At 62.1% G+C, this 55,790-nt stretch carries 54 protein-coding genes, 2 other RNA genes and 1 riboswitch (1 of these 57 running past the window's edge); of the genes, 23 read left to right on the top strand and 33 right to left on the bottom strand.

Annotated features, from left to right (window positions below; translation table 11 throughout):
- On the bottom strand, positions 1-817 hold the 5' portion of the coding sequence (locus tag GKN89_RS07675; protein ID WP_154746713.1) for a D-2-hydroxyacid dehydrogenase family protein. The gene continues 143 nt to the left of window position 1, outside the view; the window shows 817 of its 960 coding nt (coding positions 1-817); the start codon lies at positions 815-817; the stop codon falls past the left edge of the window.
- Positions 818-930: 113 nt separating this feature from the next.
- On the bottom strand, positions 931-2,310 hold the full coding sequence (gene rhlE, locus GKN89_RS07670; RefSeq protein ID WP_154746712.1) for an ATP-dependent RNA helicase RhlE: 1,380 nt from the start codon (positions 2,308-2,310) through the stop codon (positions 931-933).
- Positions 2,311-2,607: 297 nt separating this feature from the next.
- Here rhlE and cecR point away from each other — a divergent pair, with 297 nt between their 5' ends.
- The 5 genes from cecR to GKN89_RS07645 are packed head-to-tail and all read left to right on the top strand — an operon-like array spanning position 2,608 to position 8,326.
- Positions 2,608-3,306: a transcriptional regulator CecR gene (gene cecR, locus GKN89_RS07665; protein ID WP_154746711.1), complete on the top strand. Its 699-nt coding sequence runs from the start codon at positions 2,608-2,610 to the stop codon at positions 3,304-3,306.
- A gap of 18 nt (positions 3,307-3,324) precedes the next feature.
- Positions 3,325-4,311 carry a secretion protein HlyD gene (hlyD, locus tag GKN89_RS07660; protein WP_154746710.1) on the top strand — a complete coding sequence of 329 codons (987 nt, stop codon included), beginning with the start codon at positions 3,325-3,327 and terminating at the stop codon, positions 4,309-4,311.
- 8 nt (positions 4,312-4,319) lie between these two features.
- Positions 4,320-6,056 (top strand): ATP-binding cassette domain-containing protein, encoded by a 1,737-nt coding sequence (locus tag GKN89_RS07655; protein WP_154746709.1) that lies wholly within the window; start codon positions 4,320-4,322, stop codon positions 6,054-6,056.
- On the top strand, positions 6,053-7,207 hold the full coding sequence (locus tag GKN89_RS07650) for an ABC transporter permease (RefSeq protein WP_211129931.1): 1,155 nt from the start codon (positions 6,053-6,055) through the stop codon (positions 7,205-7,207). The genes GKN89_RS07655 and GKN89_RS07650 overlap by 4 nt, the downstream gene beginning before the upstream one ends.
- A 12-nt stretch (positions 7,208-7,219) precedes the next feature.
- Positions 7,220-8,326: an ABC transporter permease gene (locus tag GKN89_RS07645; protein ID WP_154746708.1), complete on the top strand. Its 1,107-nt coding sequence runs from the start codon at positions 7,220-7,222 to the stop codon at positions 8,324-8,326.
- A 70-nt stretch (positions 8,327-8,396) separates the two neighbouring features.
- On the opposite strand, the gene GKN89_RS07640 is transcribed toward GKN89_RS07645, so the two are convergent.
- The 6 genes from GKN89_RS07640 to moaA form a co-directional block, all read right to left on the bottom strand.
- Entirely contained in the window at positions 8,397-9,107 is a 711-nt protein-coding gene (locus GKN89_RS07640) for a Bax inhibitor-1/YccA family protein (protein WP_025160022.1), read from the bottom strand.
- 130 nt (positions 9,108-9,237) lie between these two features.
- Positions 9,238-9,705 (bottom strand): molybdopterin synthase catalytic subunit MoaE, encoded by a 468-nt coding sequence (moaE, locus tag GKN89_RS07635; RefSeq protein WP_019453984.1) that lies wholly within the window; start codon positions 9,703-9,705, stop codon positions 9,238-9,240.
- 2 nt (positions 9,706-9,707) lie between these two features.
- A complete protein-coding gene (moaD, locus tag GKN89_RS07630) occupies positions 9,708-9,953 on the bottom strand; it encodes a molybdopterin synthase sulfur carrier subunit (RefSeq protein WP_019453985.1) in 246 nt (81 codons plus the stop codon).
- The gene (moaC, locus tag GKN89_RS07625; protein ID WP_019453986.1) at positions 9,950-10,429 is read right to left on the bottom strand and encodes a cyclic pyranopterin monophosphate synthase MoaC; all 480 of its coding nucleotides are present in this window, start codon (positions 10,427-10,429) and stop codon (positions 9,950-9,952) included. The genes moaD and moaC overlap by 4 nt, the downstream gene beginning before the upstream one ends.
- A 3-nt stretch (positions 10,430-10,432) precedes the next feature.
- Positions 10,433-10,948, bottom strand: coding sequence for a molybdenum cofactor biosynthesis protein B (moaB, locus tag GKN89_RS07620; RefSeq protein WP_019453987.1), 516 nt, complete (start codon positions 10,946-10,948; stop codon positions 10,433-10,435).
- Between the two features lie 24 nt (positions 10,949-10,972).
- A complete protein-coding gene (gene moaA / locus GKN89_RS07615) occupies positions 10,973-11,959 on the bottom strand; it encodes a GTP 3',8-cyclase MoaA (RefSeq protein ID WP_154746707.1) in 987 nt (328 codons plus the stop codon).
- Positions 11,946-12,090, bottom strand: a riboswitch (molybdenum cofactor riboswitch). It overlaps the preceding gene by 14 nt.
- 259 nt (positions 12,091-12,349) lie before the next feature.
- Here moaA and yvcK point away from each other — a divergent pair.
- Positions 12,350-13,267 (top strand): uridine diphosphate-N-acetylglucosamine-binding protein YvcK, encoded by a 918-nt coding sequence (gene yvcK / locus GKN89_RS07610; protein WP_019453989.1) that lies wholly within the window; start codon positions 12,350-12,352, stop codon positions 13,265-13,267.
- Positions 13,268-13,273: 6 nt separating this feature from the next.
- Here yvcK and GKN89_RS07605 read toward each other — a convergent pair whose 3' ends face one another.
- Positions 13,274-13,540: a VF530 family DNA-binding protein gene (locus tag GKN89_RS07605; protein ID WP_019453990.1), complete on the bottom strand. Its 267-nt coding sequence runs from the start codon at positions 13,538-13,540 to the stop codon at positions 13,274-13,276.
- A 99-nt stretch (positions 13,541-13,639) separates the two neighbouring features.
- Positions 13,640-15,652: an excinuclease ABC subunit UvrB gene (uvrB, locus tag GKN89_RS07600; RefSeq protein ID WP_019453991.1), complete on the bottom strand. Its 2,013-nt coding sequence runs from the start codon at positions 15,650-15,652 to the stop codon at positions 13,640-13,642.
- A 1,103-nt stretch (positions 15,653-16,755) separates the two neighbouring features.
- Between uvrB and GKN89_RS07595 the strand changes: the two genes are divergently transcribed.
- Positions 16,756-17,478: an ATP-binding cassette domain-containing protein gene (locus tag GKN89_RS07595; RefSeq protein WP_019453992.1), complete on the top strand. Its 723-nt coding sequence runs from the start codon at positions 16,756-16,758 to the stop codon at positions 17,476-17,478.
- A gap of 26 nt (positions 17,479-17,504) precedes the next feature.
- Here the strand turns inward: GKN89_RS07595 and bioD are convergent, their stop codons facing one another.
- The 4 genes from bioD to bioB are packed head-to-tail and all read right to left on the bottom strand — an operon-like array spanning position 17,505 to position 21,111.
- The gene (bioD, locus tag GKN89_RS07590; RefSeq protein ID WP_370520177.1) at positions 17,505-18,179 is read right to left on the bottom strand and encodes a dethiobiotin synthase; all 675 of its coding nucleotides are present in this window, start codon (positions 18,177-18,179) and stop codon (positions 17,505-17,507) included.
- A complete protein-coding gene (gene bioC / locus GKN89_RS07585; protein WP_154746706.1) occupies positions 18,172-18,939 on the bottom strand; it encodes a malonyl-ACP O-methyltransferase BioC in 768 nt (255 codons plus the stop codon). The genes bioD and bioC overlap by 8 nt, the downstream gene beginning before the upstream one ends.
- The gene (gene bioF / locus GKN89_RS07580) at positions 18,923-20,074 is read right to left on the bottom strand and encodes an 8-amino-7-oxononanoate synthase (RefSeq protein WP_154746705.1); all 1,152 of its coding nucleotides are present in this window, start codon (positions 20,072-20,074) and stop codon (positions 18,923-18,925) included. The genes bioC and bioF overlap by 17 nt, the downstream gene beginning before the upstream one ends.
- Positions 20,074-21,111, bottom strand: coding sequence for a biotin synthase BioB (bioB, locus tag GKN89_RS07575; RefSeq protein WP_154746704.1), 1,038 nt, complete (start codon positions 21,109-21,111; stop codon positions 20,074-20,076). Before bioB ends, bioF begins: the two co-directional genes overlap by 1 nt.
- A gap of 88 nt (positions 21,112-21,199) precedes the next feature.
- Between bioB and bioA the strand changes: the two genes are divergently transcribed.
- A complete protein-coding gene (gene bioA, locus GKN89_RS07570) occupies positions 21,200-22,474 on the top strand; it encodes an adenosylmethionine--8-amino-7-oxononanoate transaminase (protein ID WP_154746703.1) in 1,275 nt (424 codons plus the stop codon).
- A gap of 3 nt (positions 22,475-22,477) precedes the next feature.
- Here the strand turns inward: bioA and GKN89_RS07565 are convergent, their stop codons facing one another.
- The gene (locus GKN89_RS07565; RefSeq protein ID WP_019453998.1) at positions 22,478-22,879 is read right to left on the bottom strand and encodes a YkvA family protein; all 402 of its coding nucleotides are present in this window, start codon (positions 22,877-22,879) and stop codon (positions 22,478-22,480) included.
- A 2-nt stretch (positions 22,880-22,881) separates the two neighbouring features.
- Complete coding sequence (locus GKN89_RS07560; RefSeq protein WP_019453999.1) at positions 22,882-23,157, bottom strand: metal/formaldehyde-sensitive transcriptional repressor; 276 nt, start codon at positions 23,155-23,157, stop codon at positions 22,882-22,884.
- Between the two features lie 78 nt (positions 23,158-23,235).
- Between GKN89_RS07560 and dmeF the strand changes: the two genes are divergently transcribed.
- Both dmeF and GKN89_RS07550 read left to right on the top strand, forming a co-directional pair.
- Positions 23,236-24,207: a CDF family Co(II)/Ni(II) efflux transporter DmeF gene (gene dmeF / locus GKN89_RS07555; RefSeq protein ID WP_154746702.1), complete on the top strand. Its 972-nt coding sequence runs from the start codon at positions 23,236-23,238 to the stop codon at positions 24,205-24,207.
- 32 nt (positions 24,208-24,239) lie between these two features.
- Positions 24,240-24,722, top strand: a complete 483-nt coding sequence (locus GKN89_RS07550) for a kinase inhibitor (RefSeq protein ID WP_063918928.1) — start codon at positions 24,240-24,242, stop codon at positions 24,720-24,722.
- A 64-nt stretch (positions 24,723-24,786) separates the two neighbouring features.
- Here GKN89_RS07550 and pgl read toward each other — a convergent pair whose 3' ends face one another.
- Positions 24,787-25,782, bottom strand: a complete 996-nt coding sequence (gene pgl, locus GKN89_RS07545) for a 6-phosphogluconolactonase (protein ID WP_154746701.1) — start codon at positions 25,780-25,782, stop codon at positions 24,787-24,789.
- 179 nt (positions 25,783-25,961) lie between these two features.
- On the opposite strand from pgl, the gene GKN89_RS07540 reads away from it, so the two are divergent.
- Positions 25,962-26,780: a pyridoxal phosphatase gene (locus tag GKN89_RS07540; RefSeq protein WP_154746700.1), complete on the top strand. Its 819-nt coding sequence runs from the start codon at positions 25,962-25,964 to the stop codon at positions 26,778-26,780.
- A 31-nt stretch (positions 26,781-26,811) separates the two neighbouring features.
- On the opposite strand, the gene modC is transcribed toward GKN89_RS07540, so the two are convergent.
- The 9 genes from modC to GKN89_RS07495 form a co-directional block, all read right to left on the bottom strand.
- A complete protein-coding gene (gene modC, locus GKN89_RS07535; protein WP_063918925.1) occupies positions 26,812-27,879 on the bottom strand; it encodes a molybdenum ABC transporter ATP-binding protein ModC in 1,068 nt (355 codons plus the stop codon).
- A complete protein-coding gene (gene modB / locus GKN89_RS07530; RefSeq protein WP_019454005.1) occupies positions 27,880-28,569 on the bottom strand; it encodes a molybdate ABC transporter permease subunit in 690 nt (229 codons plus the stop codon).
- Entirely contained in the window at positions 28,566-29,339 is a 774-nt protein-coding gene (gene modA / locus GKN89_RS07525) for a molybdate ABC transporter substrate-binding protein (protein ID WP_154746699.1), read from the bottom strand. The genes modB and modA overlap by 4 nt, the downstream gene beginning before the upstream one ends.
- Positions 29,340-29,497: 158 nt before the next feature.
- Entirely contained in the window at positions 29,498-29,647 is a 150-nt protein-coding gene (locus GKN89_RS07520) for an AcrZ family multidrug efflux pump-associated protein (protein WP_004939813.1), read from the bottom strand.
- A 144-nt stretch (positions 29,648-29,791) separates the two neighbouring features.
- Positions 29,792-30,580 (bottom strand): ABC transporter ATP-binding protein, encoded by a 789-nt coding sequence (locus tag GKN89_RS07515; RefSeq protein WP_154746698.1) that lies wholly within the window; start codon positions 30,578-30,580, stop codon positions 29,792-29,794.
- Complete coding sequence (locus tag GKN89_RS07510; RefSeq protein ID WP_154746697.1) at positions 30,577-31,590, bottom strand: iron ABC transporter permease; 1,014 nt, start codon at positions 31,588-31,590, stop codon at positions 30,577-30,579. Before GKN89_RS07510 ends, GKN89_RS07515 begins: the two co-directional genes overlap by 4 nt.
- 1 nt (position 31,591) lies before the next feature.
- Positions 31,592-32,347, bottom strand: coding sequence for a trans-aconitate 2-methyltransferase (locus GKN89_RS07505; protein ID WP_154746696.1), 756 nt, complete (start codon positions 32,345-32,347; stop codon positions 31,592-31,594).
- Between the two features lies 1 nt (position 32,348).
- Positions 32,349-33,344, bottom strand: coding sequence for an ABC transporter substrate-binding protein (locus GKN89_RS07500; protein WP_370520175.1), 996 nt, complete (start codon positions 33,342-33,344; stop codon positions 32,349-32,351).
- A 4-nt stretch (positions 33,345-33,348) separates the two neighbouring features.
- Positions 33,349-35,511 carry a TonB-dependent siderophore receptor gene (locus GKN89_RS07495; protein WP_154746694.1) on the bottom strand — a complete coding sequence of 721 codons (2,163 nt, stop codon included), beginning with the start codon at positions 35,509-35,511 and terminating at the stop codon, positions 33,349-33,351.
- Between the two features lie 188 nt (positions 35,512-35,699).
- Here GKN89_RS07495 and modE point away from each other — a divergent pair, with 188 nt between their 5' ends.
- The 9 genes from modE (at position 35,700) to gpmA (ending at position 44,762) form a co-directional block, all read left to right on the top strand.
- Positions 35,700-36,491 (top strand): molybdenum-dependent transcriptional regulator, encoded by a 792-nt coding sequence (gene modE, locus GKN89_RS07490; protein ID WP_154746693.1) that lies wholly within the window; start codon positions 35,700-35,702, stop codon positions 36,489-36,491.
- 90 nt (positions 36,492-36,581) lie between these two features.
- The gene (modF, locus tag GKN89_RS07485) at positions 36,582-38,069 is read left to right on the top strand and encodes a molybdate ABC transporter ATP-binding protein ModF (RefSeq protein WP_154746692.1); all 1,488 of its coding nucleotides are present in this window, start codon (positions 36,582-36,584) and stop codon (positions 38,067-38,069) included.
- A 95-nt stretch (positions 38,070-38,164) separates the two neighbouring features.
- Positions 38,165-38,737: a cysteine hydrolase family protein gene (locus tag GKN89_RS07480; RefSeq protein WP_019454014.1), complete on the top strand. Its 573-nt coding sequence runs from the start codon at positions 38,165-38,167 to the stop codon at positions 38,735-38,737.
- A 167-nt stretch (positions 38,738-38,904) separates the two neighbouring features.
- Positions 38,905-39,726: a CPBP family intramembrane glutamic endopeptidase gene (locus GKN89_RS07475; RefSeq protein WP_063918920.1), complete on the top strand. Its 822-nt coding sequence runs from the start codon at positions 38,905-38,907 to the stop codon at positions 39,724-39,726.
- 285 nt (positions 39,727-40,011) lie between these two features.
- Positions 40,012-41,064: a galactose-1-phosphate uridylyltransferase gene (gene galT, locus GKN89_RS07470; protein ID WP_063918919.1), complete on the top strand. Its 1,053-nt coding sequence runs from the start codon at positions 40,012-40,014 to the stop codon at positions 41,062-41,064.
- Positions 41,061-42,212 (top strand): galactokinase, encoded by a 1,152-nt coding sequence (gene galK / locus GKN89_RS07465; RefSeq protein ID WP_154746691.1) that lies wholly within the window; start codon positions 41,061-41,063, stop codon positions 42,210-42,212. The genes galT and galK overlap by 4 nt, the downstream gene beginning before the upstream one ends.
- Positions 42,206-43,249 (top strand): galactose-1-epimerase, encoded by a 1,044-nt coding sequence (gene galM / locus GKN89_RS07460; RefSeq protein WP_154746690.1) that lies wholly within the window; start codon positions 42,206-42,208, stop codon positions 43,247-43,249. The genes galK and galM overlap by 7 nt, the downstream gene beginning before the upstream one ends.
- Before the next feature lie 197 nt (positions 43,250-43,446).
- Positions 43,447-43,794, top strand: coding sequence for a PsiF family protein (locus GKN89_RS07455; RefSeq protein ID WP_025160028.1), 348 nt, complete (start codon positions 43,447-43,449; stop codon positions 43,792-43,794).
- A gap of 215 nt (positions 43,795-44,009) precedes the next feature.
- The gene (gpmA, locus tag GKN89_RS07450) at positions 44,010-44,762 is read left to right on the top strand and encodes a 2,3-diphosphoglycerate-dependent phosphoglycerate mutase (RefSeq protein WP_019454020.1); all 753 of its coding nucleotides are present in this window, start codon (positions 44,010-44,012) and stop codon (positions 44,760-44,762) included.
- 52 nt (positions 44,763-44,814) lie between these two features.
- Here gpmA and GKN89_RS07445 read toward each other — a convergent pair whose 3' ends face one another.
- The 3 genes from GKN89_RS07445 to aroG form a co-directional block, all read right to left on the bottom strand.
- Complete coding sequence (locus tag GKN89_RS07445) at positions 44,815-45,855, bottom strand: M48 family metallopeptidase (RefSeq protein WP_154746689.1); 1,041 nt, start codon at positions 45,853-45,855, stop codon at positions 44,815-44,817.
- Between the two features lie 7 nt (positions 45,856-45,862).
- A complete protein-coding gene (locus GKN89_RS07440) occupies positions 45,863-47,053 on the bottom strand; it encodes a YjgN family protein (RefSeq protein ID WP_154746688.1) in 1,191 nt (396 codons plus the stop codon).
- Positions 47,054-47,318: 265 nt separating this feature from the next.
- A complete protein-coding gene (gene aroG / locus GKN89_RS07435; RefSeq protein WP_019454023.1) occupies positions 47,319-48,371 on the bottom strand; it encodes a 3-deoxy-7-phosphoheptulonate synthase AroG in 1,053 nt (350 codons plus the stop codon).
- A gap of 212 nt (positions 48,372-48,583) precedes the next feature.
- Here aroG and GKN89_RS07430 point away from each other — a divergent pair, with 212 nt between their 5' ends.
- From GKN89_RS07430 to zitB, 3 genes are read left to right on the top strand one after another with little or no spacing between them, the layout of a single operon-like run.
- Positions 48,584-49,189, top strand: coding sequence for a response regulator transcription factor (locus GKN89_RS07430; RefSeq protein WP_154746687.1), 606 nt, complete (start codon positions 48,584-48,586; stop codon positions 49,187-49,189).
- Positions 49,186-52,386, top strand: coding sequence for a transporter substrate-binding domain-containing protein (locus GKN89_RS07425; protein WP_154746686.1), 3,201 nt, complete (start codon positions 49,186-49,188; stop codon positions 52,384-52,386). The genes GKN89_RS07430 and GKN89_RS07425 overlap by 4 nt, the downstream gene beginning before the upstream one ends.
- Positions 52,386-53,348 carry a CDF family zinc transporter ZitB gene (zitB, locus tag GKN89_RS07420; RefSeq protein ID WP_025160031.1) on the top strand — a complete coding sequence of 321 codons (963 nt, stop codon included), beginning with the start codon at positions 52,386-52,388 and terminating at the stop codon, positions 53,346-53,348. Before GKN89_RS07425 ends, zitB begins: the two co-directional genes overlap by 1 nt.
- Before the next feature lie 35 nt (positions 53,349-53,383).
- Here the strand turns inward: zitB and pnuC are convergent, their stop codons facing one another.
- The 4 genes from pnuC to GKN89_RS07400 form a co-directional block, all read right to left on the bottom strand.
- Positions 53,384-54,109: a nicotinamide riboside transporter PnuC gene (pnuC, locus tag GKN89_RS07415; protein WP_019454027.1), complete on the bottom strand. Its 726-nt coding sequence runs from the start codon at positions 54,107-54,109 to the stop codon at positions 53,384-53,386.
- Between the two features lie 20 nt (positions 54,110-54,129).
- Positions 54,130-55,191 (bottom strand): quinolinate synthase NadA, encoded by a 1,062-nt coding sequence (gene nadA, locus GKN89_RS07410; protein ID WP_154746685.1) that lies wholly within the window; start codon positions 55,189-55,191, stop codon positions 54,130-54,132.
- Between the two features lie 323 nt (positions 55,192-55,514).
- A non-coding RNA gene (locus GKN89_RS07405) (RtT sRNA) lies at positions 55,515-55,637 on the bottom strand.
- Positions 55,638-55,650: 13 nt separating this feature from the next.
- Positions 55,651-55,773, bottom strand: a non-coding RNA gene (locus GKN89_RS07400) — RtT sRNA.
- Positions 55,774-55,790: the final 17 nt, after the last annotated feature.

Below are 55,790 nucleotides of genomic sequence, written 5' to 3'. Positions count from 1 at the left end.
CGTCGGCCGGCAACGGCTCCGTCTCGAACACGTCCAGCCCGGCGCCGGCGATCTTCCGCTGTTGCAGGGCGTCCGCCAGTGCCGCCTGATCGACGATACCCGCACGCGAGGTGTTGATCAGGTAGGCGGTGGGTTTCATCGCCGCCAATTCATCACGCCCCACCAACCCGCGGCTGCGATCGCTCAGCACCAGGTGAATGGAGACAAAGTCGCTCTGTTCGAACAGCGCCCGTTTGGACGGCGCCAGCAGGACACCCTCTTGCGCCGCCCGCTCCGCCGTCAGGTTCTGGCTCCAGGCCAGCACCCGCATGCCAAACGCCTGCGCTACCTTGGCCATCTGGCCGCCGATCTTGCCCAGCCCCAGCAGCCCCAGCGTTTTTCCTTGCAGCGTGACGCCTAAGCCCAGCTGCCACGGGCCGTTGTTCCGCAGCCCGACGCTTTCCGGCACGATATGCTTCGCCAGCCCGAGCAGCAGCGCCCAGGTCAGCTCCATCGGCGCGGCCGACCCGCTGGCGGTGCCGCACACCACCACGCCCCGCTCGGCGGCGGCGGCCAGATCGATAGAGGCGTTGCGCATGCCGGAAGTGATCAGCAGCTTCAGCTTCGGCAACCGCGCCAACAGCGAGGCGGTCATCGGCGTGCGCTCGCGCATGATGACCAGAATGTCGCACTCCTGCAGATGCACCGCCAGCTCCGCTTCATCGGTAAAGTGCGAGCTGATGGCCGACACCTCCACCCGATCGGCCAGCGCCGACCAGTCCGCCATTTTGAGCGCCACCTGTTGGTAATCATCGAGAATTGCGCACTTCAATTTCATCTCCGTCTCCTGGAATTAGGTTTAGCCACCGTCCAGCCTAGTACGAAAATGCCGTTCCGCCAGGCAAAAAAAAAGCCGCCCGTATCGGCGGCTTACTCTTTGAGCAATCAGGCTTATTCGGCCGGTTTGCGGCTGCGCGGGCGGCGCGAAGATGGCGCGCCGGAACGACGCTGGCCATCACCCTGCGGGCGGGCGTTACCGTTGCCGTTGCCACGGTTTTCACGCTGGCCGCCGTTACCGTTGCCACTGCGCTGACCGCCGCCGTTACCGGAACGCTGGCCGCCGCCGTTGCCGCGCGGTGCACCGCGCCCGCCACCCTGACGGCCGTTGATGATCGGCTCGGCCTTGATGGTCGGATCCGGATCGTAACCCGGCAGCGCGATACGTGGAATTTCACGCTTCAGCAGACGTTCGATGTCGCGCAGCAGTTTGTGTTCATCCACGCACACCAGCGAGATAGCTTCACCGGTACGCTCCGCGCGGCCGGTGCGGCCAATGCGGTGTACGTAGTCTTCCGGCACGTTAGGCAGCTCGTAGTTCACCACATGCGGCAGCTGGTCGATATCCAGACCGCGCGCCGCGATGTCGGTCGCTACCAGCACGCGAATGCGGCCGTCTTTGAAGTCGGCGAGCGCGCGGGTACGGGCACCCTGGCTCTTGTTGCCGTGGATCGCCGCGGCGGTGATGCCGTCTTTGTTCAGCTGTTCCGCCAGGTGGTTGGCGCCGTGCTTGGTGCGGGTGAACACCAGCACCTGTTTCCAATCGCCTTCGCCGATCATCTGCGACAGCAGTTCCCGCTTACGCTTCTTGTCGACGAAATGCACGCTCTGCTCGATCTGCTCGGACGCGGTGTTGCGGCGCGCCACTTCCACCGAAGCCGGGTTGTGCAGCAGCTTGTTGGCCAGCGCCTTGATGTCGTCGGAGAAGGTCGCGGAGAACAGCAGGTTCTGGCGCTTGGCCGGCAGCTTGGCCAGCACGCGGCGAATGTCGTGGATAAAGCCCATGTCCAACATGCGATCCGCTTCGTCCAGCACCAGAATTTCAATTTTGGACAGGTCAACCGCGTTCTGATGCTCCAGATCCAGCAGACGGCCCGGCGTCGCCACCAGGATGTCGACGCCGCCGCGCAGCTTCATCATCTGCGGGTTGATGCTCACGCCGCCAAACACCACCAGCGAACGCAGGCGCAGGTGTTTGCTGTAGGCATCGACGTTTTCGCCGATCTGCGCCGCCAGCTCACGGGTTGGCGTCAGGATCAGCGCGCGCACCGGGCGGCGGCCTTTGACCGGATGGTCATGCTTGCTCAGCAGCTGCAACAACGGCAGGGTAAAACCGGCGGTTTTACCGGTGCCGGTCTGGGCGCTGGCCATCAGGTCACGACCTTCCAGCACGACAGGGATAGCCTGACGCTGAATTGGCGTCGGTTCGCGATAGCCCTGTTCTTCAACAGCGCGCACAATTTCAGCACTTAAGCCGAGGGTTTCAAATGACATAAAGAGAAAAACTCCAGATCCCCCCTAACCTAACGGTGTTCGGTGCAGTTTCCTGGGAGGATGATCAGACGGGGCATTAAGCATGACCACGAGGGATTGGCACAAACTGCAGTGCACCAAGCGGCGATTGTAACAGAAGTCGCGCAATAAAAAGCACTTTTACGCGTAGAAAGCACAATCTGCCGTAAATTCAGCATTGTCTGAGACCGATCACATAACTCATTGTGGTTAGCGGTTGCGTTTTAGACAATCTGGCATAAAGTTAATCATATGATTGATTAACTTTGAGCGTGACCCATGCCAGCTTCCGTACCTCATCAGGCCGCCGGCCGGGCGCGCGGCGAGCAAACGCGCCGGCAGCTGCTCGCCGCGGCGACCGAACTGTTCGGCGAATACGGCCTGCAGGGCGCCACCACGCGCGATATCGCTCAGCGCGCCGGCCAGAACATCGCCGCCATCACCTATTACTTCAGTTCCAAAGAGGGGCTGTATCTGGCCGTTGCGCAGTCGCTCGCCGATTTCATCCAGCAGGCGTTCGCCCCGCTGGCCGAAGAGGCCGATCGCTTTGGGCAAGAAGCGCCCGAACACCACACACCCGATGCCGCGCTGCGCTTGCTGCAACGCGGACTGCTGGCTTTCAGCGCGCTGATGACTCAACCGCACACGCTGAACCTGAGCAAAATCATGTCGCGCGAACAGCTCGCCCCAACCGACGCCTACCCGCTGATCCACAGCCAGGTGATCGCGCCGATGCACGAGCGGCTGTGCCGCCTTCTGTCTGCCGCGACCGGCATTGACGTGCACGCCACTCGCCTGGTGCTGCATACCCACGCGCTGATCGGCGAGGTGCTGTCGTTCCGCGTGGCGCGAGAGACCATCCGCCGTCAGGCCGGCTGGCAGGAGATTGGTGAAAGTGAAGCCGCGCAGATCGCAGCGGTGCTGAGCGAACATATCGAGATTTTGGTTATTGGGCTGCGCCAACGCCATGGCGCGTAAATTCAGGCAGGGAGTGTTATGAACAAAAAACGTAGTGCCTTGATCGTGTTGCTAATTTTTCTGATCGCGGCCGCCGCTTACGCAGTCTGGCATTACCAACAGCAGCAGGATAAGCCGCTGACGCTGTACGGCAACGTCGATATCCGCACGGTCAACCTCGGCTTTCGCGTCGACGGCCGCCTGGCGTCGCTGACGGTGGATGAAGGCGATGCCGTTCAGCCGGGCCAGCTGCTCGGCAAACTGGACGATGCCCCCTACCGCAACGCGCTGCAGCAGGCCGAGGCCAACGTTGGCAGCGCGCGCGCCAAACTGTCGCTGCTGCAGGCCGGCTATCGCACTGAAGAGATCGCCCAGGTACAGTCAGAAATGGCGCAACGTCAGTCCGCCTTCGCCTACGCCGACAGCTTCCTGAAGCGCCAGCAAGGGCTGTGGGCGAAAAACGCCACGTCCGCCGACGCGCTGGAGGATGCGCGCACCGCCCGCAATCAGGCGCAGGCCAACCTGCAGGCGGCGAAGGACAAGCTGTCGCAATACCGCAGCGGCAATCGCCCGCAAGAGATTGAACAGGCCAAGGCCGACGTGGCGCAGAGCGAAGCGGCGCTGGCGCAGGCGCAATTGAACCTGCAAGACGCCACGCTGGTCTCCCCGTCCGCCGGCACGGTGCTGACCCGCGCGGTGGAGCCGGGCACCATGCTCGGCGCCGGCGGTACGGTGTTCACCCTGTCGCTGACCCGGCCGGTGTGGGTGCGCGCCTACGTCAACGAGACCAGCCTGAACCAGGCGGTGCCCGGCACCGAGCTGGAAATTTACACCGACGGCCGGCCCGACAAGCCTTACCACGGCAAGATCGGTTTCGTCTCGCCGACCGCGGAATTCACGCCGAAAAGCGTTGAAACGCCGGATCTGCGCACCGATCTGGTGTATCGCCTGCGGGTGATCGTCACTGATGCCGACGATGCGCTGCGCCAGGGCATGCCAGTCACCCTGCGCTTCGCCAAACCCTGAGGCCGGCCATGGAACAGGCGCACACCATCGAACTGGAAGGGTTGGAAAAACGCTTCCCGTCGCTTGAAAAACCGGCGGTCGCCAGCCTGACCACCACCCTGCGCAGCGGCGCGGTCATCGGGCTGGTCGGGCCGGACGGCGCCGGCAAAACCACCCTGCTGCGCATGCTGGCCGGGCTGCTGCAGCCCAGCAGCGGCAAATTGCGGGTCGCCGGGCTGGATCCGATCGCCGAGGATCGCCAACTGCACGCGATCCTCGGCTACATGCCGCAGAAGTTCGGGCTGTATGAGGATCTGACGGTAATGGAGAACCTGACGCTGTACGCCGATCTGCGCGGCGTTACCGGCGATCTTCGCCGCCAGACCTTCGAACGGCTGTTGAAATTCACCGATCTGACGCGCTTCACCGAGCGCCTGGCGGGCAAGCTGTCCGGCGGCATGAAACAGAAGCTCGGCCTGGCCTGCACGCTGGTAGGCGAACCTCAGGTGCTGTTGCTGGACGAGCCGGGCGTCGGCGTCGATCCGATCTCGCGCCGCGAGCTGTGGCGCATGGTGCACGAACTGGCCAACGACGGCATGTTGATCCTGTGGAGCACCTCCTATCTCGATGAGGCCGAGCAGTGCCGCGAGGTGCTGCTGCTCAACGAGGGCGAACTGCTGTTCAGCGGTGCGCCGCAGGATCTGACCCAACGTATGGCCGGGCGCACGGTGTTGATCGCCGCGCCGCCCGGCAGTCATCGCGCCTTGCTGCAACGGGCGATCTGCCTGCCGTCGGTCACCGACGGGGTGATCCAGGGAAAATCTCTGCGCCTGATCCTGAAGGAGGGCGAGGATCACCGCCAACTGCTGCAGGCGCTGGATCTGCCGGACGCCGAACTCGACGAGGCGGATCCACGCTTCGAAGATGCGTTTATCGATCTGCTCGGCGGCGGCCCCAACCACCGCTCGGCGCTGGCGGAGATCATGCCGACCGTCAACGGTGAAAGCGGCGAAACCGTGATCGAAGCGGTGCAGCTGACCAAAAAATTCGGCGACTTCGCCGCCACCGATCACGTCGACTTTCAGGTGCGGCGCGGTGAAATTTTCGGCCTGCTCGGCCCGAACGGCGCCGGTAAGTCCACCACCTTTAAAATGATGTGCGGTCTGCTGGTGCCGTCCGAAGGTAAAGCGCTGGTGCTGGGGATGGATCTGAAGACCAGCTCCGGCAAGGCGCGCCAACGGCTCGGCTACATGGCGCAAAAATTCTCGCTGTACGGCAACCTGACGGTGGCGCAGAACCTGAAATTCTTCTCCGGCGTCTACGGCCTGAGCGGCAAGGCGCAACGCGATAAAATCGATGAAATGTCCCGCGCCTTTAACTTCGCGCCGATCCTCGCTCAAACGCCGGACGCGCTGCCGCTCGGCTTCAAGCAACGCCTGGCGCTGGCCTGCGCGCTGATGCACGAACCGGACATTCTGTTCCTCGACGAACCGACTTCCGGCGTCGATCCGCTGACGCGGCGCGAGTTCTGGTTGCACATCAACGGCATGGTCGACAAAGGCGTCACGGTGATGGTGACCACCCACTTTATGGACGAGGCGGAGTACTGCGACCGCATCGGCCTGGTGTACCGCGGCAAGATCATCGCCGCCGGCACCCCGGACGACCTCAAACAGCAGGTGGCGCGCGACGATAATCCCAATCCTTCAATGGAACAGGCATTTATCGAGCTGGTACAGGGCTACGACAAGGAGGAAACGCGGTGAGCGACAACCGATCCCCAATCGACGGCGGCGGCTTCTCCTGGCGCCGGCTGCGCGCGCTGTGCCTGAAGGAGACGCGGCAAATACTGCGTGATCCCAGCAGCGGCCTGATCGCCTTCGTCATCCCGCTGATGTTGCTGTTTATCTTCGGCTACGGCATCAATCTCGATTCCAGCAAACTGCATCTGGGTATCTTGATGGAGCAACAGAGTGAAGACGCGCGCGATCTGGCCCATGCCTTCGCCGGCTCGCCCTATATCGAACCAACCATCAGCGATAACCGCCAGCAGCTGATTCAGCAAATGCAGGCCGGCACGATCCGCGGTCTGGTGGTGATCCCGGTGGATTTCGACCAGCGCATGGCGCGCCCGCATGACAGCGCACCGATCCAGGTGATCACCGACGGCAGTGAACCGAACACCGCCAACTTTGTGCAGGGCTACGCCCAAGGCGTTTGGCAAATTTGGCAGCAGCAGCGCGCCGCCGATAGCGGGAGCAGCGACAAGCCGCTGATCGACGTGCAAATGCGTTACTGGTTCAACCCGGCGGCCATCAGCCGGCACTACATCATTCCCGGTGCCATCACCATCATCATGACGGTGATCGGCGCCATCCTCACTTCGCTGGTGATCGCCCGCGAGTGGGAGCGCGGCACCATGGAAGCCTTGCTGTCCACCCAGGTGACCCGCAGCGAACTGCTGCTCTCGAAGCTTATTCCCTACTATTTCCTCGGTATGTTCGCCATGGCGCTGTGCATGGCGGTGGCGGTCTGGGTGCTCGGCGTCCCCTACCGCGGCTCGCTGCCCATTCTGCTGCTGATAAGCAGCCTGTTCCTCGCCAGCACCCTCGGCATGGGCCTGCTGATCTCCACCCTCACCCGCAATCAGTTCAACGCGGCGATGGTGGCGCTGAACGCCGCCTTCCTGCCTTCGATCATGCTGTCGGGCTTTATCTTCCAGATCGACAGCATGCCGGCCATCGTGCGCGCGGTGACCTACATCATTCCGGCGCGCTACTTCGTCAGCACGCTGCAAACGCTGTTTTTGGCGGGTAACGTCGGCACCGTGCTGGCGATCAATCTGCTGTTCCTGATCGCTTCCGCCGTGGTGTTCATCGGCCTGACGGCCTGGAAAACCCAGCGCCGGCTGGATTGAGGAGAAAGAGCGATGTTTCATCGTCTGTTGACGCTCATCATCAAGGAAATGCAGGCGCTGCTGCGCGATCCGCAAACCCGCGCCATTTTAATCATGCCGGTGATCCTGCAGGTGCTGCTGTTCCCGTTCGCCGCGACGCTGGAAGTCACCAACGCCACCATCGCGGTCTACAGCGAGGACAGCGGCCAGTCCTCGGTGGAGTTGACCCAACGCTTCGCCAAGGCCAAGGCCTTTCAACACGTGCTGTTGCTGCGCAGCCCGCAGGAGATAAAAGCTACCATTGATAACCAACGGGCGCTGCTGCTGATCCGCTTCCCGGCGCAGTTCTCGCGCGATATCGCCGCCGGCAACACCGCGCCGCTGCAACTGCTGCTCGACGGGCGCAACTCCAACAGCGCGCAAATCGCCGCCAACTACGTACAGCAGATCGTGCAGGAATATCAGAACGAGCTGCTCGGCAGCCGTGCCAAACCCAACAACAGCGAGCTGGTGGTGCGCAACTGGTATAACCCGAATCTGGACTACAAATGGTTCGTGGTGCCGTCGCTGATCGCCATGATCACTACCATCGGCGTGCTGATCGTCACCTCGCTATCGGTGGCGCGCGAACGTGAACAGGGCACGCTGGAACAGCTGCTGGTCTCACCGCTTACCACCTGGCAAATCTTTATCGGCAAGGCGGTGCCGGCGCAGATCGTCGCGATGTTCCAGGCTTCAATCGTGCTGCTGATCGGCATTTTCCTGTACCGGATCCCATTCGCCGGATCGCTGCTGTTGTTCTACGCCACCATGTTGATCTACGGGCTGTCGCTGGTGGGGTTCGGCCTGCTGATTTCGTCACTGTGCGCCACTCAGCAGCAGGCATTCATCGGGGTGTTCGTGTTCATGATGCCGGCGATCCTGCTCTCGGGTTACGTCTCGCCGGTGGAGAACATGCCGGTATGGCTGCAGGATCTGACCTGGGTGAACCCGATACGCCACTTCACCGACATCACCAAGCAGATCTACCTGAAGGACGCCAGCTTCGACATCATCTGGCACAGCCTGTGGCCGCTGCTGGTAATCACCGCCACCACCGGCAGCGCCGCCTATGCGCTGTTCCGCCGCAAAATCGCATAAAAAAAGCTCTGCATGTCACATGCAGAGCTTTTTGATCGCCAGATACCTTATAGTTTGAAAAACAAAGGATTTAGCGACGGTTGCCGAAGATACGCAGCAACATCAGGAACAGGTTGATGAAGTCGAGATACAGCGTCAACGCGCCAACGATGGCGTACTTGCGGAAGCCGTCTTTATCATCGGCATTCAGCTGCTCGCCCATCGCCTTGAGTTTTTGCGTGTCGTAGGCGGTCAGGCCGACAAACACCACCACCCCGATGTAGGTAATCGCCCACATCAGCGCGGTGCTCTTCAGCCAGATGTTCACCAGCGAGGCCAGCACGATGCCGATCAGCGCCATGAACAGCATGCTGCCGAAGCCGCTCAGATCGCGTTTGGTGGTGTAGCCGTACAGGCTCATGGCGCCGAACATGCCGGCGGTAACCACGAAGGTGCTGGCGATCGAGCTGTAGGTGTAAACGATGAAAATGCTCGACAGCGTCAGCCCGGTCAGCGCCGAGTACAGCATGAACAGAGAAGTAGCCACCGTGCCGCTCAGGCGGTTGACCATGCCGGAAATCACAAACACCAGTGCCAGCTGAGCGATGATCAGACCGAAGAAAATAAGCTGGCTAGAGAATATAAATGCTTGTAGCTGTTGATTTTGTGCGACATACCAAGCAACGAACGCCGTCAGCAGCAGACCACAAGCCATCCAGCCGTAAACCTGCGCCATGTAGGCCTGAATGCCGCTGTTAGCACGTTCGACGATTGAACCATTAGAGCGTGGATATCGGTCCATGACGGTTACCTTTTGCGTTGTAAACAAGATTCCGAAGCCCCGCGAGCGGGGCTTCGCCTGCTATAAGCGTACCACAGAATATGCCGTGCGAAAGCGGCAAAGGTATTGATTTGTTTCCGCTGTTGACGCGCTATTTAGCCGCTTTTTGCCAGCGCTGCGCCGCCTGACGATCGCTGTCGCGGGCGTCCACCCAACGATCGCCCTGGCCGGTGGCTTCGCGCTTCCAGAACGGCGCGCGGGTCTTCAGGTAGTCCATGATGAACTCGCTGGCGGCGAACGCCATGCTGCGGTGCGCACCGGTCACGCCGACAAACACGATCTCGTCGCCGGGATACAGCGCGCCGACGCGGTGGATCACCGTCACGCGCTGCAGCGGCCAACGGCTGCGCGCCTCGGCCACGATCTCCGCCAGCGCCTTCTCAGTCATGCCGGGGTAGTGTTCCAGCGTCAGCGCGCTGACGTCGTCGCCCAGATTATGGTTGCGCACCTTGCCGGTGAAGGTCACCACCGCGCCGTCGGCGTCGCACTGCGCCAGCCACTGATACTCGTCGCCGACGTTGAACGGCGCTTCGCCCACGCGAATGCGGGTGTTTTCCATGTTTACCCCCCCGTGACCGGCGGGAAGAAAGCCACTTCATCGCCGGCGCGCAGCGGATGGTCCGCCGCCACCAGCGACTGATTGACCGCCGCCAGCAGCTTGCCGGACTCCAGCGCCAACGCCCAGCGATCGCCGCGCGCACACAGCGCCTGACGCAACGCCTCAACGGTGGGATAATCCGCCGGCATCGACAGACCGCCGGTGCCCACCAATTCGCGCACCTGCGCGAAGAAAAGAATATCGATCATGCGTTCACCTTAAAATCGCCGGATTTGCCGCCGCTTTTCGCCAGCAGGCGCACCGGGCCGATCACCATGTCTTTCTGTACCGCTTTGCACATGTCATAGATGGTCAATGCCGCCACCGAGGCGGCGGTCAGCGCCTCCATCTCGACGCCGGTTTTGCCGGTCAGCCGGCAGCAGGTTTCGATGCGCACCCGGTTGTGCTGCGTCTGCGCCTCCAGCTGCACTTCGACCTTGCTCAGCATCAGCGGGTGGCACAGCGGGATCAGCTCCCAGGTGCGCTTGGCCGCCTGAATACCGGCGATGCGCGCCGTGGCGAACACGTCGCCCTTGTGATGGCTACCGTCGACGATCATCGCCAGCGTGGCGGGCAGCATCTCGACGAAGGCTTCGGCGCGCGCCTCGCGCACCGTTTCCGCCTTGGCGGAAACGTCGACCATATGGGCTTCGCCGGCGGCGTTAATGTGGGTTAGCTGTGTCATGACTCAGGGCTTCTTCAAATGGGGCTGGAAGTTGCACGGCCGATGGCGCGCGTCCAACTGCTCTTCGATAATCCGCTCCCAGGCGGTGCGGCAGGCGCGGGTAGATCCCGGCATGGCGAAAATCACCGTGCGGTTGGCCAGGCCGGCCAGCGCGCGCGACTGGATCGTCGCGGTGCCGATCTCTTCGTACGACACCATGCGGAACAGTTCGCCGAACCCCTCCACCTCTCTGTCGAACAGCGGCAACAGCGCTTCCGGCGTGTTGTCGCGGGCGGTAAAACCGGTGCCGCCGGTGATCAGCACCGCCTGCACGTTGTCATCGGCGATCCAGGCGGAAACCCGCGCGCGGATCTGGTAAATGTCATCTTTGACGATGGCGCGATCCACCACCTGATGGCCGGCTTCCTGCGCCGCTTCCTGCAGGTATTGGCCGGAGGTATCCTCCGCCGCGCCGCGACTGTCAGACACGGTCAGTATGGCGATGTGCGCCGCAATAAATTCGCTGCTCGCATGGCTCATGGTTCAATAAGCTCCTATTGGCTGTCAGCCGCCGATAAACGACAGGTTCTGGGTAATCCCGCTGTTGCCCTGATGCAGGAAATGGGTCTGCTTCTTGCTCAGCAGCCCGCGCTGGATGCGCGCCTTCAGCGCGTCGAGCTGGCCGTCGTCCGCCAGCAGATCGCGCAGGGGCACGCCCTGCTCGCCGAACAGGCACAGGTGCAGATTGCCGATGGAAGAAACGCGCAGTCGGTTGCAGCTGGCGCAGAAGTCTTTTTCGTACGGCATGATAAGCCCCACCTCGCCCTGATAGTCCGGGTGGCTGAACACCTGCGCCGGGCCATCGCTGCGGCCGCGCGCCTGGCGCTGCCAGCCCTGCTGCTCCAGCTGCTGGCGAATCACTTCGCCGGAGACGTGGTGTTTGCGAAACAGCTCGCCGCCCTCGCCGGTTTCCATCAGTTCGATAAAGCGCAGCTGAATCGGCCGATCCTTGATCCAGGCGAGAAAGGCGCCGAGCTGCTGGTGGTTAACGTCGCGCATCAGCACTGCGTTGACCTTGACCTTGCTGAAACCGGCGCTAAAGGCGGCGTCGATACCGTCCATCACCTGGCGGAACTTATCCTGACCGGTAATGGCGTGAAACTGGCGCGGATCCAGGCTGTCAACGCTGACGTTGATCGCCGTCAGACCGGCGTCACGCCAGGCGGCGACGTCGCGCGCCAGCCGGTAGCCGTTGGTGGTGACCGCCAGCGTGCGAATGGCCGGGTTTTCCCGCACGGCGGCGATGATCTCGGTAAAATCGCGGCGCAGCGAAGGCTCGCCGCCGGTCAGGCGCACCTTTTCGGTGCCCAGCTCGGCGAACGCGCGGCTGACACGGCGGATTTCATCCAGCGACAGGAAGCTTTTCGGGCTGCCGCTCGGCTTGTAGCCATCGGGCAGACAATAGGTGCAACGAAAATTGCACACGTCGGTGATCGACAAGCGCAGGTAATAGAACTTGCGCTCATAAGCATCAATGAGTTGCGGTACCATAACACCTTTCCAAAGTCGGGAGATGCGAGCGTTTCCCCTCTGCACCCTGGTGGCTGACTTCGCCACGGCCCAGGCGCCATATCGTTCCTGATGAACAACGTAGGCGCAGGGGCTAGGAGTTTGATTTCTCTTTCCGCTACCTTAAGTAGCCGGAACGAAACCGTGGTTTTCAACAGAATTCTAGCGCTAATCGGTAACGATAGCCAACGCGTAAATTCGCTATATAATTGTCTATACAGCGTTTTTAGACGCCGTGTATTCGGGTAAACCATGATAAACATCGCTTGCGCGGACGAATTGACCGGAATCACGCAAATGACACTCTTATCGCGTTTTTACGCCGGATCCGCTACCTTATGCGGGCAGTTCAGCCCCTTTGTAAGGAAATTTATGCGTAATCGTACCCTGGCCGATCTCGACCGCGTGGTGGCGTTAGGCGGCGGACACGGCCTGGGCCGTGTCATGTCGGCCCTGTCGTCCTTAGGCTCACGCCTGACCGGCATCGTCACCACCACCGACAACGGCGGCTCCACCGGCCGTATCCGTCGTTCGGAAGGCGGCATTGCCTGGGGCGATACCCGTAACTGTCTCAACCAGCTGATCACCGAACCGAGCGTCGCCTCGGCGATGTTCGAATACCGCTTCAGCGGCAACGGCGAACTGGCCGGCCACAACCTCGGCAACCTGATGTTGAAAGCGCTGGATCACCTGAGCGTGCGCCCGCTGGAAGCGATCAACCTGGTGCGCAGCCTGCTGAAGGTGGACGCCGCGCTGATCCCGATGTCGGAACAGCCGGTGGATTTGATGGCGCACGATCACGAAGGCAACCATGTTTACGGTGAAGTGAATGTCGATCAGCTGACCCATATGCCGCAGGAGCTGATGCTGTCGCCGCCGGTCAACGCCACGCGCGAAGCGCTGGACGCCATCGCGCAGGCCGACGTGATCCTGATCGGGCCAGGCAGTTTCCTCACCAGCCTGATGCCGCTGCTGCTGCTGGACGATCTCACCCAGGCGCTGCGCCGCAGCAGCGCCAGCATGATCTATATCGGCAACCTCGGCCGCGAGCTGAGCGTGGCCGCCGCGGCGCTGTCGTTAAAGGATAAGCTGACGCTGATGGAAGATAAGATCGGCCGCCCTATGATCGACGCGCTGATCGTCGGCCCGGCGGTGGACGCCAGTGAAGTGCAGGATCGGGTGGTGATTCAACAGCCGCTGGAAGCGAGCGACATCCCCTACCGCCACGATCGCCAGCTGCTGCGTCAGGCGCTGGATCAGGCGCTGGTGGAGCTGGCCGCCCGCCGCTGACCGAATTTAGCCGTCGCGCCCGCGCAGCCAGGGGTTATCGCTGGCCGGGGCGGGATGGCTGACCATATCGATATACAAATCTTCCACCTCTTTGCGCGCCCAGGGCGTACGGCGCAAAAACTTCAGGCTGGACTTGATGCTCGGATCGCTGCGGAAACAGTTGATGCGAATGCGCTCGCCCAGCTCGGACCAACCGTAGTGATCCACCAGTTTATTCAGCAGTTGCTCCAGCGTTACGCCGTGCAGCGGGTCTTTAGACTGGTGTTGGTTCATGTTCGGTACTCTCGCGGTCAGATCGGGCCGCACACCATAACAGCTTTGACGCGGCCGACAAGGAATTTTGACGCCCGCAGCGCAGGCGCCGCCAAACGATCAGGAAATCGCGATGAACTGCTCGCGCAGCTGATGGATTTCGTCGCGCAGCGCCGCCGCCTGTTCGAACTCCAGGTTCTGCGCGTGAGTGTACATCTGCGCCTCCAGATCGCGGATCTTCTGATCCAACGCTTTCGGCGTAAGGTTCTGAAGCTGAGTGCCGCTTTCCGCCGCCTTGCCCTTGCCTTTGCCCTTGGCGCGATTGACCGGTTGGCCGATCTGCAGGATATCGCCGATCTTCTTGTTCAGCCCTTGCGGCACGATGCCGTTGGCTTCGTTGTACGCCTGCTGCTTGGCGCGGCGCCGCTCGGTTTCGCCGATCGCCTTGGCCATTGAATCGGTGATGCGATCGCCATACAGGATCGCCTTGCCGTTCAGGTTACGCGCCGCGCGGCCGATGGTCTGGATCAGCGAACGCTCGGAGCGCAGGAAGCCTTCCTTGTCGGCGTCCAGAATCGCCACCAGCGACACCTCAGGCATGTCGAGCCCCTCACGCAACAGGTTGATGCCCACCAGCACGTCAAACTCGCCCAGACGCAGATCGCGGATGATTTCGACCCGTTCCACGGTATCGATGTCCGAGTGCAGATAGCGCACGCGCTCGCCATGCTCTTCCAGGTATTCGGTCAGATCTTCCGCCATGCGTTTGGTCAGGGTGGTCACCAGCACGCGCTCGTTGATCGCCGCGCGCTTGCGGATCTCGGAGAGCAGATCGTCCACCTGGGTGGCGACCGGCCGCACCTCGACGATCGGATCCAGCAACCCGGTCGGACGCACCACCTGATCGATCAGATCGCCGCCGGATTTCTCCAGCTCATATTTGCCCGGCGTCGCGGAGACATAGATGGTCTGCGGTGCCAGCGCCTCGAACTCCTCGAAGCGCAGCGGGCGGTTATCCAGCGCCGACGGCAGGCGGAAACCGTATTCCACCAGCGTTTCCTTACGCGCGCGGTCGCCCTTGAACATCGCGCCGATCTGCGGAATGGTGACGTGGGATTCGTCGACCACCAGCAGGCCGTCCGCCGGCAGGTAATCGAACAGCGTCGGCGGCGGTTCACCCTCGGCCCGGCCGGACAGGTAGCGCGAATAGTTTTCGATGCCCGAGCAGTAACCCAGTTCGTTCATCATCTCCAGATCGAACTGGGTGCGCTGCGTCAGGCGCTGCTCTTCCAGCAGCTTGTTGTTGGCCAGCAACACCTTGCGGCGGTCCGCCAGATCGACCTTGATCTCTTCCATCGCCTGTATGATCCGCTCGCGCGGCGTGACGTAGTGCGACTTAGGGTAAATGGTAAAACGCGGCACCACCTGCTCGATCTGCCCGGTCAGCGGATCGAACAGCGACAGCCGTTCCACTTCTTCATCGAACAGCTCGACGCGCAGCGCCAGCTCGTCCGATTCCGCCGGGTAAATGTCGATCACCTCGCCGCGCACGCGGAAGGTGGCGCGCTGGAAGGCCTGATCGTTGCGGGAATACTGCAGCTCCGCCAGCCGGCGCAAAATGGAGCGTTGATCGATGATCATGCCCTGGGTCAGATGCAGCATCATCTTCAGGTAAAGATCCGGATCCCCCAGGCCGTAGATCGCCGACACCGACGCCACCACCACCACGTCGCGCCGTTCGAGCAGCGCCTTGGTGGCGGAAAGACGCATCTGCTCGATGTGCTCGTTCACCGACGCGTCTTTTTCAATGAAGGTGTCGGAGCTCGGCACGTAGGCTTCCGGCTGGTAGTAGTCGTAGTAGGAGACGAAGTACTCCACCGCATTCTCCGGGAAAAACTCTTTCATCTCGCCGTACAGCTGCGCCGCCAACGTCTTGTTCGGCGCCAGCACCATGGTCGGCCGATTTAAATCGGCTATCACGTTGGCGATGGTGAAGGTCTTGCCCGAACCGGTGACCCCCAGCAGCGTCTGGTGCGCCAGGCCGTCTTCCAGCCCCTCTTCCAGCTTGCGGATGGCTTCCGGCTGATCGCCGGCCGGTTTGAATTCAGAATGCAGTTTGAACAGTTTACTCATGGCTCGGCTACCCTGTGGAGATGCGCGCGCTCAGGCGGCCAGCCGGCTCTGCGCCGGGCATGGCCCCTAATTATGGAAAGTGTCGGCGATTTGCGCCAGTGCCCATGATACTGGATATAAAACCAGCTTCAAGCGGATTCGTCGCTGCGCCCGGCGTGGCGAGCGCGTCATTGCACCGTGGCGTTACAGTCGGGTGACATTTTTATTGTCAATAACAGATTTATCCCCAGAACTTGCCGCAAATTAACTTATTGATAGCACCGCGGCGAAAAATCATACATAGAAGCGCGAACAATACCCTTGCGTCTTGATTTTAATTAACCTATTGATATTTAATTAATTTAATAAAAAGACGAGAATGCGGACAAAGCGAACAGAACCCGCGTCCGCTCTCGCTTTACAGCGTTTTTCTAAATCTAATACACAAGGTTATCCACAGGAATAGTGGATAACTCTCACCGCCCCGCCCGTGGCGGGAGTTACAGAAAGAAAGCTTTTCGCCCTTTACACTCGCCAAAATGCCTTTTTTAGTTATTTTTTCATAAAAATATCGCTTTGTTTATGCCGATTAATACTAAAAATCCCCATTGCCAAAATCGCATTGTCCCCTTTCGCCCCGATCGTTCTTGACGGCGGCGCAACGCCTTGCACCACGCCCACCTCGGGGAGCACCACAAGAGTGCAAAAAACGTTCGGGTTAACTTCCCCGCGTATTTTCGAGCCGCCGCGGCGCCGCCCGTCAGGCCCGACCGGCGGTTAACAAGACGATAACAACCTGCCATTTTCATCCGACGACAAAACTGGCCTGGGAGTTGCTTTATCTTTCTGCGTGCATACCGGGTGCGGCAGCATAATGCGCTGCCCAGTGCCCCATCCCGGCGTCGCACTATCCTTCGTAAAAGCGCGAGAACGACACCAAGTCGTCATAAGCGTCGCTTTTCACGACATATTGACTGTCATTCCGTCCACCGCTAACCGTGTTCGGGCATCGGACGGACGGCATTTTGTTCCAGGCATTGCCACACTCGGGAAATCAGCCGCCAAAGCGGCCTTTGCAGCAACCCGCCAACGGGTGGAATGGGCGTCGATGAGGAGAATGCCAAATGCTGAGCCTGAGATCGGTCAATCAATTTTACGGGCAGAACCACATCCTGTGGGACATCAATCTGGAGCTGCCGCGCGGCCAGTGCACCGTGCTGCTCGGGCGCAACGGCGTGGGCAAAACCACGCTGGTCAACTGTATCGTGGGGCACTTGCCGGTGGTGAGCGGCAGCATGACCTGGCAGCCGGCGGATGAGCCGCCGCAAAACCTGCTGTTGCAGCCGATGGAGCGCCGGGCCGCGCTGGGCATCAGCCACGTGCCCCAGGGGCGGCAACTCTTCTCGCAGCTGAGCGTGGAAGAGAATCTGCAGGTGGCGCAGATGGCCGTGCGCGGCGCTCCTCGCCGCATTCCGCCGCTGATCTACAGCCTGTTCCCCAACTTGCGCCAGATGCGCGCCCGCCGCGCCGGCGATCTGTGCGCAGGCGCCCAACGCCAGCTGGCCATCGGCCGTGCGTTGGCCCAGGAACCGGCGCTGCTGATCCTCGACGAACCGACGGCGGGCGTGCCGCCTTCGATCGCCGCCGACATCGGCAACGTGATCCGCAGGCTCAACTATGAGTTGGGCATGACCATTTTGTTGGTAGAACATCAGCTGCCGTTCGTGCGCCGGGTGGCGGATCGCTTTTGCCTGCTGGATAGCGGGCGCACAGTGGCGCACGGCGCGCTGGCGCAGCTGGATGAGGCGCTGATCGGCGTCGGTCTGGCGGGACAGGACGGAGGATGAGGGAGCGAGGCTCCCTCATTGAGAGTTTATAACAGGCTGATATCCAGATATTGTCCCAACGGCGCCCGTTCGGCCTGCGGCAGGTGCGGGATTTCGCCCAGCAGCGGCGCCGGCAGCATGCGGCGCAGCGTGGCCAGGTATTCCTGATGCCGTCGCCCCGGCGGTGCCACGTCGTTGGCGATCCAACCGGCCAGCGTCAGCCCCGCCTGTTGCACCGCCTGCGCCGTCAACACCGCATGGTTGATGCAGCCCAGTTTGATACCCACCACCAGGATCACCGGCAGCTGCTCCTGCTGCACCCAGTCGGCGAAGGTGTACTGCGCCGACAACGGAGTAAACCACCCGCCGGCGCCTTCGACCAATACCCAGTCGGCGCGCTGTTCCAGCCGGCGCAGGCCGTCGGACAGCCGCGCCGCGTCGATCGGCCGGCCTTCATCGGCGCTAACGATATGCGGCGAAGTCGGTTCGGCAAAAACGTAAGGGTTCACTTCGTCGTACCCCAGCGCCACGCCGCTGTTGGCCTGCAGCGCCAGCGCGTCGCCGTTGCGCAGCCCCTCGGTGGTCATCTCGCTGCCCGAGGCCACCGGCTTATAGCCGGCGCTGCGGTAGCCCGCCAGATTGGCGGCCTGCAGCAAGGCGCTGCTGGCGACAGTTTTCCCGACCTCGGTGTCGGTGCCGGTCACGAACCAACGTTTAATCACGATAAATCACTCCATAAGCCAGATGATAGCTGAGCGGGAACTGCCCCTGCCGGTACGGGTAAGCCGCCTGCAAAGCGGCGAGACGGCCGCGCGACATCAGGCCGCCCTCGCGTCCCTGGTGCAGATGCGTCGCCCCGATGCCCTTAAGCGAACGCATCAGCGTCATCACGTCCGGGTAATTCAGGGTGCGCAGCTCCGTCACCAGCTCGTGTCGATAGTCGGCGCAGGCGGCGCGGATCTGCGCCAGCGGCAGGAAGGCGTTCACGTGGCGCTCGCCATCCACCTGTTGCCAGGCGTCCCCCAACTCCTGCAGCGATCCCGCCGCCAGCGTGGAGAACAGGATCACGCCGCCGGGCCGGGTGACGCGATACAGCTCCGCCAACGCCGCGGGCAGATCGCTGCACCACTGCACCACCAGGCTGCTGAAACAGATGTCCATCGCCGCGTCGGGCAACGGCACCTGCTCGATATCGCCCAGCAGATAATGGTGCGCCGCCTGTTGCTGGCGGGCGAATGCCAACATCCCTGGTGCCAGATCGAGCGCCGTCACCTGCTTGCCGCGCTCGCGCCACCGGCGGCTGAAATAGCCGGTGCCGCAGCCGGCGTCCAGCAGCCGTTCGCCCGGATGAGCGCTGCCCATCTCCAGTAAGCGCTCGCCAACGTCACGCTGCAGCACGGCGGCGGCGTCGTAGCTGCCTGCCGCGCGGCTGAAAGCCGAGGCGACCGCCTGTTTGTTCACCCTGTCATTGGCTGACGTCATGCAATACCTCCAGCAGACGATCGATATCCTGCGGCTGATGCGCCGCCGTCAGGGTAATGCGCAGCCGCGCGCCGCCCGGCGGCACCGTCGGCGGACGAATGGCGCTCACCCACAATCCGCGCTCGCGCAGCCTTGTCGCCAAATCGAGCGTGCGCTGATTGTCCCCTACCAGCAGCGGCTGGATGGCGGTGTCGGAGTCCGTCAGGGTCAGCGCCAGCGGCGCCGCCCCCTGGCGGAAGCGCCGAATGTTGTCCTGCAGTCGGGCGCGCAGTTCATCGCCCTCTCGAATGCAGGCCAGCGCCGCCTGCAGCGCGCAGGCCTGCGCCGGCGGCATCGCGGTGCTGTAAATCAGATGGCGGGCGAACTGCAGCAGGTACTCGGCGGTCGCCTCATCGCACAGCACCGCCGCGCCGCTGACGCCGAACGCCTTGCCAAAGGTCGCCACCAACAGTTCAGGGCGCACGCCCTGCTGCCAGCAGCTGCCGCGGCCTTGCTCGCCGCGCACGCCGACGCCGTGGGCATCGTCCACCATCAGCCAGGCGCCCGCCGCACGGGTTAAACGATGCAGTTCCGCCAACGGCGCGCCGTCGCCGTCCATGCTGAACACCCCTTCGGTCACCGCCAGCCGCTGCCCGTCGCAGGGTTTGGCCAACAGATCCGCCAATACCTGCGGCTGATTGTGCTGGAAGCGGCGCAGCTCGGCCGGCGACTGCGCCGCCGCCTCCAGCAGCGAGGCGTGGCTGAGACGATCGGCCAAAATGCGATCGCCTTTCTGCATCAGCGCCGCCAACACCGCCTGATTGGCGGCATAGCCGGAAATGAACAGCAGCGCGCGCGGATAACCGAGCCACTCCGCCAGTTGCTCTTCCAGCGCCTGATGCGCCGCGCAAAAGCCGGTAACGTGGCCCGAACCGCCGCTGCCGACGCCGTAACGCTGCGCGCCCTGCTGCCAGGCGGCGATCACCCGCGCATCCTGGCTCAGCCCCAGATAGTCATTGCCGGAGAAATTCAGGTAGAGACGATCGCCAAGCCGGATCTGGCGGCCATTGCCGCCCTCGGTGGCCTGTCGGCGACGGTAGGCGGCGTTCAAACGCCGCTCCGCCAGCGCCTGCTCGATACGTTGTGACCAGCTCATCACGGCGCCGCGTTGTAAAACTCGGCGGTATCGGCATTCAGCAGCTGCTTAGCCAGCACCTGCTGTTGCTGGTTGTCGCCGTGTTCGGTGGCGGTCTGCTGCGGGTTCAACCCCAGCTTGCGGAACAGCTGCAGGTCTTTGTCTTCTTCCGGGTTCGGCGTGGTCAGCAGCTTGCAGCCGTAGAAGATCGAGTTGGCGCCGGCCATGAAGCACATCGCCTGCGTCTGTTCATTCATCTGTTCACGACCGGCGGAGAGACGGACATAAGAGGCCGGCATCATGATGCGCGCGACTGCGATGGTACGGATGAAATCGAATGGATCGACATCGTCGTTATCCGCCAGCGGCGTACCTTTCACCTTCACCAGCATGTTGATCGGCACGCTCTCCGGCGGCTTAGGCAGGTTGGCCAGCTGCACCAGCAGCCCGGCGCGGTCGCGCACCGTTTCTCCCAGCCCGACGATGCCGCCGGAACAGACTTTGATGCCGGCGTCGCGCACCTTGTCGAGCGTATCCAAACGTTCCTGGTAGCTGCGGGTAGTGATGATGCTGCCGTAGAACTCCGGCGAGGTGTCGAGGTTATGGTTGTAGTAATCCAGCCCGGCCTCCGCCAACCGCTCGGCCTGGGTGCCATCCAGCGTACCCAGCGTCATGCAGGTTTCCATGCCCATCGCTTTCACGCCCTGCACCATCTGCTGCAGATAAGGCATGTCGCGCTCGTGCGGGTTCTTCCACGCCGCGCCCATGCAAAAACGGGTCGAGCCGTTCGCCTTGGCCTTGCGCGCCGATTCCAGCACCTGCTCGACCTGCATCAACCGCTCCGACTCCAGGCCGGTTTTGTAGCGCGAGCTCTGCGGGCAGTATTTGCAGTCTTCCGGGCAGGCGCCGGTCTTGATCGACAACAGCGTGCTGACCTGCACCTGACGCGAGTCGAAGTGCTGGCGGTGTACGGTTTGCGCTTCGAACAGCAGTTCAAGCAGAGGTTTATCAAACAGGGCCTGGGCTTGCCCTACTGTCCAGTGAATGCGGTCGGCCATCATGGCGTCTCCAAAACGAAAAAGTGTCGCCAGTTTAAATATTGTGGATATACTGTCAACCAATCTTAATTCAATTTGGTTTACAAGTATGTCCGTGACCGCTTCCGACCTGGCGTTCGACCAACGTCATATCTGGCACCCCTACACTTCCATGAGCCGCCCGCTGCCCTGTTATCCGATCGAGTCGGCCAGCGGCGTCGAGCTGCAGCTGGCCGACGGCCGGCGTCTGGTGGACGGCATGTCCTCCTGGTGGGCGGCGATCCACGGTTACAACCATCCGCACCTGAATCAGGCCGCCAGCCAGCAGCTGGAAAAGATGTCGCACGTGATGTTCGGCGGTATTACCCATCCGGCCGCCATCTCGCTGTGCCGCCGGTTAGTGGAGATGACGCCGGAAGCGTTGCAGTGCGTGTTCCTGGCGGATTCCGGTTCGGTGGCGGTGGAAGTGTCGCTGAAGATGGCGCTGCAGTACTGGCAGGCGCGCGGTGAGCGGCGGCAGCGCATCCTGACGCTGCGCCACGGCTATCACGGCGATACCTTCGGCGCAATGTCGGTCTGCGATCCGGACAACTCGATGCATAGCCTCTATCAGGGCTATCTGGCACCGCATCTGTTCGCCACCGCGCCGCAGTGCCGCTTCGACGAAGAATGGCGTGAAGAGGACATCGCCCCGTTCGCCGCGCTGCTGGAGCAGCACGCCGGTGAGGTGGCGGCGGTGATCCTGGAGCCGGTGGTGCAAGGCGCCGGCGGCATGCGCATCTACCACCCAACCTACCTCAAGAGGGTACGCGAGCTGTGCGATCGTCATCAGGTGCTGCTGATCGCCGACGAGATCGCTACCGGCTTCGGCCGCACCGGCAAGCTATTCGCCTGCGAACACGCGCAGGTGGTGCCGGACATTCTCTGCCTGGGCAAGGCGCTGACCGGCGGTTACATGACCCTCTCCGCCACTCTGACCACCCGCCACGTGGCGGAGACCATCAGCAACGGCGCAGCCGGTTGCTTCATGCACGGGCCGACCTTTATGGGCAACCCGCTGGCCTGCGCGGTGGCGGACGCCAGCATGGCGCTGCTGGCGGAAAATCGCTGGCAGGCACAGGTGAGCGCCATCGAAGCCCAGCTGAAGCAGGAACTGCTGCCGTTAGCGGCGCTGCCGAAGGTGGCGGACGTGCGGGTGCTGGGGGCGATTGGGGTGGTGGAGATGCGCGAACCGGTGGATGTCGCCGAACTGCAGCGCGGGTTCGTCGAGCGCGGGGTGTGGATCCGGCCGTTCGGCAAACTGATTTACCTGATGCCGCCTTACATCATCGAAGCGGAACAGCTCAGCCGCCTGACCGCAGCCGTGGCCGCAGCCGCGCGCTGACCCCTACCAATGCTGGTCCAGATAGCGGGCCAGCAGCCCCAGGCACAGCAGCCAGAGTAAAATGATCATCGCCGCCGCCATGCGGCCGGTGGGATTATCGACGCGCTGTTGCGCCTTCTCGCGCAGCTCGGCCATCAGCGGCTTGGGGATCAGGCGCACCGCCAGCATGATGCCCAACGGCACGATGATCACATCATCCAGATAGCCCAATACCGGAATGAAGTCCGGGATCAGATCGATCGGCGAGATCGCATAGCCGGCCACCAGCAGCGCGATCAGCTTGGCGTACCACGGGGTGCGGCGATCGCGGGCCGCCAGCCACAGCGCATAGATATCGCGCTTGATGCTTTTGGCCCAACGGCGCAGCCAGCCAAACCACGGCGTGCGTTTTTTCAGTGAAATCATGGTTATTTCATATAGGAACGTAAGACGGTCATCAATTGCTCGATGTCTTGCTCACGCTGCTGCGGCGTGGCGTCCGCAGCAGCCAAGTGTTCGCGCACGTGCCCTTCCAGCACCTGCGCCATCAAACCGTTGACCGCGCCGCGCACCGCCGCAATCTGCTGCAGAATAGCAGAACACTCACCGCCGCTTTCCAGCGCGCGCTCCAGCGCTTCGGCCTGCCCTTTAATGCGGCGCACCCGCGCCAACAGCTTCTTTTGATCTCTGATGGTATGACTCATCATTTCCGCCTGATTGTTATTTACTATACTGGGGTATAGTATATTTCAGCACACTACCTTTTGCTGAGGAACTTCACCATGACTTCTCACGCGCCCGCTTTGCGCCGCGAGCACAGCCACGTTTTTGACGATGGTAACCCATTGGCTGAAAGAAACACCAGATGGGCGGTGATACTCACCGCCAGTATGATGGTCATCGAGATAGCCGGGGGCTGGCTGTTTAACTCGATGGCATTGCTGGCCGACGGTTGGCACATGAGCTCGCACGCGCTGGCTCTGGGCCTGTCGGTGCTGGCTTACGGCGCCGCACGACGGCTGGCTAAAGATCGCCGCTTCAGCCTCGGCACCTGGAAGATAGAAGTGCTGGCCGGCTACACCAGCGCGGTGTTGTTGGTGCTGGTGGCAGCGCTGATGCTGTTCCAGTCTGCGCAGAGGCTGATGAATCCCAGCCCGATTCATTACAACGAAGCCATCGCCATCGGTACGATCGGGCTGGCCGTCAATCTGCTTTGCGCTTGGCTGTTGCGCGGCGGCGGCCACCACCATCATCATCACGGGGATGATCACGATGACCATCATCATGACCTCAACCTGCGTTCCGCTTATATCCACGTCATCGCCGACGCGGCCACTTCGGTACTGGCGATCGTCGCACTGTTCGGCGGCAAGCTTTGGGGCGCCGTTTGGCTCGATCCTCTGATGGGCATCGTCGGCGCGATGATGGTTGCCGCCTGGGCCTATAGCCTGATGCGCGATAGCGGGAAGATTTTGCTGGATGCCGAAATGGACGCTCCCGTTGCACAAGAGATTCGTCAAACGCTGGCCACCTCCGGCCACTTGCTCACGCTGACCGATTTGCATTTAGGCCGTATCGGCAAAGGAAAATATCATTGCGTCATCGCCCTGAGCAGCGCCGATCGCGCCCTCACCGCCGACAGGATACGTCGACTGTTGGCCGTTCATCCCGAACTGGTGCATATCACCGTCGAGATCAACCGCCCGTCGCTGGCGCAAGGGCTTGTATTGTCCCACCAAAAAGATCTAGCTTAAGGGCTCTGCTTTTATCGCAACTGGGAGTCACTATGGCTTTTCGTTTGTACAGCAACGATCTGCAGGACGGCGGCAAGCTGCCGCAGCAGCAGGTTTTCAACGGCATGGGCTACCACGGCGATAACCTGTCGCCCCACCTGGCCTGGGACGGCGTGCCGGCCGGCACCAAGAGCTTCGTGATCGCCGTTTACGATCCCGATGCCCCTACCGGCTCCGGCTGGTGGCACTGGGTGGTGGCCAACATTCCCGCCGACGTGCGCGAGCTGCCGCAGGGCGCGGGCTCCGGCAAAGCGCCACTGCCCGCCGGCGCGTTGCAGACCCGCACCGACTTCGGTTCGGCCGGTTACGGCGGCGCGGCGCCGCCAGCGGGCGAGAGCCACCGCTATCAGTTCACCGTGCATGCGCTGGACGTGGAGCGCATTGACGTGGATGAGGGTTCCAGCGGCGCGCTGGTGGGCTTCAACGTCCATTTCCACAGTCTCGGCAGCGCCACGCTGACGGTGATGTTCAACTGAGCCCCCGCCAATAAAAAAGCGCGGTCAACCGCACCGCGCTTTCCACTCGAGTCTGGCTGACAAATTACTTCGCCAGCACGCTCACCCACATCGGGCCTTTGCCCACCGGATAACGCGCCAGCGTGGTCAGCTCGCCGCTGCTCTGGTCAATCTCATGCACCGCGATGTGATCGGATTTCTGGCCGGACGAAATCACGAAGCGGCCGCTGTGATCGATATTGAAACCGCGCGGCTGCGTTTCGGTCGGATGATAGCCGACCAAGCTCAGCGTGCCGCCGTCTTCGGAAACGCTGAAGATGGTCAGAATGCTGGCGGTACGATCGCTGGTGTACAGGAAGCGGCCGTTCGGCGTGATATGAATGTCCGCCGCCCAGCGGGTGCCGTCGAAATCGCTCGGCATGATGTCCAGCGTCTGCGTCACGCTGTACTTGCCGCCGTTTTCCGAAATGGCCAGCACGTCTACCGTGCCATTCAGCTCATTGACGCAGTAGGCGAACTTGTCGTTGTGGTGGAACGCCATATGGCGCGGACCGGCGCCGGCGGCGATATCCACCGCGTCCTGCGCGTGCGGCGTCAGCTGCCCGGCCAGGCTCAGATTGAACAGGCGGATGCGGTCTTCTTTCAGGCACGGCACCAGCACCAGCTGGTTGGTCGGATCGATGTTCGCCGAGTGTGGCGCGTTCAGGCCGTCGATCTGCTGGATCGGCGCCGTTACCACGCCGTCGTGGCCGATCGGGCTGATGCTGGCGCAGTTGCCGCTGTAGGAGGCGGAGAACAGGTAACGCCCCTGCAAATCGGTGGAGATATGGGTCGGGCTGCCCGGCAGCGGCGCCATGCCCGCCTGCTGCAGCGTGCCGTCCGCCTCGATGCGGTAGCTGACGATGCCGAACGCCGGACGCACGCCGACGTACAGGTGGGTCTTGTCCGGATGAAGGGTCATCGGCTGCACCTGGCCCGGCACGTCAACGGTTTGCAGCAGCGTCAGCGCGCCGGCGTCGTCCAACTGCCAGACGTGGATCTGCTGGCTCTCCGGGCTGGCGACATAAACGATTTGCTTCATGTGTTCTCCTTGCAAAGGGTAAAAAGAGGAACCGGTTTCAGGCCGTTCGATTGCCCCTAGCTTACCGCACATCCGTCGCATGGCAACCCTGCTTAGCACCGGAAGCTCACGCGGTTTTCTCCGTTGGCTATCCGGTGTACCATCGGATTAATTTTATGGCTAACGATAACGAGAACCCTATGAGCTACCGCGTCATCGCCCTCGATCTTGACGGCACCCTGCTGGACAACCAAAAACGCATCTTACCGCAGTCGCTGGAAGCGCTGGCGCAGGCGCGCGCCGCCGGCGTCCAGGTGGTGGTGGTCACCGGCCGCCACCACGTCGCCATCCATCCGTTTTACCAGGCGCTGCAAATAGACACCCCGGCCATCTGCTGCAACGGCACCTACCTGTATGATTTTCAGCAGAAGAAGGTGCTGGCCGCCGATCCGCTGGCGAAAGATCAGGCCAAGCAGGTGCTGCAGATGCTCAAGCAGACCGACATTCACGGGCTGATGTACGTCGACGACGCCATGCTGTATCAGGAACCGAGCGGCCACGTGACCCGATCGCTGGCCTGGGCCGAGACTCTGCCGGTGGCGCAACGCCCGACACTGTTGCAGGTCGGCAGTCTGGCGCAGGCGGCCGACGACGCGCAGGCAATCTGGAAATTCGCCACCTCGCATGCCGATATCCCCGCGCTGCGCGAGTTTGCCGACACGGTGGAGAAAGAGCTGGGGTTGGCGTGCGAATGGTCGTGGCACGATCAGGTGGATATCGCCAAAGGCGGCAACAGCAAAGGCAAGCGCCTGCGCCAATGGGTAGAGTCACAGGGATTGAGCATGGATCAGGTGGTGGCGTTCGGCGACAACTACAACGACATCAGCATGCTGGAAGCGGTTGGGTTGGGGGTGGCGATGGGCAACGCCGATGACGCCATCAAGGAACGCGCCGATCTGGTGATCGCCGATAACCTGCAGCCGGGCATTGCCGAGGTGATCCGCACCCGCGTGCTGTAATCTTTTCGCCCTCCCGTCGGGAGGGCCTGCCTTAGCGGCTCTCGCGGCTGATGGACACGCTCTTCACCTGCGCATACAACCACTGCCCAGGGCGGATCGCCAGTTCATCGCGCGCCCACGGCGTAATTCGCGCCCACAGCACGTGTTCGCCGACCGCCAGTTTCACTTCCACCTGCCCGTCCACGTCCAGACACTCGCTCACCTTGGCCGGCAACACATTGCGAATGCTGCTGTTGACCGGCGGTTGCAGCACCAGCGAAACGTCGGCGGCGTTGATGCGGATGCGCAGTTGGGTGCCCAATTCGGCGTCGATGCCGCTGACCCACAGCCGCTGATCGCCAAGCGCCAACGCCGTCATGGCATAACGTTGATGATGCTCGATCACGCTGACGCGCAGCACGCTGCTCTGATCTTCACGCTGCAGCCACGGCCGCAGCGCACTGCTGGCCCAGACTTCTTCCAGCCCGCCGAATGCGCGCACTTCGCCGCGATCCAGCACCATCACCTGCTCGGCCAGGCGCAGGATCTCGTCCAGGCTGTGGCTGACGTAAAGGATGGGGATGTTGACGTCCTGCGCCAACCGCTCCAGATACGGCAATAGCTCGCGCTTGCGCGGCAGATCGAGCGAGGCCAGCGGTTCGTCCATCAGCAGCAGTTCCGGCGCGGTCAGCAGCGCTCGGCCGATCGCCACCCGCTGCTTTTCACCGCCGGAGAGCGTCAGCGGCAGCCGGTTCAACAACGGCCCGATGCCCAGCAGCTCGACAATGGTGTTGAACTGCGCGCGCATGCCGGCCGCCATGCCGTACTGCAGGTTGCCGCGCACCCGATAATGCGGAAACAGCCGCGCATCCTGAAACACGTAGCCGATACGGCGCTTTTCCGGCGGCAGGCACTGGCCGGTGGCGGTATCCGCCAACGTGCGGCCGTTGAGCACGATGCGCCCCTGCTGCAGGCGAGTCAGGCCGCCGATGGCGTTGATCAGGGAGGTTTTGCCCGCGCCGGACAGGCCGAAAATCGCGGTGATGCCCTGCGCCGGTAAATCGGCGCGGACGTTGAGATTGAGATCGCCCAGCTGCTGCGAGAAATCCAGCTCCAGCATTTACACCCCCATCCGTTTGCGGCCCCAGCGGGCCAGCCATTCGGACACCATCAGCGAAGCCAGCGACAGCACGATGGCGATCGCACACAGGCGCGCGGCGGCGGCCTCCGCCCCCGGCGTTTCGATCAGCGTATACATCGCCAGCGGAATGGTGCGGGTTTCCCCGGGAATGTTGGAGACGAAAGTGATGGTGGCGCCGAACTCCCCCAGCGAGCGGGCGAAGGCCAGCACCACGCCGACAATGACGCCGGGCAGCGACAGCGGCAGCGTGATGGTGAAAAACACCCGCCACGGGTTGGCGCCCAGCGTGCGCGCCGCCTGCTCCAGCCGGGTATCCACCGCCTCCAGCGCCAGCCGGATGGCGCGCACCATCAGCGGAAACGCCACCACCGCCGACGCCAGCGCGGCGCCGCGCCAGCTGAAACTGAAGCTGAAACCGAACCAGTCGTACAGCCACTCGCCGATAACGCCGCGCCGCCCCATGGCGATCAACAGCAAATAGCCGACCACCACCGGCGGCAGCACCAGCGGCAGGTGAATGACGCCGTCCAGCAGCGCCTTGCCGGGGAAGCGGCAACGCACCAGCACCCAGGCCATCAGAATGCCGAACGGCAGGCTGCAGACCACCGCCAAACCGGATACTTTCAGGCTCAGCTCAACCGCCTGCCACTCGTACTCACTCAAAATCATTTACGCGGGGTGAATCCATAATGTTCGAAAATAGCGGCCGCTTCCGGGCTCTTCAGATAGGTATAGAAAGCGCTGACCGTCGGATTTTGACGATCTTTCACAATCGCCATCGGATATTCAACCGGTTTGTGGCTGTCTTCCGAGAAGACGCCCACCACTTTCACCTTGTCGCTGGCGACCGCGTCGGAGCCGTAGACGATGCCGAGCGGCGCTTCACCGCGCTCCACCAGCGCCATGGCGCTGCGCACGTTGTTGGCGCGCGCCAGTTTCGGCTCCAATGCGCTCCAGGCGCCCAGGTGTTCCAGCGCTTCCTTAGCGTAGATGCCGGCCGGCACATGATCCGGATCGCCCACCGCCAGGCGGCCGCCGTTGAGCAACTTGGCCCAGTCGGTCTGCTTGTCGATGGCGATCTTATCTTGCTTATCGCTCTTGGCGGCGATCAGCACCAGTTCGTTGCCCAGCAGCGTGTAACGCGTGTCTTTCACCATCTGCTGCTTGTCGATGGCGTAATCCATCCACTGTTGGTCGGCGGAGATGAACAAATCGGCCGGGGCGCCCTGCTCAATTTGGCGCGCCAGCGTCGAGGACGAAGCGAAGGAGGAAACCACCTGCACGTCCTTGCCTTTTTGATACTGGGTGGCGATGTCTTGCAGCGCATTGGTCAGCGACGCGGCGGCGAACACGGTGATCTTTTCCGCCGCCGAAGCTTGAGCCACCAGACCCGATGCCAGAACGATCCCGCCAACCCATTTAGTCCATTGCTGTTTCATTGTTTTTCTCCGCAAGTTAACGTGCATTATCACTCTTCGTTATATAAAAAATAATATAACGTTGCGCGAAAGCTTGTCATGCGGTTTATCGGCAAAGCGTGAGATAACTTGAGGAATGCCCGCCGGGGGATGCCGGCGGGTATCGGGATGGGGAACGGTTAGTGCTGGGTGCGGTTTTCTTTCGAACGCCCCACTTTGGAGAAGACGTTGAACACTTCGCCAAAACCGTAGATCAGGCCGAGAATCAGCGCCATCACCACCGGCACCATCACCACGGCAAACAACAGACTTTTCAATAATTCCAACATGATAGCCTCGCTTAACTGCCCATTGAGCGGCAAATGCCTTTCACCGCATAAGGGTTATTCTAACCCAAAAAATCGACAAAACCGGAGTTATTTTAGCCAGCGGGGTGAAATTGTGATCGGCCAAACGTGCCCTTTCAGCCTCCCTCATCCCGGCGCGGGGTAATAGATCAACGGCGGCGCATAGCCGGCGGGCGCCGCCAGCCTGGCCTCCACACCGTATACCGCGCGAATGTTCTCCGGCGTCAGCGCCTGCCGCGGCGCGCCCGCCGCACAGACCCCGCCCCGCTGCAGCAGCGCGACCCGATCGCAATAACAGGCCGCCAGATTAAGATCGTGCAGCGTCACCACCACGCTGAGTTTCAGCCGCCGCAGCAAGGCCATAAACTGCTGCTGATGGGCGATATCCAGATGATTGGCGGGCTCGTCCAGCAGCAGCCACGGCGTTTGCTGCGCCAGTGCGCGCGCCAGATGCACCCGCTGCCGTTCGCCGCCGGACAGCCGCTGCCAATCGCGATCGGCCAGGTGGCTGATGCCCACTTGCTCCATCGCCTGTTCGGCGAGGCGGCGATCCTCGGCGCCGAAACCGCGCCAGCGGCCGGTATGGGCCAGGCGCCCCAGCAGCACCGCCTCCTTCACCGGCAGCGCGAAGCCGCCGGGGGCGGATTGCTCGAGAAAGGCGATGCGCCTGGCGCGCTCCCGCCCGGAAAACGCGGTAATTTCGCGCCCTTCCAGCCAAACGCGGCCCCCGGCGGCGGGCTGCAGCCCGGCCAGCAGCTTGAGCAGCGTGGATTTACCGCTGCCGTTGACGCCGAGCACGCCGGTGACCTCACCGGGCAAGGCGCAGAAACTGAGATTTTCCAGCACCGTGCGGGCGCCCGTTCGCCAGCTCACCGCCTCGGCGCACAGGCCAGAGCGCGTTTTTTCAATCGTCATGCATTGACCTTCCGATACAGCAACAGCAGGAATACCGGCACCCCCAGCAGTGCGGTCAGCACCCCGACCGGCAGCTCGCGCGGAGCAAACAACGTTCTGGCCAGCGTGTCCGCCGCCACGGCGAACAGCGCGCCGCACAGCGCACTGGCTGGCAACAACAGCCGATGCCGCGAACCGACCAGCCGCCGGGCGACGTGCGGCACCGTCAGCCCGATAAATCCCACCGCGCCGCTGAACGCGACGATCGCCGCCGTCAGCGCGGTGGTCGCCACATACAACAGCAGCTTCAACGGAGCTACCGCCACACCCAGCGAAGCGGCGGTCACGCCGCCGAAAGCCAGCGCGTCCAGCTCACCGGCCCGCAGCCAACAAAGCAGCAGCACCGCCGCCAGCGCCAGCCCGCACAGCCCGACCTGCGGCCAGCGCGCGTCGCTGAACGATCCCAGCAGCCAGAACATCACGCCGCGCGTGGCGTTGGCGTCCGCCTGCCAGAGGGTGATCAGCGAAGTCAGCGCGGAGAGCAGCTGCGTCACCGCCACCCCGGCCAGAATAAACAGCGTGGACTCCCCCTGCAGCGAACGCCCGGCCAGCAGTATCACCAACGCAAACGCTCCCAGCGCGCCGATAAACGCGCCGCCGGACACCGACAGCAGGCCGCCCCCCAGCCCCAATACCAACACCGTTACCGCCCCCACACCGGCGCCGGAGGAGATCCCCAGCACCCAGGGATCGGCCAGCGGGTTGCGGGTCAGCGACTGCAGCACGGTGCCCGCCAACGCCAGCCCGGCGCCGGCCAGCGCCGCCAGCAGCGCGCGCGGTATGCGCAGCGACCAGATGATGCGCTGATACACTTCGGCATCGGTCGCCGCGCCGCCGCTGATGCCGAATACGTCGCGCCACGCGATCGGCGCAGGCCCCGACAAGGTGGCCCCCAGCAGGGCCAGCGACAACGCCGCCGCCAGCAGCAACAGCCACGCCGCCTCACGACCGGGCAGTAACCGCAGGCTCATGCTATTTCCAGCCTGCAATCACATAGTCGTCCAACAGCTGCCATACCGTCCCCACCTCGCTGAAACCGGCCTGTCTGAGGGCCGCAAGCTGGAAACCCACCGGCGTCGGCGGCGGCACCGGACGGCCGGCGAACAGCGCTTCGCGCTCGGCCTGATAAGCGGCCAAGGCCGGCGATTGCAGCGCACCGGCGAACCAACGATCCCAATCCTCGACGCCGTTGTCCCAGGCGCGCTGTTGGGTCTGCTCATCATGCCGCTCCGCCAACGCTTTCAGCCGCGGATGGCGATGGTCATAGCGCTGATGATCGGCATTGAGGAACACGCCGCCGTCGGCCAGCAGCCCGGCGACGTTGCGGAACAGCGCCAGCTGCTGTTCCGGCATCAGCCAGTGCAGCGCTGTGCTGGACACCGCCGCCTGCGGCGCGGGGCCGGACAACGCGGAAAAACAGGCAGGATCCGCCAGATCGGCCTGCAGAATGCGGATCCGATCGCCGTACGCCGCCAACGCGCCGCGCGCCACCGCCAACAGCAGCGGATCGAGATCGATGGCGGTGACCCTGGCCTGCGGAAAGCGCTGCAAAATGCGCAGGCTTAGCGACCCCGGGCCGCAGGCCAGATCCACCACGTGAAAATCCTGGCCGGCGGCCAGCGCCAGCACGTCCAGCTGGGCGTTAAAACGCGCTTCGCGTTCAGCGATGTAGGCCGCCTGCTGGCGATCCCAGGAGTCCAGCAGCGAAGAGAATGAAACGGCAGTCATATCAAGGTTCCTTGTTGGAAAAAGTCGGCACCTGCGGCGGCAACGCCGCCAGGCCCCGAATCAAACGGCCCAGCGCCGCCACGGTGCGGGCGGAAGGGTCCATGTCGTAACCGGGAAGGATCACGTAGCGCCGCTGACGCACGGCGCGCAGCCTGGCGGTCAGCGGGTGATGTTCCAGAAAGGCGATCTTGTCAGCCGCGCTGTCGCCGAGACCACCGCGCGGCAGATCGCCAAGCACGATCGCATCCGGATCGCGCGCGGCGATGACCTCCCAGGACACCGTCGGCCACAGCTCGGGCAGATCGCCGAACAGGTTCTCGCTGCCGACGCCGCGGCTCAGCAAACCTGGCGCACCGCAGCAGCCGGCCACATAGGGCGTCTGCGCGCCGGCATACCACCACAGCAGCCGCAAATGCGGCAGCTGTGCGCGCTGCATCTCAAGCGCCCTCAACTGCCCGCGCAGCCGCGCGATCAGCGCTTCACCGGCGCGGCTGACGTTGAAAATGCGCGCCAGCTCCCGCAGCTCGGTGAAAATGTCTTCGAACGTCAACGCGGCGGCGATCGCGCTTTGCTGGCCGCTGCAGGCGCCGGGAGAGAGGTAGGTGCCGATGCCCCATTCCGCCAGCCGCGTCCGATCGGGCGTTTCCGGGCTGTGCAGCCAGTAATAGCTGGCCGAATAGACAAAATCCGGCCGCATCAGCAGCAACGCTTCCGCCGTGGGCGGCGCCGGGCTGATGGGCGCCCGCAACGCATCGGCCGACACCGTCGGCGCGGGATCGAGCGCGCGGTCATACCCGACCACGCCAATCGCCCGGTCAACCAGCCCCAACGCCAGCAGGTTTTCCAGCGCCGGATTGGCGTAGACCAGCACCCGCTGCGGCGGCTGTGGGTAATCGCGCGTTACCCCGCAATTTTGCAGGCTGACGGCATTGGCGGGCAGCGAAACGCCCCACATCAAGCCCAGGGCATACAGCAGCGAGTAAAACGAATGTTTCACGCCGTCAGAACCTGACCGACACGAAGGTTTCATAGCTGCGCGGCGGCGCGATCAGCGCCTGATCCGGGTAGGTGCGCTGATAGGCGTACAGCTGGTTGGTGGCATTGCGAATGCGAAAACCGACATCGACGATCGGCGTAAGCTGATAGTCCGCCGCCAGATCGAGCGTGGTGTACGCGCGCATCTTGCGCTGATTGGCGTCGTCGTTGTAACTGCTGCCGACGTAGCGCAGCGAAGAAGCCAACCCCAGGCGCGCCGTCGCCTGATAATGCACGCTGAGATTGGCGGTCCAGTCCGGGATATAGGCCGGGCGATTGCCGTTGTAGCTGCGCAGCGGGCTGCCGCCGCGATAGTCGTCGTAGCGGGCGTGCGTGTAGGCGGCGTTGCCGGCCAACTCCCAGCGCTCGTCGGGGCGCAGCACCACGCCAAGCTCGATGCCGCGCGACGTCTGCCTGCCTACCGCGTTCAACGCATCCGGCCGCTGCGCGTCAGGCACAAACAGGTTGTCCTTGCGCAGTTCGTACAGCGCCAGCGTCGCCTGGCCCTTGTTACCCCAGAACTGCCCTTTGGCGCCGGCCTCCCACTGGCGCGCCCGCGTCAACGGCAGGTCGGTCTGCGTTGGGCCGAGGAAGAACAGATCGTTGCCCGGCTCCTGGCCGGTGGTGTAGTTGGCGTAGAGCCTGAGGTTATCGGTCAATGCATAGCTGGGGCCCAGGCTCCAGGTGCTGAACACGTAGGTATGCGCGCGGCTCTCTTCCTGCGGCCCCTGGAAGCGCCAGTCCATGTTCATATGGTTGTAGCGCAGCTGGCCCAGCAACGCTAAACGCTCGGTCAGGCTGAAGCGATCCTCGAGAAAGGCGGCGTACTGGTTCTGGGTGACATGGCGCACCGGCGCGCGTTGGCGGTCAGTACCCTGAGCGAACGACTCTCTGGGCGGCGCGCCGAGCGGCACATCTTCCGAGCCGGGGAAGCCGTTGGAGTAGTACTGGAAATGCCGCTTGCTCAGGTCGAAGCCGACCAGCAACCGGTTATCGAAACCGGCGATGGCGCGATCGAACACCAGCGAACTGCGGTTGCCGATCAGATCGTCGTCATGCGCCAGGGCGCCGAAGGAGTCGCGGTTGACGTCGCCGAGCCGGGCCGCCGCCGCGACGCGAAAACGCTCGACGTTGCGCCATTCGCGAAAGCCGCTGTAGTAATAGAATTGGTTATGCCATTCCACTTCGGGCGTCATAAACCAGTCCAGACCGGCCTGAAATGCGGTGGCGTTGCTCTGGATGCGGCTGTCGGTCAGGTTGTTGTAATTGATGTCGCGCAGCTCGCCGGCGATGCGTCCGTCCAGCAGCGGCGTGCCGTAATAAGGGTTGTTGGTACGATTGAGCATGCGGTCCAGGCTCAGCGTCAACAGCGCATCGTCCGTCAGCTTAAACAGCAACGAGCCGGAAACCCGTTTCTGCCGATCGCGTTCGTCCTGCACGTTGCTGCCGCTGTCGTTGCCGCTGACGTCCAGCCGGTACGCCACCGCATCGTCCACCAGCGCACCGCCGGCTCCCAGATGCAAGCGCTGGCTGCGGTAGCTGCCGAGGCCATAATCGAGCTCGAACGGCTGGCGGCTGAAGGTTGGCCGCCGCGAGATCAGGTTGACGCTGCCGCCCGCTGCGCTCAGGCCGTTCAGCGCCGATCCCGGCCCGCGCAGCACCTCGATGCTGTCGTAATGCGCCGGATCGCCCAGCTGCAGCGTGCTGCCGGGCATTTCTACGCCGTTATACAGCCAGGCGATCGGCCGGAAACCACGGGCGGAAAAGTTATTGGATAACGTCGGCGAGGCCACGCCGGACAGGCCGGTGGCGTGCTCGACGGCGGCGGCCAGCGAGCGGTCGCCCCGCTGTTGGATCGCCCGCGCGCTGATGATGTCGACGCTGCGCGGCGTCTCCTGAGCGGTCAGCCCAAGCTGCGACGCGCTGCGGCTCACGGCGTTCAACGCATCGTAGCGCCCGGCGGGGGACGCCGCCTCCACGGTGAGATGTTCTTCGCATCCCGTGGCATTGCGGGCTTTATCGCAGTCGGCGGCGAAAGCCGACGGCGCCGCCAAGGCGCTGCCGACCCATGCGGCGGCAAGGCATAAAGATTTTCTGGGCGCGCTAAGACGCCGGCGTGTCGTACTCATGTGGAGCATCCCTGTGGTGAAATAAAAACCGGCCGCAGCCGGCGTAAAGCCTTATCGTTTTTCTGTTATGTTATATTATAACAACAAAGCAATACCAGTCTTTATTACCTCGCTCTCCAACGCACTGCGTTTGGCGCTTTGCCGCCAAATCGGCGACAATAAGATTTTTGCCGCCGACAGGATGCGCTATGCAGGCCGAAATTCTTCTGACTCTCAAACTCCAGCAAAAGCTGTTCGCCGATCCGCGCCGCATCGCGCTGCTGAAACAGGTGCAGCACACCGGCTCCATCAGCCAGGGCGCCAAGCTGGCGGGCATTAGCTATAAAAGCGCCTGGGACGCCATCAATGAGATGAATCAGCTGGCGGAACAAACGGTGGTGGACCGCGCCACCGGCGGGAAAGGCGGTGGCGGCGCGCAGCTGACGCACTATGGCCAGCGGCTGATCCAACTGTATGACCTGCTGGGCCAGGTGCAGCAAAAAGCCTTCGACGTGTTGCAGCAGGACGATCTGCCGCTCGACAGCCTGCTGGCGGCCATCTCGCGCTTTTCGCTGCAAACCAGCGCGCGCAATCAGTTTTTCGGCACCGTGATCGAACGCGATCATCAGCAGGTGCAGCAGCATCTGGCGATTTTGTTGAACGACGGCAGCACCCGTCTGACGGCGGCCATAACCCAGCAAAGCGCCGACCGGCTGCAGCTGGCGCCCGGCAAAGAGTTGCTAGCGCTGATCAAGGCGCCCTGGGTGCGATTAAGCGTCGATGCGGCCGATAACGCCGACGCGGATAACGCCCTGGCGGGCGTGGTGGCCGCCATTCAGCCGGGCGCTGAACACAGCGAGGTGCTGGTGACGCTGGCGGGCGGCGAAACCCTGTGCGCCACGTTGACGACGACGGAGCTGCAGCGTCTGCGGCTGAGCGTCGGCGACGCCGTACACGCCCTGTTCAACGCCGATCGCGTGATTGTCGCCACGTTGTGTTAAGCGCAACGTGACGTTGCGTTTTTGTTGATTGACATCCCCCTGCAATGCGCCTATTTCTAAGGCAAATAATTGCAAAAAAAGGAACAGGTGATGTCGTCGTTGCACATTTCGCAAGGTTCATTCCGCTTAAGCGATACCCGCATCCTGACGCTGGACGCGCTGGCGATCCAGGCCGGCGACAGCTGGGCCTTCGTCGGCGCCAACGGCAGCGGCAAATCCGCCCTGGCGCGCGCGCTGGCTGACGAACTGGTTCTGCTGAGCGGCGAGCGCCGCAGCGATTTTCAACATGCGGTGCGCCTTTCCTTAGAGCAGCTGCAGAAAATGGTCAGCGACGAATGGCAACGCAACAACACCGACCTGCTCAGCGCGGACGAAGACGACACCGGCCGCACAGCGGCGGAGATCATTCAGGAAGAGGTGAAAGACGCCGCTCGCTGTGAGCGGCTGGCCGCGCAGTTCGGCATCACCGGCCTGCTGACGCGCCGCTTCAAATACCTGTCTACCGGCGAAACGCGCAAGACCCTGCTGTGCCGGGCGCTGATGCCCGAGCCCGAGCTGCTGATCCTCGACGAACCCTTCGACGGACTGGACGTGCACTCACGCACGCAGCTCGCCGCGCTGCTGAGCGAGCTTTCCGCCCAGGGCCAAACCCTGGTGCTGGTGCTCAACCGTTTTGACGAGATACCGGACTTTGTCAAGCAGGTAGGCGTGCTGGCTGACTGCACCCTGACCAGCCGCGGGCCACGCCGGCAGGTGATGGCGGATGCGCTGGTGGCGCAGCTGGCGCACAGCGAAAATCTCAGCGGGCTGGCCCTGCCGGAGACCGAGGATCCGACACAGAAGATCGCCCTGCCGACGGATCGTCCGCTGATCGTCCTGCGCGACGGCGTGGTCAGTTATGACGATCGGCCGATCCTCAACCACCTCAATTGGCAGGTTAATCCCGGCGAACACTGGCAGATCGTCGGCCCGAACGGTGCCGGCAAATCCACCCTGCTCAGTTTGATCACCGGCGATCATCCGCAGGGTTACAGCAACGATCTGACGCTGTTCGGCCGCCGGCGCGGCAGCGGGGAAACCATCTGGGAAATCAAACGCCATATCGGCTATGTCAGCAGCAGCCTGCACCTGGATTATCGCGTCAACACCAGCGTGCGCAACGTGGTGCTGTCAGGGTTCTTCGATTCGATCGGCATTTATCAGGCGGTTTCGGATCGTCAGCGGCAACTGACCGAACAATGGCTGGCGCTGCTCGGGCTCGACGGCGCCCACGGTGACGCCCCGTTCCACAGCCTTTCCTGGGGCCAACAGCGGTTGGCGCTGATCGCCCGCGCGCTGGTGAAGCATCCGGCGCTGCTGATCCTCGACGAGCCGCTGCAAGGCTTGGATCCGCTCAATCGCCAACTGGTGCGCCGCTTCATCGATGTGCTGATCGGCCAGGGCGCCACCCAGCTGCTGTTCGTCTCGCACCATGCCGAAGACGCGCCGCAGTGCATCACTCATCGCCTCAGCTTCGTGCCCGATGGCGAGGGCGGCTACGGCTACCAACATCAGCGGCTGGCGGCAGCCTCCATCTAGGACGTGGCGGAAACATATCCGGCAACACTTCACCGCAGCACATCACATTTGGCCTTTTATCATAGAAAGAAAGAAGGCCATTTTCTGGAGACGCCATGTCCGCTGCGTTGATTATCATCGACCTGATCGAGGATCTGATCGGGCCCAAAGGGCGCGCCAACCACTGCCGCGAACAGGTGGCGGCGACCCACCTGCTCGCCAACGTCAATGCCGCCGCGGCCTATGCCCGGGTGCGAAAAATCCCGGTGATTTGGGTGCGGGTGGGATTCGCCGACGATTATCACGACATTCCGCCCCACTCGCCGCTGTTCAACCATCTCAAACAGATCGGCGCGCTGCGGTTAAACAGCCCGGGCTGCCGCTGGTCGCCCGAACTGCATCAGGAAGAGAGCGATCTGCAGTTTGAAAAAACGGCGGTGAGCGCTTTCTCCGGTAACAATTTGTTAGCCTGGCTGCGCCAGCATAGGTGCCATCATCTGCTGCTGGCGGGCGTCAGCACGCCGCTCGCCATCGAGAGCACTGCGCGTCAGGCGCACGACGCCGGTTTCCAGGTGACCGTGCTGCAAGACCTGTGCGCGGCCCCCACGCAGGAGATCCACCAGCAAAGCCTCGATACCTTGCAAAACCTGGCCGAAATCACCCGTTCGCAGGCCTGGATGAAAGGCTAACCCGCGTTGTCGCCGGTCGTGTGGGCCGGCAACATGCACAAATCCATCACTGCCCCGACCTTTAGCGTCATTCTGGTGTGCTACTATCCGCTTTAGCGCTCAATTTCGCCATCATCGCACGCCGCAAAGGCGCTGAGCGCCGTGTACATATTTTAAAGGGACATATTATGTGGGGCGTTCTGGCTGCTTCGTTATTTTTCTTGCCGTATAACCGGCTGATAGCCTGGGTGATCCTGGCCGCCTCGGCGGGCATGGGGCTTTATCATGGGGTGCTGACGCCGCTCAGCCTGAGTTATCTGCTGGCGATCGTGGCGCTGGCGGGGTTGCGTCACCATTTTCGCGCGCAACGCAATCTGGCAATCGCGCTGGAAGGGTTGGTGGTCGCCGGCTGCGTGGCGCTGTTCTTGCATCTGGTACCGGGCATCCACAACCAGCTGATGATCGACGGCGAAAAAGCCGGCCCGCTCAGCGCGCCGTTCACCATGTATTACAACTTCGATAAGGCAATGGTGCCTTTCCTGCTGTTCGCCTGCTTGCCAACGCTGTTCAGAACCGATAAAGCGGAAAAAAACGCCGCCTCGGGTTCCTGGATTGCATTGATCGTCAGCGTACCGGCGCTGTTGCTGTTGGCCGTAGCGCTGGGCGGTTTAAAAATCGAACTGCATGCGCCCGCCTGGATCCTGCCGTTCGTGATGGCGAACCTGTTCTTCGTCTGCATGGCCGAAGAAGCGCTGTTTCGCGGCTACCTGCAGCAACGTCTCAGCCAATGGCTGGGCGCCTGGCCAGCGCTGATCGTCGCCGCCCTGGTGTTCGGCGCCGCGCATCTGGCCGGCGGCATGCTGATGGTGATCTTCGCCACCCTGGCCGGGTTGATCTACGGCCTGGCGTGGATGTGGAGCGGCCGCCTGTGGGTGCCGATTCTGTTCCACTTCGGGCTTAACCTGACTCACCTGCTGTTCTTCACCTACCCGCTGTATCAGCACCCTTAACGCCCGACGCCGGCAGAGATCTCCTCTCTGCCGGCCAAGCGGGTGAAAACGCTATCATCAATATCGCACCACAACGTCTCGAGCCACTCAACAATCAGCCTCTGTCCGCAAGTCGGGTGCTTTCCATTGAAGTGTAAACGATTCCATTTTTCGCGTTAGATCACCTTTTTATCGCAGTAGCCATGCTATCTTTTTGCGCATTGTCCTCTCCCTGTTCAGCAACGGGCGTGTCAAGACGGCAGTTGGAAGCGATTACACCCTCGTCGACGCCAAGAAAGGAACCGTATGACGGAATTCAACCCTATCGATCATCCACACCGCCGCTACAACCCGCTGAGCGGTCAGTGGGTGCTGGTCTCACCGCACCGCGCCAAACGCCCCTGGCAGGGCCAGCAGGAGGCAGTCCCCACGGAAACGCTGCCGGCGCACGATCCAGACTGCTTCCTGTGCCCGGGCAACGCACGCGTCACCGGCGATCGCAATCCAAATTACCGCGGTACCTACGTCTTCACCAACGATTTCGCCGCGCTGATGAGCGATACGCCGCCAGCGCCCGACAGCCAGGATCCGCTGATGCGCAGCCAGAGCGCGCGCGGCGTCAGCCGGGTGATCTGCTTCTCTCCCGATCACAGCAAGACCCTGCCCGAATTGACGCTGCCGGCGCTGGAGCAGGTGGTCGCCGCCTGGCAGGCGCAAACCGCTGAGCTGGGCAAACACTATCCCTGGGTGCAGCTGTTTGAAAACAAAGGCGCGGCGATGGGCTGCTCCAACCCACACCCGCACGGGCAGGTTTGGGCCAACAGTTTCCTGCCGAACGAGGCCGAGCGCGAAGATCGCCTGCAGCACGACTATTTCCAGCAATACGCGTCCCCACTGCTGTTGGACTATGCGCAGCGCGAGCTGGCCGCAGGCGAACGCATCGTGGTGAACACCGAACACTGGTTGGCGGTAGTGCCCTACTGGGCCGCCTGGCCGTTTGAAACGCTGCTGCTGCCGAAGGCGGCGGTGCAGCGCATCACCGATCTCAGCGCGGCGCAAAGCCAAGATCTGGCGCTAGCGCTCAAGAAGCTGACCAGCCGTTACGACAACCTGTTCCAGTGCTCCTTCCCCTATTCGATGGGATGGCACGGTGCGCCGTTCAACGGCGCCGACAACCGGTACTGGCAGCTGCACGCCCATTTCTACCCGCCGCTGCTGCGTTCAGCCAGCGTGCGCAAATTTATGGTCGGTTACGAGATGCTGGCGGAAACCCAGCGCGACCTGACCGCCGAACAGGCCGCAGCGCGTCTGCGCGCCGTCAGCGATATTCATTACCGTGAAGCCGGAGCCCAAGCATGAGCCTGAAACCGCTTACCCATTCCCTGTTTACCGAACACTTCGGCTACGCGCCGGCGTTGACCATCCAGGCGCCGGGGCGGGTGAACCTGATCGGCGAGCATACCGATTACAACGACGGCTTCGTGCTGCCTTGCGCCATCGATTACCAAACCGTCATCGCCTGCGCCAAGCGCGACGACCGCCAGATCCGGGTGCTGGCCGCCGATTACCAGAATCAGCAGGATCAATTCTCGCTCGACGATCCGATCGTCAGCCATCCCGATCAGCGCTGGTCTGACTATGTGCGCGGCGTGGTGAAGCATCTTCAGCGCCGCAGCGCCGACTTCGGCGGCGCGGATCTGGTGATCGCCGGCAATGTGCCGCAGGGCGCGGGGCTCAGCTCCTCCGCCGCGCTGGAAGTGGCAGTGGGCCAGGCGCTGCAGGCGCTTTATCAGCTGCCGTTGGACGGCGTAGCGTTGGCGTTGAACGGTCAGGAAGCGGAGAACCAGTTCGTCGGCTGCAACTGTGGCATCATGGACCAGCTGATCTCCGCGCTCGGCCGGCGCGGCAGCGCCCTGCTGATCGACTGCCGCTCGCTGGAAACCCGTGCGGTGCCGATGCCGGACAACGTCGCGGTGGTGATCATCAACTCCAATGTGCAACGCGGGCTGGTGGACAGCGAGTACAACACCCGCCGCAAACAGTGTGAAGAAGCAGCGCGTTTCTTTGGCGTCAAGGCGCTGCGCGACGTCAGCCCCGAACAGTTCGAAGCGCGTCAACATCAGCTGGCTCCGCTGGTGGCCAAACGCGCGCGCCATGTCATCAGCGAGAATGCCCGCACGCTGGCGGCGGCCGACGCGCTGGCGGCCGGCGATCTGCAACGCATGGGGCGGCTGATGGCGGAGTCTCACGCCTCGATGCGCGACGACTTTGAAATCACCGTGCCACCTATCGATAAGCTGGTCGAGATCGTCAAAGCGACGATCGGCCCGCGCGGCGGCGTACGCATGACCGGCGGCGGCTTTGGCGGTTGCATCGTCGCGCTGATGCCGCAGGATCTCGTGGAGACGGTGCGTGCCGCCGTGGCGCACGAGTATCCGCGGCAAACCGGTGGGCTGCGGGAAACCTTCTATGTTTGCCAGGCTTCGCAAGGCGCCGGCCCATGCTGACGGCAACGGCGGCAGCCGCCCCCGATGGGCAGCCTTACCAACTGACGCAGTTGCAAAACGCCGGCGGCATGACGGTGACGCTGATGGACTGGGGCGCCACCTGGTTGTCCGCCGTCTTGCCGCTCAAATCCGGTGAAAAGCGCGAGCTGTTGCTGGGTTGCCGCAGCCCGGCGGACTACCAACGACAGGGCGCCTATCTGGGCGCCACCGTCGGCCGTTACGCCAACCGCATCGCCAACGCCAATCTGTCCATCGGCGGGAAACCCCATGCGCTGGCCGCCAATCAGGGTGCCCACCAGCTGCACGGCGGCCCCGACGGTTTTCATGCCCGCCGTTGGCGCCGGGTGCAGCATGATGCGCAGCAGGTCTGCTATGCGCTGCATTCAGCGGATGGCGATCAGGGCTTCCCCGGCAACCTCGACGTGCAGGTTTGCTACCGCCTGACTCACGACAATCGTGTAGAAATCAGCTATCTGGCGCAGGTCGATCGCCCCTGCCCGGTCAACCTGACCAACCACGCCTATTTCAACCTGGACGGCGCCGACGCCGACGCCCGCGCCCAGCGGCTGCAGCTGTTCGCCGATCGCTATCTGCCCGTCGACGCCGAGGGCATTCCCTGCGCCGGGCTGACGGCGGTGGACGGCAGCGGCATGGACTTTCGCCAGCCGAAAACGCTGCTGCAGGATTTTCTGCGCGATCGCGACCAGCAGCGGGTCAAAGGTTACGATCACGCATTTCTGCTGCACCGTACCTGCGGCGCGCTGGAGTGCCCGGCGGCCCATTTATGGTCCGCCGACGGGCAAGTGCAGATGAGCGTGTTTACCGACGCGCCCGCGCTGCAACTCTACAGCGGTAATTATCTGGCGGGCACGCCGGCGCGCGACGGCGGCAGCTACGCCAACCACGCCGGCCTGGCGTTGGAAAGCGAATTTTTGCCGGACAGCCCGCACCATCCTGAATGGCCGCAGCCGGACTGCTGGCTGCAACCGGGGAACCGCTACCGCAGCGCCACGCATTATCAGTTTTATCCTATCTGACCCGCCACGCCCCTCGCCGTGCGGCCGGGGGCGATTTGTTATAAATGCTTACCTTTTAGCGCTCTCCCCCCGCCGGCACCCACCTTTCCTTATTCCAAAGTGCGCACTACACTCAGGCTACCGTGATAAGCACAACACCTTGTGCAACGTCACAATTTTCGGCCGATGGCGGCCAATCAATAGCTGAAGGAACACCTATGCGTCTGATTACTGCACTTCCATTGCTGGCGGGCTTAATGTTGAGCACCAATCTGATGGCGGCCGACGCGACGACGGCGACGAAAACGCCTTCGCCGGCGCAGGCGGCCCAGCAGAAACGCATGACCGATTGCAACCAGCAAGCATCCACCAAGTCGCTGAAAGGCGCGGATCGCTCTACCTTTATGAGCACCTGCCTGAAATCTGAAGGCACCGCCGCGACGGGCAAAACCCTGACGCCGCAGCAGCAGAAAATGAAAACCTGCAACGCCGACGCCAAGACCAAGAATCTGAAGGGCGACGCGCGTAAAACCTTCATGAGCAACTGCCTGAAAAAATCGGCCTGATTTACCCCACGCCACGGCGCGCACGAAGCGATTTCGGCGCGCCGTTTCTCCCTCGCAGCGCCAGCCTGAACGATTCAGCTTTTTCCTTTCGCCAGCCCTTACTTTGCGGCAAGAAATTGGCTATGGTTAGACACTATCGATTGCCGAGCCCCGGCCCGCGGCAATATAATGATTTTCGTTATCATTGAAATGTCAGATTATTAAGGAGTTAAGCTATGGCTGTAACTAAGCTGGTTCTGGTGCGTCACGGCGAAAGCCAGTGGAACCAAGAAAACCGCTTCACCGGTTGGTATGATGTTGATCTGTCCGACAAGGGCCGTACCGAAGCGAAAGCAGCAGGCAAGCTGTTGAAAGATGAAGGCTTCACTTTTGACTTCGCTTACACCTCCGTACTGAAGCGCGCGATCCACACCCTGTGGAACATCCTCGACGAGCTGGATCAGGCCTGGTTGCCGACCGAAAAATCCTGGAAGCTGAACGAACGTCACTACGGGGCGCTGCAGGGTCTGAACAAAGCGGAAACCGCTGAGAAATACGGCGACGAGCAGGTGAAACAATGGCGTCGCGGCTTCGCGGTGACCCCGCCGGAGCTGACCAAAGAAGACGAACGTTACCCTGGCCACGATCCGCGCTACGCTTCGCTGACCGAGCAAGAGCTGCCGCTGACCGAAAGCCTGGCGCTGACCATCGATCGCGTTATTCCTTACTGGGACGAAGAGATCCTGCCACGCATCAAGAGCGGCGAGCGCGTGATCGTTGCGGCGCACGGCAACTCGCTGCGCGCGCTGGTGAAATACCTGGATAACCTGAGCGAAGACGAAATCCTCGAGCTGAACATCCCAACCGGCGTGCCGTTGGTGTATGAGTTCGACGAGAACTTCAAACCCATCAAACGTTACTACCTGGGCAACGCCGACGAGATCGCTGCAAAAGCGGCGGCCGTGGCGAACCAGGGCAAAGCGAAGTAATTTCGCCCGTTCCCGGTAACGAAAAAGCCCCTGGTTTTCACCGGGGGCTTTTTTATTTCTGCTGTTGCGCCATCGCCTCGTTCACCGCCTCCAGCCGCTCCTGCATCGCCGGATGGGTGCTGAGCCAGGCCGGCAGCGCCCAGCCATCGTTCGTTTCTCGTTCAGGCGCCTGCGCCAATGCGCGGTAGATTGCCGCCATTTCCGCCAGCGAACGCCCCTGCCGCTGCATTTGCGCGATGGCGAAGCCATCCGCCTCGCGCTCCATCCCGCGGGAAAACTGCATCTCATTCACGAAGGACGCGGACTGCAGCAGCGTGTCGCCAATGCCGCTGACGTCGCCGGTCATCCACATCAGCGTCAACGCCACCAGTGACGAGCGCACCAGCATGCGCATCGAGTGGCGATGGGCATGATGCCCCATTTCGTGCAGCATCACCGCCGCCAGCCCATCGTCGTTTTTCGACAACGCAACCAGCCCATCGCTGATCACCAGCGTGCCGTCCGGCAACATAAAGGCGTTTGGCGCACCGGGCGCCGCCATCAGTTTCAGCGACAGCGGCGTGCGCTCCTGGCGCATTTCGGCCGGCATCACCTGCCGGAACAGTTGCTGCAACGCCCGCTGCCGCTCGGCCGGGAGTGCAGAGGGCTTGAAGCCGCTCTGGCTCAAAAACGTCTGCGTGTGTTCGCCCAGCGTCTGTTCCACCGAGGTGGGGATACGCATGGCGATCTCGCTGCTCGCCCACGGCAACACCACGTAAACGTAAGCCACGACCGCCAGCAGCGTCATCAGCAGCGCCAGCGCGACGCCGCGTTTGTGGCGCTCCAGGCGATGCACCCAACCCGGCGGACGGCGCTGATAAAACCAGCGGCGGAAGGCCGCGTCGTCGTCCGGCACAAACCGCCCGCCGCCTTTGAAGGTCAGCGTCAAGGGAATCGTGCCCAGCGCGTCAGAAACGGCGATATCCGCCAAGGGAATGTAGCGCTGCTCATCCTGCCGCTGCAGCGTTACACCCTCGCCGCTTTCGTTCACCAGCAGGCGGGCCGCTTCGCGCGCGGCCCGCCCCGGCAACTGGTAGGCGCCCTGGAGGATCATCGGCGCCTCAGAAACTGCCGCCCAGATCCAGCGCCTGCACCGCCTCTTCGGCCACCGCGCTGTTGGCGGTTTCCTGATGCGCCGTGATGTCCAGCAACGCCAGATCGCCTTCAACCGTCGTGCATTCCGCCAGATAACGGGCGTGGCGCACTTCCGCCACCGGCACCGCGAAACCGAGCGAAAACAGGGTGATCAGGGTATTGGTGATCAGCAGCCCCATATACGGCAGCGTTTGCATGGAAGAACGCAGTTTGATGTTGCCGTTCAACGCCGTCTGGTTAAACAGATAGTTGCGTTGGGCGACAACCTGATAGCTGCCGGCGATCAAGGCACCAATCAGCAGCACCACCATCATCAGCAGCAGGCTGCCAATATTCTCCAGCACCAGCAAATCGGCAGTTTCATTCGTCAATATACCCATCAATACCATTTGGTACAGGGACAGGATGAACGACCCCATGCACACCAGCGCTGCCAACATGAATGGCAGGAAAATGAGCAGGCCGATCAAGGCAAATTTGATAAAGGCCGACTTTTTCAGCTCGGCAATAAACGGCGTGCGGCCGAAGAACAGATTATTGACGTACAGATCGTGCTGCAGTGCGCTAATAATACCGTTGACGGCGGCGAATGCCGGCACGGCCAACAGCAGCGTCAACACCAGCATCAAACTGATGGCGTTGATGCTGTCAAAACCGCTGCCAATGCTGAGTAAAATGATTAAGCCGACATAAAGCCCGATAATCAGCAATAGCGGGCAGAACAGCAACGCCCAATAAGCGCGCCCGGTGCGACAGACATAATTAAAACGCACGCCGCGATAGCTCGACATAATCGCATTGTAGCGCCAGCTGCGGATAACGATCCACGGCAGCAGGGCAAGCAACACCAGCAAAGCCAGCAGCCCCAGCAGCGGCGTCACCGCCAGCAGGATATAAAACACGATGATGCCGCCGATCACCAACAGCCGCCCTTTCAGAATTTGCAGCGGTTGCGCATGGTAATCGAAACGATCGCCGTCCAATTCCGTGTTGCCGTAGAAATAACGACGGCGACGCACCGTCGCCCAGGCGGAATAGATGCCCAGGGTCACGATGGTCAATAATGCGTTGACCAACCAAATAGCGAAGTACTCGCCACCTTTCCCATGGAATTTAATTCTGTGCAGCCCCAGCGGCTGCGAGGTATTGCTTGTCATAATTCTTTCGTCCTGAAAGGAATAGGTCATGCCGCTCCCCACTTATTAGTCATGTGGGGTTTGCGGAATAAAAAATCGTCTTATATAAGCACAATGCCGCGAGCAGTGACAATGACTCTTTTATTAAATAGGAATAATGCGAAGGCGGCTGCTTAATGATTTAATTGGCCTGTTAATTGTAAGCCTTAAATTAGCCGGCGGCAGGGAGGAACACAGTGGCTGGAAAAAACAAGGGCCCGCTGCCGGGCCCTTCTCATATTGGCGATTAACCGCGGCGCGTTTTCACCGCCGCCGCCAGATCGCGCAGCACGGTTTCGGTGTCCTGCCAGCCGATGCAGCCGTCGGTTACGCTCTTGCCGTAAACCAGCGGTTCGCCGCTTTCGAGGTTCTGGTTGCCTTCCACCAGGTGGCTTTCGATCATCACGCCGATAATCGCTTTTTCACCGCCGCCAATCTGCCCGCAAACGTCCGCGCTCACGTCCATCTGCTTTTTGAACTGTTTGCTGCTGTTGGCGTGGCTGAAGTCGATCATCACCTGCGCCGGCAGCCCGGCCTTGCTCAGGCCGGCTTTGACGTCTTTCACATGCGCCGCGCTGTAGTTCGGCTCTTTGCCGCCGCGCAGGATAATGTGGCAGTCGCCGTTACCGCTGGTGTTAACGATCGCCGAGTGGCCCCACTTGGTTACCGACAGGAAGCAGTGCGGCGCGCCGGCGGCGTTGATGGCGTCGATCGCCACCTTGATGGTGCCGTCGGTACCGTTCTTGAAGCCGACCGGGCAAGAGAGGCCGGAGGCCAGTTCGCGGTGCACCTGCGACTCCGTGGTGCGCGCGCCGATGGCGCCCCAGCTCATCAGATCCGCCAGATATTGCGGCGTGATCATGTCGAGGAATTCGCCGGCAGCCGGCAGGCCGCTGTCGTTGATTTCCACCAGCAGTTTGCGCGCCAGGCGCAGGCCGTCGTTGATGTTGAAGCTGTTGTCCATCTGCGGATCGTTGATCAAGCCTTTCCAGCCCACGGTGGTGCGCGGTTTTTCGAAGTACACGCGCATCACCACTTCCAGCTCGCCCTTCAGCTCTTCACGCAGCGCCAGCAGACGCCCCGCGTACTCTTTGGCGGCTTGGGTATCATGGATAGAGCAAGGGCCAATCACCACCAGCAGGCGATCGTCGCTACCGCGTAGGATATTGTGAATTGCGCTGCGGGCCTGGGACACCGTCTTTGCCGCGCGTTCAGTGGCCGGGAATTTCTCCAGCAAAGCCACCGGCGGCAGGAGTTCCTTAATATCATTAATGCGTAAATCGTCGTTTTGGTAATTCATAGCTTTTCCATTCGGTATCGTGGGGTCTTTCGCAGTGCGTAACGGTGTAGATCCCAACAATCTAGCCTGTGAGAATGGCGCTGTAAATCACCTTTGCCCCCCGCCGCTGGAACCGCCAAATTAACAGCAGATTGTGCTGTTTCATCAGGGGAGCGCAGAGCCTCCTTTTTCGCTATGCTAGCGATCGGAATATAAAGTGACCCGAGTTGAACATGCCCTCTCTGTTATTAGTTGATGACCACCCGGTGGTTCATGTCGCACTGGAAGCGGCGCTAATGAAATCATCCCGCCCCTACCGCCTGCAGGCGGCGCAGGACGACGTTCAGGCGCTGGCCCTGCTGGCCGAGGCCGCTTTCGGCCTGGTGATCCTGGATATCGGCCTGCCGCAGGTCGACGGGCTGCAGCTGTTGAAAAAAATCCGCCGCCGCTACCCGCAGCAGCCGATCCTGATCTACACCGCGCAGGAAGCCGAGGTCTATGCGCGCATGGCCCATGCCGCCGGCGCCAACGGTTTCGTCAATAAAGGCAGCTCGCTGGCGCACCTGGTACAGGCGATCGAGCAGGTGCTGGACGGAGAAACCCACTTCCCCGCCGCCGCGCTGACCGAAGAAGCGCCGACGGCGGACGGCGGGCAGCTCACGCCCAAGGAGCTCGAGGTGCTGGGTTTGCTGAGCCAGGGGCTGTCCAATCTGCAGATCGCCGACCTGCTGCACATCAGCAACAAGACCGTCAGCACCCACAAGAAAAATATCCAGCGCAAAACCGGCGCCGGCAACCTGCTGGAACTGGCGGCGGTGTTTAAAGAGCTGGCGCCATGATGCGCCGCGCCCTGCTGCTGCTGTTGCTGTGGTGCGGCCTGGCGCAGGCGGCGGAACCGGTGCGCTATCAGCTGGTCAGCAACCTGAATACCCCCGAGAACATGCTGATCGTCGGCGAGAAGAACCCCTGGCGCGATCGTACGCTGCGCGTCGGCATCATCAGCGAGAACACCAGCCCGTACAACATCATCGTGGACGACGATCTGTACGGATTGAACGCCGACTACCTCGGCTATATCCAGCAGGTGACCGGCATCCGCTTCGCCATTTACGGCTTCGCCGACCTGACGCAGCTGGAGCAGGCGCTGCACGACGGCAAGGTCGATCTGCTGTACGGCATCCCGCAAAGTGAAGCGCTGCACGGCCTGGAAATTTCCCAGCCCTATTACGTCAGCAACCTGCGCGTATTGCGCGATCGCAGCAACGATCGGCCGGTGATGCTCAATTCCGCCAACGCCCGCGTCGCGATCGGCGCGCTGACCGACATGCAGTCCGGCGGCGCCCTGCAGGCGGTGGCGTCACAGATCCAGCGTTACGACAACAACCTGCAGGCGGTCTATTCGCTGCTCAACGGCAGCAGCGACTACTTTATCGCCGACGAGGCCAGCGCCAGCTTTATCATCGACCAGCTGCAGCTCGGCCAGCTCTATCAGATTGAAAGCAACGAGAACCTGGGCAATCTGTCCTTCGTGTTCGCCGCCGCCGACCCACGGCTGATAGACACGCTGGACACCGCCATCGCCGACGCGCCGATGGAACTGATGAACGCCCTGCAGAGCCGCTGGAGTAAAAAGATCCCCAGCTACCTCGACACCGGCAATGCCGATCTGACGACGATGGAGAAAAACTGGGTGGCGAGCCACCGCGTGGTTTACTACGCCGCCATCGAGAACAACTTCCCGTTCGCCTATCGCGGTTCCGACGGCCAGCCGCGCGGCTACGCCATCGATATTCTCAACATCATCGCGCAAAACACCGGGCTGCGTTTCGCGCCGCTGTGGGCGCGCAACGCCGAGCAAGCCGATCAGCTGGTGCAGTCCGACCAGGCCAGCTTCCGCGCCGCCCTGCCGCTGGCGCGCGGCGTCAAGGCGCGCTACGGCGCCAGCATGCCTATCCACCGTTCGCTGTGGGGCGTTTACGTCGGCCAGTACGCCAACGGCATCTCGACCTGGAACGATCTGGCCGGTAAGCGCATCGGTGTGCTGCAGGGCGATTTGGCTCAAGGGCTGGTGCCGGGGCGGGAACAGACCATCAGCTTCGCCGACAGCAAATCCATGTATGACGCGCTGGCCAACGGTCAGCTGGATGCGTTGGTGGATAACGTCATCTCCGCCAACTTTTTGGCGCTGTCGCGCTATTCCGGCGCCATCAAGCTGGCCTTCGCCGCCAACAACATTCCCTATCCGGTGGCCTTCGGCGTACGCCGCGATCAGCCGCTGCTGTTGGCGATCCTCGATAAGAACCTGATGCAGATCCCGGCGGACACTCTGCAATCGCTGCGCGACGAATGGATCGTCGATCGCAGCAACCTGATAGACGCGGTGAACGACAACCGCATGCCGCCGCAAACCACCTGGCTGCTGGCGCTGCTGGCCGCCGCCACCGTGCTGCTGCTGGCGCTGACGCTGCGCCGTTTCATGCTGCAGCGCCGAGAAAAACGCGAACGCGAAGAGCTTGAGCAGGCGCGCCGCCGCGCCGAAGCGGAAAACCGCATGAAGAGCAAATTCCTCGCCACCGTCAGCCACGAACTGCGTACGCCGATGCACGCCATTCTCGGCCTGCTGGAGCTGGAGCTCAAACGCCAACCCGCGCCGGAAGGCCTGCCAGTGATTTACAGTTCTGCCTCTTCGCTGCTCAACCTGCTCAACGACCTGCAGGATCACGCCCGGCTGGAAACCGGTTCGCTGACGCTGGCGCCGAAACCGGTGGCGCTGCGCCCCTGGGTCGCGCGCATTGACGCTCTCTACCGGCCGCTGATCGGCGAACGGCCGCTGACGTTGAGCGTGGTGGCGGATCCGGCGCTGCCGGAGGCGGTGGTCATTGATGGTGAGCGTTTACTTCAGGTAGCTAACAACCTGATAAACAACGCGATAAAGTTTACGCCACGCGGTGCCATTCAGGTCGGCGTCGGCTGGCGCGCGCAGGATGAGCTGCGGGGGGTATTGCATCTGACGGTGAACGACAGCGGCTGCGGCATCGCCGCCGATGAGCTCGGCAAGCTGTTCCAACCGTTTTACCGCGCGCGCGGCGCGCAGCGCATCTCGGTGCAAGGCACGGGCCTGGGGCTGTCGATCTGCAAGGAGATCGTCGAGCAGATGGGTGGCCGCATCGAGCTGCAATCGCAGCCGGGCGTCGGCACCCGTGTCGAGGTAGCGATACCGGTTGAGCTGGGCGGCGCGTCGCCGGTTGTCGCCCCGGAGGAGCGGCCCCTCGCCCTGCCGTCTTCCTCGTTGCGTACCGCGTTGATCGACGATCACCCCACCAATCTGTTGCTGATGGAGCGCCAGTTGCGCCATTTCGGGCTGCAGCCCGCCCGCTTTGAGCAAGGTTATGCGCTGCTGAAGGCCCAGCGTCGTCAGCCGTTCGATCTGTTGTTTATCGACTATAACATGCCGCGCCCCGACGGCCTGACGCTCGCCAGGCTGATCCGGCGCGACGAACAGCGGCTGCAACGCGCGCCTTGCCGCATCGTGCTCTGTTCGGCGGATGTGCAGGAGTTCACCCGCATCCCACCTGCACTGGTGGCGATCGACCACTTCCTGACCAAGCCGATTTCACTGGCGGCGATCGGCCAGATACTGGCTCAGCAACCACAGACTCAGGAGAAAAAGTCAGTCCTTACTGACTTACGGCAAACGCTGGCAGAGATGGCGGATGGCGATCGCGCCATGATGCAGCGGCTGGCGCAGACGCTCAGCGATACGCTACGGCAAGACCGCCAGCGACTCGCGAGCGCCGTCGCCGCAAACGACTGGCAGCACCTGGAGCAGGCTGCGCATCGTATCAAGGGCAGCCTGCTGATGCTGCAGCTGCCGGAAGCCGCGCAGCTGTGCCAGCAACTGGTGGAAACCGCACGCCGGGGCGAGCTTGCCGGCACCGCTTATACTAAATTAGAGGCGTTAGTGGCGCAGATATTGCCGGAGCTGGATGCTCTGCTCACTGCCGCCCCCTCTTTCGCTATGCATAAGGATGAATAATGTCGGACACTCCACACCAACACCTGCCGAAAGACAGTAATAGTAAACGCCTACTGACTGCTTTTTTAGTCACCGCCGTCTTTATGGTGGCCGAAGTGATTGGCGGTCTCTGGTCGGGCTCGCTGGCGCTGTTGGCCGACGCCGGCCACATGCTGACCGATGCCGCCGCGCTGCTGGTGGCACTGATGGCGGTGCACTTCTCCCAACGCAAACCCAACGCGCGCCACACCTTCGGTTATCTGCGTCTGACTACGCTGGCGGCCTTCCTCAACGCCGCGGCGCTGCTGGTGATCGTGGTATTCATCCTGTGGGAGGCGATACAGCGTTTCTTTGAACCGCAGCCGGTGATGGGTACCCCGATGCTGATCATCGCCATAGCGGGGCTGCTGGCTAACCTGTTCGCCTTCTGGCTGCTGCATCGCGGCAGCGAAGAGAAGAACATCAACGTGCGCGCCGCCGCGCTGCATGTGCTGGGCGATCTGCTCGGCTCGGTGGGCGCCATCGCCGCCGCCATCGTTATTCTCGCCACCGGCTGGACGCCGATTGACCCGATCCTGTCGGTGCTGGTCTCCTGTCTGGTGCTGCGCAGCGCCTGGCGGCTGCTGAAGGAAAGCTTCCACGAGCTGCTGGAAGGCACGCCGCAGGAGGTCGATATCGCCAAGCTGCAAAAAGATCTGTGCCTGAACATCCCGGAAGTGCGCAACATCCATCACGTGCACGTCTGGCAGATCGGCGAACAGAAGCTGATGACGTTGCATGCACAGGTGATCCCGCCGCATGACCACGATGGGCTGTTGCAACGCATTCAGGCTTATCTGTTGGAGCACTACAAGATTGGCCACGTGACCATTCAGATGGAATACCGGCACTGCGAGACGCCGGACTGCGGCATCAACCGGGCGCCGGAGCCGAGTGAACACTCACATGCCGAAGCGCACTCCCACCTGGGACATCGCCATTAAACCAAGAGGGCGCCATCACGGCGCCCTCTGCGTTGTCAGGGAGCGGAAGACAACGGATTGGAATGGTTGCGCCCGGCACTCTTGATCCACAGCCAGGAGCCGTTCAGGGCGATCAGCGTCAGAATGACATACTCGAGCGCCATCGCGTACACGCCCTGGTAGGCGAAAATCGCCACGCTGATGACATCGATAACCACCCACAGCAGCCAGTTTTCTACATACTTGCGCGTCATCAGGATCATCGCCACGATGGACAGCACCATCATTGCCGAATCCCAGAACGGGAACGCATCCGGTTGCAGCTCAGGCATCTGTACGTTCAGCCCCAGCCCTTGCATCACCGCCACCGCAATCTGCGTCAGCCAGGCGAACACGCGGTCAATGTTGAAGGTCATCAGGCCGATGCCGATGACGCAAACCGCTGCCCAGGCCAACGCTTTCGGCAGCGGCAGCCAACGGATCTGCAGCTCGGCCTGGTTATCCTGGGTTTGGCGGCTCCAGGCATACCAACCGTAAATATTGGCGCCGAAGAAAAACAGCTGCAGCAGCAGGCTGGCGTACAGCTGGATCTGGAAGAAAATCACCGCGAACAGCGTGACGTTGATCAGGCCGAACAGGTAGTTGATGATCTTTTCCTTGCTGGCGTACCAGATGCACAGCAATCCGAACAGCGTGCCGATGGCTTCGATCCACGACAGATCGTAACCGCCTGCGCCAAGCGGAATATGCACCAGAATATTGCTGGTACTGAAGAAGCTCATGAGGTCATCCTTTTAAACGGTTAAGCGTTGCCTTTAACCTGCATCTTAAGCTGAGCGGCGAAATCCAGCATGCGGTTCAGCGGCACCAGCGCCTTTTTACGCAGCGCGGCGGCCACGTGGATCTCATGCTGTGCGCCCCCCTGCTCCAGCCCTTCGGCAATCGCCTTCAGGCCATTCATCGCCATCCACGGGCAATGTGCGCAGCTGCGGCAGGTCGCGCCTTCTCCGGCGGTCGGTGCCTCGAATAGCTCCTTATCCGGACAGGCCTGCTGCATCTTATAGAAGATACCGCGATCGGTGGCGACGATCAGCTGTTGATGCGGCAATGTTTTCGCCGCCTGAATCAACTGGCTGGTCGATCCCACCGCATCCGCCAGCTCGACCACCGCCTGAGGCGATTCGGGATGCACCAGGATGGCCGCCTGCGGATAGAGCGCCTTCATGCGCCGCAGCGCCTGGGTCTTAAACTCGTCATGGACAATGCAAGCGCCTTGCCAGCACAACACGTCGGCGCCGGTCTGCTTTTGCACATAGCTGCCGAGATGGCGATCCGGCGCCCAGATGATCTTCTCGCCCAGGCTATCCAGATGCTCGATCAGTTCGACGGCGATACTGGAGGTCACCACCCAGTCGGCGCGCGCTTTGACCGCCGCCGAGGTGTTCGCATAGACCACCACGGTGCGATCGGGATGACTGTCGCAAAACGCATGGAACTCTTCTTCTGGGCAGCCCAAGTCCAGCGAGCATTCGGCAAACAGGGTCGGCATCAGCACCTGCTTTTCCGGGCTGAGGATCTTGGCGGTTTCCCCCATGAAACGCACGCCGGCCACCAACAGCGTGGAAGCCGGATGGGCGCTGCCGAAGCGCGCCATTTCCAGAGAGTCCGCCACGCAGCCGCCGGTTTCTTCCGCCAGCGCCTGAATTTCCGGGTCGGTATAATAATGGGCGACCATTACCGCGTTGCGCTGCGTGAGCAGGGTTTTGATCTTCTCGCGATAAAAGGCTTTTTCCGCTACGTCCAGCGGTACCGGTTTCGGCGGGAAGGGATACACCGCCGCGTTGACATCAAACATTTCACTCATCGCTGCAATCTCATGCTAGGCTAGGCGCCTGCCGCGTGAATATCTCCCTGCCGCAACGCCCTTGGTTTTATATACTAAACAAAATACCTAAAATCGCGCGAAAAGTCCGCTGATATTTTCATATTTGCGCACTCAGTGTTTAATGGATTAAAAAACATAGACGTTGACCACGCAAATCGCTGCAGATAATGCCCCGGTGAGAACGTATAGCGTTCAGAGAAGGACGAGATGCAGAACGTTGCGGTGTTGAAACGAGAAAGCAGAAGATTCGGGTGCGGGATTACAGATGCGAAAAAAGCGCCAAAAGGCGCTTTTTCCTGAATTGGTGGGTCGTGCAGGATAACTCGGCCTTTGGCCTCGCCCTTCGGGCCATCACCGGAGTGATGTTGTCTCGCTTTGCGAGACTCGAACCTCTAAGGTTCTCATCCTGACGATTTAACACCTTACTCTTTTAAAGAGTGGTGGGTCGTGCAGGATAACTCGGCCTTTGGCCTCGCCCTTCGGGCCATCACCGGAGTGATGTTGTCTCGCTTTGCGAGACTCGAACCTCTAAGGTTCTCATCCTGACGATTTAACACCTTACTCTATTAAAGAGTGGT

The organism is Serratia sp. YC16, assembly GCF_009707615.1.
In the GTDB taxonomy this organism is placed as follows: domain Bacteria; phylum Pseudomonadota; class Gammaproteobacteria; order Enterobacterales; family Enterobacteriaceae; genus Serratia; species Serratia surfactantfaciens.
This window is presented reverse-complemented; position numbering and strand designations above follow the sequence as displayed.

What these genes read in the sequence shown, in the direction of transcription:
- rhlE (WP_154746712.1), bottom strand. Translation starts at nt 2,310, where the DNA reads ATGTCATTTGAAACCCTCGGCTTAAGTGCTGAAATTGTGCGCGCTGTT.
- cecR (WP_154746711.1), top strand. Translation starts at nt 2,608, where the DNA reads ATGCCAGCTTCCGTACCTCATCAGGCCGCCGGCCGGGCGCGCGGCGAG.
- hlyD (WP_154746710.1), top strand. Translation starts at nt 3,325, where the DNA reads ATGAACAAAAAACGTAGTGCCTTGATCGTGTTGCTAATTTTTCTGATC.
- GKN89_RS07655 (WP_154746709.1), top strand. Translation starts at nt 4,320, where the DNA reads ATGGAACAGGCGCACACCATCGAACTGGAAGGGTTGGAAAAACGCTTC.
- GKN89_RS07645 (WP_154746708.1), top strand. Translation starts at nt 7,220, where the DNA reads ATGTTTCATCGTCTGTTGACGCTCATCATCAAGGAAATGCAGGCGCTG.
- GKN89_RS07640 (WP_025160022.1), bottom strand. Translation starts at nt 9,107, where the DNA reads ATGGACCGATATCCACGCTCTAATGGTTCAATCGTCGAACGTGCTAAC.
- moaE (WP_019453984.1), bottom strand. Translation starts at nt 9,705, where the DNA reads ATGGAAAACACCCGCATTCGCGTGGGCGAAGCGCCGTTCAACGTCGGC.
- moaD (WP_019453985.1), bottom strand. Translation starts at nt 9,953, where the DNA reads ATGATCGATATTCTTTTCTTCGCGCAGGTGCGCGAATTGGTGGGCACC.
- moaC (WP_019453986.1), bottom strand. Translation starts at nt 10,429, where the DNA reads ATGACACAGCTAACCCACATTAACGCCGCCGGCGAAGCCCATATGGTC.
- moaB (WP_019453987.1), bottom strand. Translation starts at nt 10,948, where the DNA reads ATGAGCCATGCGAGCAGCGAATTTATTGCGGCGCACATCGCCATACTG.
- moaA (WP_154746707.1), bottom strand. Translation starts at nt 11,959, where the DNA reads ATGGTACCGCAACTCATTGATGCTTATGAGCGCAAGTTCTATTACCTG.
- yvcK (WP_019453989.1), top strand. Translation starts at nt 12,350, where the DNA reads ATGCGTAATCGTACCCTGGCCGATCTCGACCGCGTGGTGGCGTTAGGC.
- GKN89_RS07605 (WP_019453990.1), bottom strand. Translation starts at nt 13,540, where the DNA reads ATGAACCAACACCAGTCTAAAGACCCGCTGCACGGCGTAACGCTGGAG.
- uvrB (WP_019453991.1), bottom strand. Translation starts at nt 15,652, where the DNA reads ATGAGTAAACTGTTCAAACTGCATTCTGAATTCAAACCGGCCGGCGAT.
- GKN89_RS07595 (WP_019453992.1), top strand. Translation starts at nt 16,756, where the DNA reads ATGCTGAGCCTGAGATCGGTCAATCAATTTTACGGGCAGAACCACATC.
- bioC (WP_154746706.1), bottom strand. Translation starts at nt 18,939, where the DNA reads ATGACGTCAGCCAATGACAGGGTGAACAAACAGGCGGTCGCCTCGGCT.
- bioF (WP_154746705.1), bottom strand. Translation starts at nt 20,074, where the DNA reads ATGAGCTGGTCACAACGTATCGAGCAGGCGCTGGCGGAGCGGCGTTTG.
- bioB (WP_154746704.1), bottom strand. Translation starts at nt 21,111, where the DNA reads ATGGCCGACCGCATTCACTGGACAGTAGGGCAAGCCCAGGCCCTGTTT.
- bioA (WP_154746703.1), top strand. Translation starts at nt 21,200, where the DNA reads ATGTCCGTGACCGCTTCCGACCTGGCGTTCGACCAACGTCATATCTGG.
- GKN89_RS07565 (WP_019453998.1), bottom strand. Translation starts at nt 22,879, where the DNA reads ATGATTTCACTGAAAAAACGCACGCCGTGGTTTGGCTGGCTGCGCCGT.
- GKN89_RS07560 (WP_019453999.1), bottom strand. Translation starts at nt 23,157, where the DNA reads ATGAGTCATACCATCAGAGATCAAAAGAAGCTGTTGGCGCGGGTGCGC.
- dmeF (WP_154746702.1), top strand. Translation starts at nt 23,236, where the DNA reads ATGACTTCTCACGCGCCCGCTTTGCGCCGCGAGCACAGCCACGTTTTT.
- GKN89_RS07550 (WP_063918928.1), top strand. Translation starts at nt 24,240, where the DNA reads ATGGCTTTTCGTTTGTACAGCAACGATCTGCAGGACGGCGGCAAGCTG.
- pgl (WP_154746701.1), bottom strand. Translation starts at nt 25,782, where the DNA reads ATGAAGCAAATCGTTTATGTCGCCAGCCCGGAGAGCCAGCAGATCCAC.
- GKN89_RS07540 (WP_154746700.1), top strand. Translation starts at nt 25,962, where the DNA reads ATGAGCTACCGCGTCATCGCCCTCGATCTTGACGGCACCCTGCTGGAC.
- modC (WP_063918925.1), bottom strand. Translation starts at nt 27,879, where the DNA reads ATGCTGGAGCTGGATTTCTCGCAGCAGCTGGGCGATCTCAATCTCAAC.
- modB (WP_019454005.1), bottom strand. Translation starts at nt 28,569, where the DNA reads ATGATTTTGAGTGAGTACGAGTGGCAGGCGGTTGAGCTGAGCCTGAAA.
- modA (WP_154746699.1), bottom strand. Translation starts at nt 29,339, where the DNA reads ATGAAACAGCAATGGACTAAATGGGTTGGCGGGATCGTTCTGGCATCG.
- GKN89_RS07520 (WP_004939813.1), bottom strand. Translation starts at nt 29,647, where the DNA reads ATGTTGGAATTATTGAAAAGTCTGTTGTTTGCCGTGGTGATGGTGCCG.
- GKN89_RS07515 (WP_154746698.1), bottom strand. Translation starts at nt 30,580, where the DNA reads ATGACGATTGAAAAAACGCGCTCTGGCCTGTGCGCCGAGGCGGTGAGC.
- GKN89_RS07510 (WP_154746697.1), bottom strand. Translation starts at nt 31,590, where the DNA reads ATGAGCCTGCGGTTACTGCCCGGTCGTGAGGCGGCGTGGCTGTTGCTG.
- GKN89_RS07505 (WP_154746696.1), bottom strand. Translation starts at nt 32,347, where the DNA reads ATGACTGCCGTTTCATTCTCTTCGCTGCTGGACTCCTGGGATCGCCAG.
- GKN89_RS07495 (WP_154746694.1), bottom strand. Translation starts at nt 35,511, where the DNA reads ATGAGTACGACACGCCGGCGTCTTAGCGCGCCCAGAAAATCTTTATGC.
- modE (WP_154746693.1), top strand. Translation starts at nt 35,700, where the DNA reads ATGCAGGCCGAAATTCTTCTGACTCTCAAACTCCAGCAAAAGCTGTTC.
- modF (WP_154746692.1), top strand. Translation starts at nt 36,582, where the DNA reads ATGTCGTCGTTGCACATTTCGCAAGGTTCATTCCGCTTAAGCGATACC.
- GKN89_RS07480 (WP_019454014.1), top strand. Translation starts at nt 38,165, where the DNA reads ATGTCCGCTGCGTTGATTATCATCGACCTGATCGAGGATCTGATCGGG.
- GKN89_RS07475 (WP_063918920.1), top strand. Translation starts at nt 38,905, where the DNA reads ATGTGGGGCGTTCTGGCTGCTTCGTTATTTTTCTTGCCGTATAACCGG.
- galT (WP_063918919.1), top strand. Translation starts at nt 40,012, where the DNA reads ATGACGGAATTCAACCCTATCGATCATCCACACCGCCGCTACAACCCG.
- galK (WP_154746691.1), top strand. Translation starts at nt 41,061, where the DNA reads ATGAGCCTGAAACCGCTTACCCATTCCCTGTTTACCGAACACTTCGGC.
- galM (WP_154746690.1), top strand. Translation starts at nt 42,206, where the DNA reads ATGCTGACGGCAACGGCGGCAGCCGCCCCCGATGGGCAGCCTTACCAA.
- GKN89_RS07455 (WP_025160028.1), top strand. Translation starts at nt 43,447, where the DNA reads ATGCGTCTGATTACTGCACTTCCATTGCTGGCGGGCTTAATGTTGAGC.
- gpmA (WP_019454020.1), top strand. Translation starts at nt 44,010, where the DNA reads ATGGCTGTAACTAAGCTGGTTCTGGTGCGTCACGGCGAAAGCCAGTGG.
- GKN89_RS07445 (WP_154746689.1), bottom strand. Translation starts at nt 45,855, where the DNA reads ATGATCCTCCAGGGCGCCTACCAGTTGCCGGGGCGGGCCGCGCGCGAA.
- GKN89_RS07440 (WP_154746688.1), bottom strand. Translation starts at nt 47,053, where the DNA reads ATGACAAGCAATACCTCGCAGCCGCTGGGGCTGCACAGAATTAAATTC.
- aroG (WP_019454023.1), bottom strand. Translation starts at nt 48,371, where the DNA reads ATGAATTACCAAAACGACGATTTACGCATTAATGATATTAAGGAACTC.
- GKN89_RS07430 (WP_154746687.1), top strand. Translation starts at nt 48,584, where the DNA reads ATGCCCTCTCTGTTATTAGTTGATGACCACCCGGTGGTTCATGTCGCA.
- GKN89_RS07425 (WP_154746686.1), top strand. Translation starts at nt 49,186, where the DNA reads ATGATGCGCCGCGCCCTGCTGCTGCTGTTGCTGTGGTGCGGCCTGGCG.
- zitB (WP_025160031.1), top strand. Translation starts at nt 52,386, where the DNA reads ATGTCGGACACTCCACACCAACACCTGCCGAAAGACAGTAATAGTAAA.
- pnuC (WP_019454027.1), bottom strand. Translation starts at nt 54,109, where the DNA reads ATGAGCTTCTTCAGTACCAGCAATATTCTGGTGCATATTCCGCTTGGC.
- nadA (WP_154746685.1), bottom strand. Translation starts at nt 55,191, where the DNA reads ATGAGTGAAATGTTTGATGTCAACGCGGCGGTGTATCCCTTCCCGCCG.